Annotated in this window: 48 protein-coding genes and 1 other RNA gene (2 of these 49 cut by a window edge); 18 read left to right on the top strand and 31 right to left on the bottom strand. The window is 30.2% G+C overall.

Annotated features, from left to right (window positions below; genetic code table 11):
* The 3 genes in view from rimK to AWN65_RS07145 are tightly spaced (at most 48 nt apart) and all read left to right on the top strand, a layout consistent with a single transcriptional unit that may run on beyond the window.
* On the top strand, positions 1-1110 hold the 3' portion of the coding sequence (rimK, locus tag AWN65_RS07135) for a 30S ribosomal protein S6--L-glutamate ligase (RefSeq protein WP_060382529.1). Its footprint begins 261 nt before the window's first position; only the last 1110 of its 1371 coding nucleotides appear in the window; its start codon lies off the left edge, out of view; its stop codon occupies positions 1108-1110.
* Entirely contained in the window at positions 1110-1616 is a 507-nt protein-coding gene (locus AWN65_RS07140; RefSeq protein WP_060382530.1) for a DUF421 domain-containing protein, read from the top strand. Before rimK ends, AWN65_RS07140 begins: the two co-directional genes overlap by 1 nt.
* A gap of 48 nt (positions 1617-1664) precedes the next feature.
* On the top strand, positions 1665-3236 hold the full coding sequence (locus AWN65_RS07145; protein WP_060382531.1) for a protein adenylyltransferase SelO: 1572 nt from the start codon (positions 1665-1667) through the stop codon (positions 3234-3236).
* An 873-nt stretch (positions 3237-4109) separates the two neighbouring features.
* Here the strand turns inward: AWN65_RS07145 and AWN65_RS07155 are convergent.
* From AWN65_RS07155 to mnmD, 6 genes are all read right to left on the bottom strand, one after another.
* Entirely contained in the window at positions 4110-4553 is a 444-nt protein-coding gene (locus AWN65_RS07155; RefSeq protein ID WP_081078405.1) for a hypothetical protein, read from the bottom strand.
* Positions 4553-4909, bottom strand: a complete 357-nt coding sequence (locus AWN65_RS07160) for a hypothetical protein (protein WP_060382533.1) — start codon at positions 4907-4909, stop codon at positions 4553-4555. The genes AWN65_RS07155 and AWN65_RS07160 overlap by 1 nt, the downstream gene beginning before the upstream one ends.
* A gap of 82 nt (positions 4910-4991) precedes the next feature.
* Positions 4992-6170 (bottom strand): AIR synthase related protein, encoded by a 1179-nt coding sequence (locus AWN65_RS07165; protein WP_060382534.1) that lies wholly within the window; start codon positions 6168-6170, stop codon positions 4992-4994.
* A gap of 78 nt (positions 6171-6248) precedes the next feature.
* Positions 6249-7130 carry an OmpA family protein gene (locus AWN65_RS07170; protein ID WP_235588360.1) on the bottom strand — a complete coding sequence of 294 codons (882 nt, stop codon included), beginning with the start codon at positions 7128-7130 and terminating at the stop codon, positions 6249-6251.
* Between the two features lie 488 nt (positions 7131-7618).
* The gene (locus AWN65_RS07175) at positions 7619-7816 is read right to left on the bottom strand and encodes a hypothetical protein (RefSeq protein WP_014164231.1); all 198 of its coding nucleotides are present in this window, start codon (positions 7814-7816) and stop codon (positions 7619-7621) included.
* A gap of 79 nt (positions 7817-7895) precedes the next feature.
* On the bottom strand, positions 7896-8561 hold the full coding sequence (mnmD, locus tag AWN65_RS07180; protein WP_060382536.1) for a tRNA (5-methylaminomethyl-2-thiouridine)(34)-methyltransferase MnmD: 666 nt from the start codon (positions 8559-8561) through the stop codon (positions 7896-7898).
* A gap of 450 nt (positions 8562-9011) precedes the next feature.
* Between mnmD and AWN65_RS07185 the strand changes: the two genes are divergently transcribed.
* Positions 9012-10079 (top strand): branched-chain amino acid aminotransferase, encoded by a 1068-nt coding sequence (locus AWN65_RS07185; protein WP_060383852.1) that lies wholly within the window; start codon positions 9012-9014, stop codon positions 10077-10079.
* 196 nt (positions 10080-10275) lie between these two features.
* On the opposite strand, the gene AWN65_RS07190 is transcribed toward AWN65_RS07185, so the two are convergent.
* Together AWN65_RS07190 and AWN65_RS07195 are read right to left on the bottom strand one after the other, a co-directional pair.
* A complete protein-coding gene (locus tag AWN65_RS07190) occupies positions 10276-11394 on the bottom strand; it encodes a hypothetical protein (RefSeq protein WP_060382537.1) in 1119 nt (372 codons plus the stop codon).
* A gap of 12 nt (positions 11395-11406) precedes the next feature.
* A complete protein-coding gene (locus AWN65_RS07195) occupies positions 11407-12474 on the bottom strand; it encodes a transporter (RefSeq protein ID WP_060382538.1) in 1068 nt (355 codons plus the stop codon).
* A 163-nt stretch (positions 12475-12637) separates the two neighbouring features.
* On the opposite strand from AWN65_RS07195, the gene AWN65_RS07200 reads away from it, so the two are divergent.
* The 5 genes from AWN65_RS07200 (at position 12638) to AWN65_RS07225 (ending at position 18718) form a co-directional block, all read left to right on the top strand.
* Positions 12638-12910: a DUF4834 family protein gene (locus tag AWN65_RS07200; protein ID WP_060382539.1), complete on the top strand. Its 273-nt coding sequence runs from the start codon at positions 12638-12640 to the stop codon at positions 12908-12910.
* A 274-nt stretch (positions 12911-13184) separates the two neighbouring features.
* Positions 13185-15608 (top strand): YfhO family protein, encoded by a 2424-nt coding sequence (locus AWN65_RS07205; RefSeq protein WP_060382540.1) that lies wholly within the window; start codon positions 13185-13187, stop codon positions 15606-15608.
* 14 nt (positions 15609-15622) lie between these two features.
* Positions 15623-15976 (top strand): fluoride efflux transporter CrcB, encoded by a 354-nt coding sequence (gene crcB / locus AWN65_RS07210; RefSeq protein ID WP_256366392.1) that lies wholly within the window; start codon positions 15623-15625, stop codon positions 15974-15976.
* A gap of 24 nt (positions 15977-16000) precedes the next feature.
* A complete protein-coding gene (locus tag AWN65_RS07215) occupies positions 16001-17275 on the top strand; it encodes a glycosyltransferase family 4 protein (RefSeq protein WP_060382542.1) in 1275 nt (424 codons plus the stop codon).
* 435 nt (positions 17276-17710) lie between these two features.
* On the top strand, positions 17711-18718 hold the full coding sequence (locus AWN65_RS07225; RefSeq protein WP_424959246.1) for an IS256 family transposase, variant Zn-binding type: 1008 nt from the start codon (positions 17711-17713) through the stop codon (positions 18716-18718).
* A gap of 262 nt (positions 18719-18980) precedes the next feature.
* Here AWN65_RS07225 and AWN65_RS07230 read toward each other — a convergent pair whose 3' ends face one another.
* Both AWN65_RS07230 and glmM read right to left on the bottom strand, forming a co-directional pair.
* Positions 18981-20657, bottom strand: a complete 1677-nt coding sequence (locus AWN65_RS07230; protein WP_174647506.1) for an amino acid permease — start codon at positions 20655-20657, stop codon at positions 18981-18983.
* A 405-nt stretch (positions 20658-21062) separates the two neighbouring features.
* Positions 21063-22451 (bottom strand): phosphoglucosamine mutase, encoded by a 1389-nt coding sequence (gene glmM, locus AWN65_RS07235; RefSeq protein ID WP_060382544.1) that lies wholly within the window; start codon positions 22449-22451, stop codon positions 21063-21065.
* 98 nt (positions 22452-22549) lie between these two features.
* On the opposite strand from glmM, the gene AWN65_RS07240 reads away from it, so the two are divergent.
* Positions 22550-23134, top strand: a complete 585-nt coding sequence (locus tag AWN65_RS07240) for an acyl carrier protein phosphodiesterase (RefSeq protein ID WP_060382545.1) — start codon at positions 22550-22552, stop codon at positions 23132-23134.
* Between the two features lie 212 nt (positions 23135-23346).
* On the opposite strand, the gene bcp is transcribed toward AWN65_RS07240, so the two are convergent.
* Entirely contained in the window at positions 23347-23805 is a 459-nt protein-coding gene (bcp, locus tag AWN65_RS07245; protein WP_060382546.1) for a thioredoxin-dependent thiol peroxidase, read from the bottom strand.
* Positions 23806-23838: 33 nt separating this feature from the next.
* Here bcp and AWN65_RS07250 point away from each other — a divergent pair, with 33 nt between their 5' ends.
* Positions 23839-24498 (top strand): endonuclease III domain-containing protein, encoded by a 660-nt coding sequence (locus AWN65_RS07250; RefSeq protein WP_060382547.1) that lies wholly within the window; start codon positions 23839-23841, stop codon positions 24496-24498.
* 227 nt (positions 24499-24725) lie between these two features.
* On the opposite strand, the gene AWN65_RS07255 is transcribed toward AWN65_RS07250, so the two are convergent.
* The 7 genes from AWN65_RS07255 to dnaX all read right to left on the bottom strand — a co-directional run bounded on the left by AWN65_RS07255 (position 24726) and on the right by dnaX (position 34359).
* Positions 24726-25316, bottom strand: a complete 591-nt coding sequence (locus AWN65_RS07255) for an RNA polymerase sigma factor (RefSeq protein ID WP_060382548.1) — start codon at positions 25314-25316, stop codon at positions 24726-24728.
* 195 nt (positions 25317-25511) lie between these two features.
* The gene (locus AWN65_RS07260) at positions 25512-26222 is read right to left on the bottom strand and encodes an MIP/aquaporin family protein (RefSeq protein WP_060383854.1); all 711 of its coding nucleotides are present in this window, start codon (positions 26220-26222) and stop codon (positions 25512-25514) included.
* Positions 26223-26227: 5 nt separating this feature from the next.
* Complete coding sequence (locus AWN65_RS07265; RefSeq protein ID WP_060382549.1) at positions 26228-27781, bottom strand: glycerol-3-phosphate dehydrogenase/oxidase; 1554 nt, start codon at positions 27779-27781, stop codon at positions 26228-26230.
* Positions 27782-29269 carry a glycerol kinase GlpK gene (glpK, locus tag AWN65_RS07270; RefSeq protein WP_060382550.1) on the bottom strand — a complete coding sequence of 496 codons (1488 nt, stop codon included), beginning with the start codon at positions 29267-29269 and terminating at the stop codon, positions 27782-27784.
* 352 nt (positions 29270-29621) lie between these two features.
* Positions 29622-32228: an ATP-dependent chaperone ClpB gene (clpB, locus tag AWN65_RS07275; protein WP_060382551.1), complete on the bottom strand. Its 2607-nt coding sequence runs from the start codon at positions 32226-32228 to the stop codon at positions 29622-29624.
* Between the two features lie 410 nt (positions 32229-32638).
* Positions 32639-33076, bottom strand: coding sequence for a hypothetical protein (locus AWN65_RS07280; RefSeq protein WP_060382552.1), 438 nt, complete (start codon positions 33074-33076; stop codon positions 32639-32641).
* 197 nt (positions 33077-33273) lie between these two features.
* Positions 33274-34359, bottom strand: a complete 1086-nt coding sequence (gene dnaX, locus AWN65_RS07285) for a DNA polymerase III subunit gamma/tau (protein ID WP_060382553.1) — start codon at positions 34357-34359, stop codon at positions 33274-33276.
* A 152-nt stretch (positions 34360-34511) separates the two neighbouring features.
* Between dnaX and rnpB the strand changes: the two genes are divergently transcribed.
* Positions 34512-34827, top strand: an RNA gene (gene rnpB, locus AWN65_RS07290) — RNase P RNA component class A.
* A 433-nt stretch (positions 34828-35260) separates the two neighbouring features.
* Here the strand turns inward: rnpB and pdxH are convergent.
* From pdxH to AWN65_RS07305, 3 genes are all read right to left on the bottom strand, one after another.
* Positions 35261-35905 (bottom strand): pyridoxamine 5'-phosphate oxidase, encoded by a 645-nt coding sequence (pdxH, locus tag AWN65_RS07295; protein WP_060382554.1) that lies wholly within the window; start codon positions 35903-35905, stop codon positions 35261-35263.
* A gap of 490 nt (positions 35906-36395) precedes the next feature.
* Positions 36396-37301 (bottom strand): ribonuclease Z, encoded by a 906-nt coding sequence (locus tag AWN65_RS07300; RefSeq protein ID WP_060382555.1) that lies wholly within the window; start codon positions 37299-37301, stop codon positions 36396-36398.
* A 66-nt stretch (positions 37302-37367) separates the two neighbouring features.
* The gene (locus tag AWN65_RS07305) at positions 37368-38537 is read right to left on the bottom strand and encodes a proline dehydrogenase family protein (RefSeq protein ID WP_060382556.1); all 1170 of its coding nucleotides are present in this window, start codon (positions 38535-38537) and stop codon (positions 37368-37370) included.
* Positions 38538-38632: 95 nt separating this feature from the next.
* Between AWN65_RS07305 and aroB the strand changes: the two genes are divergently transcribed.
* The 4 genes from aroB to AWN65_RS07325 all read left to right on the top strand — a co-directional run bounded on the left by aroB (position 38633) and on the right by AWN65_RS07325 (position 42653).
* Positions 38633-39688, top strand: a complete 1056-nt coding sequence (gene aroB / locus AWN65_RS07310) for a 3-dehydroquinate synthase (protein WP_060382557.1) — start codon at positions 38633-38635, stop codon at positions 39686-39688.
* A gap of 166 nt (positions 39689-39854) precedes the next feature.
* The gene (locus AWN65_RS07315) at positions 39855-41255 is read left to right on the top strand and encodes a type III PLP-dependent enzyme domain-containing protein (RefSeq protein WP_014164206.1); all 1401 of its coding nucleotides are present in this window, start codon (positions 39855-39857) and stop codon (positions 41253-41255) included.
* Positions 41256-41289: 34 nt separating this feature from the next.
* Positions 41290-42264: a deoxyhypusine synthase family protein gene (locus AWN65_RS07320; RefSeq protein WP_060382558.1), complete on the top strand. Its 975-nt coding sequence runs from the start codon at positions 41290-41292 to the stop codon at positions 42262-42264.
* Between the two features lie 20 nt (positions 42265-42284).
* Positions 42285-42653 (top strand): hypothetical protein, encoded by a 369-nt coding sequence (locus AWN65_RS07325; RefSeq protein WP_060382559.1) that lies wholly within the window; start codon positions 42285-42287, stop codon positions 42651-42653.
* Between the two features lie 791 nt (positions 42654-43444).
* Here the strand turns inward: AWN65_RS07325 and AWN65_RS07330 are convergent.
* From AWN65_RS07330 to AWN65_RS07375, 10 genes are all read right to left on the bottom strand, one after another.
* Positions 43445-43777, bottom strand: a complete 333-nt coding sequence (locus AWN65_RS07330) for a hypothetical protein (RefSeq protein WP_060382560.1) — start codon at positions 43775-43777, stop codon at positions 43445-43447.
* Positions 43778-43836: 59 nt separating this feature from the next.
* Positions 43837-44763 carry an aspartate carbamoyltransferase catalytic subunit gene (locus AWN65_RS07335; protein WP_060382561.1) on the bottom strand — a complete coding sequence of 309 codons (927 nt, stop codon included), beginning with the start codon at positions 44761-44763 and terminating at the stop codon, positions 43837-43839.
* 1 nt (position 44764) lies between these two features.
* Entirely contained in the window at positions 44765-45301 is a 537-nt protein-coding gene (gene pyrR / locus AWN65_RS07340) for a bifunctional pyr operon transcriptional regulator/uracil phosphoribosyltransferase PyrR (protein ID WP_060382562.1), read from the bottom strand.
* Positions 45302-45502: 201 nt separating this feature from the next.
* A complete protein-coding gene (gene rpsA, locus AWN65_RS07345) occupies positions 45503-47266 on the bottom strand; it encodes a 30S ribosomal protein S1 (protein ID WP_060382563.1) in 1764 nt (587 codons plus the stop codon).
* Between the two features lie 221 nt (positions 47267-47487).
* Complete coding sequence (locus tag AWN65_RS07350; protein ID WP_060382564.1) at positions 47488-48741, bottom strand: nucleoside permease; 1254 nt, start codon at positions 48739-48741, stop codon at positions 47488-47490.
* Positions 48742-48835: 94 nt separating this feature from the next.
* Entirely contained in the window at positions 48836-49519 is a 684-nt protein-coding gene (cmk, locus tag AWN65_RS07355; protein ID WP_060382565.1) for a (d)CMP kinase, read from the bottom strand.
* Positions 49520-49522: 3 nt separating this feature from the next.
* Positions 49523-50536: a type IX secretion system protein PorQ gene (porQ, locus tag AWN65_RS07360; RefSeq protein ID WP_088419710.1), complete on the bottom strand. Its 1014-nt coding sequence runs from the start codon at positions 50534-50536 to the stop codon at positions 49523-49525.
* Positions 50537-50727: 191 nt separating this feature from the next.
* Entirely contained in the window at positions 50728-53178 is a 2451-nt protein-coding gene (gene lon / locus AWN65_RS07365; RefSeq protein WP_060382567.1) for an endopeptidase La, read from the bottom strand.
* 151 nt (positions 53179-53329) lie between these two features.
* Positions 53330-54637, bottom strand: coding sequence for an MFS transporter (locus AWN65_RS07370; RefSeq protein ID WP_060383855.1), 1308 nt, complete (start codon positions 54635-54637; stop codon positions 53330-53332).
* Between the two features lie 61 nt (positions 54638-54698).
* Positions 54699-55514, bottom strand: a complete 816-nt coding sequence (locus AWN65_RS07375; protein ID WP_060382568.1) for a M48 family metallopeptidase — start codon at positions 55512-55514, stop codon at positions 54699-54701.
* Between the two features lie 466 nt (positions 55515-55980).
* On the opposite strand from AWN65_RS07375, the gene AWN65_RS07380 reads away from it, so the two are divergent.
* Together AWN65_RS07380 and tsaE are read left to right on the top strand one after the other, a co-directional pair.
* Positions 55981-56832, top strand: a complete 852-nt coding sequence (locus AWN65_RS07380; protein WP_060382569.1) for an alpha/beta fold hydrolase — start codon at positions 55981-55983, stop codon at positions 56830-56832.
* A gap of 730 nt (positions 56833-57562) precedes the next feature.
* Positions 57563-57671, top strand: the beginning of a protein-coding gene (gene tsaE, locus AWN65_RS07385; RefSeq protein WP_060382570.1) for a tRNA (adenosine(37)-N6)-threonylcarbamoyltransferase complex ATPase subunit type 1 TsaE. 302 nt of this gene lie beyond the right edge of the window; 109 of the gene's 411 nt are visible here — the first part of the coding sequence; it begins with the start codon at positions 57563-57565; the stop codon falls past the right edge of the window.

Consider the following 57671-nt stretch of genomic DNA (forward strand, 5'->3'; position numbering starts at 1 on the left):
GAACAGCGTTATGTCATAAAAACGAATTTAAGTATTGGCAATGAAACATTTCCCATAGAAGTAACCTTAGCCAATAGAGACTCCATGGGATTCCGTATGCTTTTAGGTCGTGAAGCCATGGTGGGAAAAATGATGGTAGATCCTCAAGAAAAATATATTTTAGGTCAACCTTCCTTTGACGAAATTAAATCTAATTACCACGTTAATAAAGAATCCAGTGCTAAACTAAGAATTGCTGTATTAGCTAGTAATCCTAACCTATACAGTAATCGTCGGATAATGGAAGCTGGTGAAATGCGCGGTCATGAAATGGAGTTTCTTAACATCAAAGAATGTTATATTAAGTTAGATGCCACAACTCCTGAAATTCATTATCGAGGCGGACGCGTATTAGATAATTTTGATGCTGTTATTCCTCGTATCCGACCAAGTATTACATACTACGGCTGTACCCTGATTCGGCAGTTTGAAGCCATGAGGGTTTTTACCCTTAACTCTGCAGCCGCTATTACTCAATCTCGAGATAAGTTATTTTCACTTCAATTATTATTACAAAGTGGCATTGACATTCCTACTACAGGGTTTGCCAATTCTCCTCTTGACACAAATGATTTAATTAAAATGGTTGGAGGATCACCACTAATAATCAAATTATTAGAAGGAACTCAAGGAAAAGGAGTTGTATTAGCAGAAACAAAAAAAGCAGCTGAATCCGTAATCAATGCTTTTAAAAGTCTTAATGCAAATATTTTAGTACAAGAATTCATCAAAGAAGCTAACGGTAAAGATCTACGTCTTTTCGTTGTAGATGGCAAAGTGGTAGCCGCTATGCAAAGAGAAGCCGCTCCTGGTGAGTTCAGAGCAAATATACACATGGGAGGAAGTGCATCTGTTATAAAAGTAACTGCTGCCGAAAAAAGAATTGCAATCAAAGCTGCAAAAGCAATGGATTTAAAAGTAGCTGGAGTAGACATCATTCGCTCTAGTAAAGGACCTCTTCTATTAGAAGTAAATTCTTCTCCTGGATTAGAAGGTATAGAAGGAGCTACACATAAAGATATTGCTGGTGAAATGATAAAAGCTATTGAAAAAAGTTTTAAAATAAAATAATGAATCCTTTTCTAGACATTATTATTCGTAGTTCATGCGTTTATTTCTTTATGATAATTGCGCTTCAACTATTTGGCAAAAAAGAGCTATCACAACTTAATACTGCTGATGTTATTCTCATTTTACTCATTAGTAATTCTGTACAAAATGCAATGGTAGGAAGTGATACTTCTCTATTAGGAGGTTTAACAGCAGCTTTAGCTCTTTTTATAATCAACATGGTGTTTAAAAAAGCTATGATAAAATCAAATGTTATTAAAAATTTAATAACAAGTAAACCAGAAATATTAATACATGACGGAATTACTGATTATAAAACTTTAACTCGTCTAGGAATAACTTTAGAAGAACTAGAACAAGCCATACGAGAACATGGAATTGAACATTTTGATAGTGTTAAACTTGCTATGTTTGAAACCAATGGAACTATTAGTGTGATTTCTGGAGAAAATAATTTAGTACAAACCAAACATAGACGCAAACATATACACAAATCATTTTTTTGATTCAGATGCTAAATATCCAAAGTTCTATTTTTTTTATTTATTAAAACTATGTCTTTATCTTTTTCAATTAAAAATAAATTTACAAAGGAGTTACCCGCTGACTCAATTAATGAAAATACAGTTCGTAAAGTATTCGAATCAGCTTTTTCGTTTGTTACTCCTACCCCTCCTAAAAACCCTCATTTAATTCATGCAAATATTAATTTCGCAAACGAATTAGGACTTTCCGTAAATGATGTAAAATCAGAAGATTTTCTTTCTTTTTTCTCAGGAAAAAAAATTTATCCTGAAACAAATCCTTTTTCAATGTGTTATGGAGGCCATCAGTTTGGTGTTTGGGCAGGACAACTAGGAGACGGTCGTGCCATTAATTTATTTGAAATTGAAAATAAGAACAAAAAATACACCTTCCAATTAAAAGGTGCTGGAAAAACACCTTATTCAAGAAATGCTGATGGTTTAGCTGTACTTCGTTCTTCAATTAGAGAATATTTATGTGCTGAAGCCATGAACTCTTTGGGTATTCCTACTACCCGATCCTTAAGTATTATAACAACAGGAAATGATGTATTACGAGATATTTTATACAATGGAAACCCTGCTTATGAAAAAGGTGCTATAGTCTGCCGCGTTGCTCCTTCATTCATTCGATTTGGTAATTTTGAGTTGTTTGCTGCTAGAAATGATTTAAAAAACTTACAATTATTAACTGATTTTACAATTAAACACTATTTCCCTGAAATTAAAACTACAGGAAAAGAAGCCTATATTGCTTTTTTTAAAATGGTTGCTCAACTAACGCGAAAATTAATAATAGACTGGCAACAAGTAGGTTTTGTTCATGGTGTTATGAATACAGACAATATGTCTATTCATGGCATTACTATTGATTATGGTCCTTATGGCTGGTTAGATAATTTTAATCCTAATTGGACTCCCAATACTACCGATGCTCATCAGCATAGATATGCTTTTGGCAATCAACCTCAAATATCTCTTTGGAATTTATACCAACTCGCCAATGCTCTATATCCTTTAATTAATCAAACCGAGGAATTAGAAAAAATACTACACGAATATGAAAATGAGTACGAAAATGACTATATAGATATGATGCAAAAAAAATTAGGTCTTACTCAAACTCATAACACTGATCGTGAACTAATCTATCAACTTATAAATTCCTTAGAATTAAAAGAAACAGATTATACTATTTTCTTCCGATTGCTTGGAAATGTTTCTAAAGAAAAAACTATGAAAAGCGCATTTGAAACGATACAATCTTCTTTTTATGAGACATCAAATAACAATCCTGAATTTGAACATTCATGGTCAATATGGTTACAAAATTATTTAAATAGAATTAACCTAGAACCTCTTTCTGATGAAGAAAGAAAAGAAAAAATGAATTTAGTAAATCCAAAATATATTCTTAGGAATTATATGGCTCAACTTGCTATAGAAAAAGCTGAAATGGAAGATTATACATTATTGGAAGAACTCTATCAAGTAATTCAAAAGCCTTATGAAGAACAGCCTGAATATGAAAAATGGTTTGCTAAAAGACCTGATTGGGCAAAAGAAAAAATAGGATGTTCACAACTCTCTTGTAGTTCTTAAACCAATGAAACATTTAATTGTCAATAGTCTGGCTTCTCTTTCTGGAGTAAAAAAGAACCTATCAATTGATTACACTATTTTAAAAATGTAGTTATTGTATCATTTTTGAAGTATATCATTCCTTTTAAATTATAACAAATACTTTTGGAGGTATATGCAGATTCAAAGTCGATTTATATTATTTTAAACTTTGAAATTTCCTCATAATACTATTTTTTTAACCCTAAAAATGTCCAAAAAGTTCGCAATATTGTCATTTCGCCCAAAGGGAGAAATCACATAATATTGATTATGAGACTCCTCCTCCGTAGGAATGGCAAACTGCATGTCGATTTATATTATTTAAAACTTTGAAATTTCCTCATAATACTATTTTTTTAACCCTAAAAATGTCCAAAAAGTTCGCAATCTTGTCATTTCGACCAAAGGGAGAAATCACATAATGTTTGATTTAGACACTATCCTACAAAAACAACAAAAATTAATATTGGTTCTCGATGCGCTTCGCGCTCGAACTAACGATGATTTCAATTATACTCAACCGTCTGTTCGAGTTAAAACGTATCGAGAACTTTATTTTTTAATCCCGTATTTTTTAAGTTTAAATGGTATATTTTTTTTAAATATAAAAAACCTTATAATGTATTATTTGAATGAGAATAAGGGGGATCTAAAAAATTGTAATAAAAGGGGGCAAGAACGAATAAACAGGTAATACCGTAAACTTTATAGGTGATTTCTCTTATCGTTAAAGTAACAAACTAAACGCTAAGTTTTGACTTTTATACATCTATTTATTATTATTATAAAACCTAAAGATTAGATTATGGATAGTTTTTTTTCGAACAGCCTCATTAATAAAGTTTTTTTTTATTATCCTCTAAATTTCCATTCAAATTCATCTGAATGATCGTTAAATACGGCTCCTAATTCAAAACGGATTACAGAACCATACTCTACTTGAAAAATCATCCAATTTGATTCATTAAAATAGTTATCTACTGAATCGAAGGATTCTATTTCTAAGGGTTTCAATTTTCTAGTATTCAGTAATTCCTGAATTTCGTTAATAGGTTGTGCTAAGATAGTTTTTTCAAATAGTATTAAATCTGGATTAGAGGAAATAATATATCCTAAACGAAATTCTTCATCTTCATAAAACGTCAAACGCCATTTTTGATCATTATACAAATAGATTAAGTTTTGTTCTTCATCTTCAAATTGTTTATTGGGTTGACCGTATAATTTTATAACATCATTGGGTTTCATCCCGAAAACCAATTGATCAATTCCTATTTTTGGGTTAATTTTCATCATTATTCAGCAAATTCATCATATCGTATCGGTATTTGTGGATCATATAAGGGACATTTAAATTCATCCATTATTTGGCATAGTTTATCCATATCGGTTCCTTTAGTTCCGTAACAATTAATTAATACACTTTGATTAGTTGTTTGTATATGAAAAGCACCTACTCCCATTGTATTTTTAAAACTCATCTCGTCTATTTTTTCCCATTTAAAAAACACATTGGAAATACGACTCATAATAATTGTAACAGGGAGTTCTTCTAGCTCTTTAATCATTTCTTTTTCTAACAATCTTTCATATACTTCATGATTATTAAGGTAGAATTCATCTTTATATTTCCAAAATAGTAATTCGTACATTGGGTATTGAATTTTTAGATTCGCTTTTATTTTTTATACATTGTAATTACTTTTAATCTAGGCTTGATTTGTTTTACCTAAATTAGTATTCAAAACTACCAAATTCAGACTTAATGGTTAATTTTTTAGTTTCAGAAGCTTCCACTCGCCCTATAATTTTTGCATCAACATTAAATGATTGGGCTATTGTTATGACATTGTTTGCTATTTCGGCAGGAACGTACAATTCCATACGATGACCACAATTAAAAACTTGATACATTTCTTTCCAATCAGTCTTAGATTGTTCTTGAATTAGTTTAAATAAAGGAGGTACCTCAAATAAATTGTCTTTAATAACGTGAAGGTTGTCTACAAAGTGTAAAATTTTTGTTTGAGCTCCTCCACTACAATGTATCATTCCATGGATTTGATTTGAAGTATATTTTTCTAAAATTTGTTTGATTATAGGTGCATAAGTACGTGTGGGCGACAATACTAATTTTCCTGCATCTATAGGGGATCCTTCAACAGTATCTGTAAGTTGAATACGTCCTGAATAAACTAATTCCGGTGGAACTGAAGCGTCATAACTTTCAGGATATTTACTTGCTAATTCATTAATAAATACATCGTGTCTAGCGGAAGTTAAACCATTACTTCCCATTCCTCCGTTATACATTGTTTCATAACTGGCTTGTCCGTAAGAAGCTAAACCAACAATTAGATCTCCTTCTTTAATGCGGGCATTATCTATAACCTCTGAACGCTTCATTCGGGCCGTAACGGTAGAATCTACAATAATGGTACGAACTAAATCTCCTACATCAGCCGTTTCACCACCCGTGGTGTGAATCGTAACTCCAAAAGTTTTTAATTCTTCTATAAGTTCTTCTGTACCATTAATAATAGCAGAAATAACCTCTCCTGGAATTAAGTTTTTATTACGTCCAATAGTAGAAGATAACATTATATTATTTACTGCACCTACACATAACAGATCATCTATATTCATAATTAGTGCATCTTGTGCAATACCTTTCCATACAGATAAATCGCCTGTTTCTTTCCAATACATATAAGCTAGTGAGGATTTTGTACCTGCGCCATCAGCGTGCATAACCAAGCAGTACTCATCATCTGACGTTAGATAATCGGGAACAATTTTACAAAAAGCTTTAGGAAATAAACCTTTATCAATATTTTTTATAGCGTTATGTACATCTTCTTTAGATGCAGAAACACCACGCATTGCGTAACGCTTTGAAGTATCAGAAGTCATTATATTAAGTTATGTTGTTGTAGCGCAAAGATAAAAAGAAGTTAATTCTTAGCATGGAATCCTATCTTTTTTTTTAAACTAATTATCAACTACTTCTATTTCTACTCTTCTATTAGCGGCTCTTTCTTCTTCGTTTTTTTCAGGCAAATTATATAATGGTTGGCTGCTACCAAATCCTTTATAAGACATTCTTGTTTTTTCTATATTTTTAAATTCTAAAAATTTATATACTGCTTTTGCCCGTTGAGTTGATAAATCTTGTCTATCTTTTGTTACGCAACATATATGCCCTTGAATCTGAATTTTCAAATTTGGATTTTGTTGCATAACTAACCATAATTCATAAAGTTTCCCTCTGGATTCTTGTGTTATAGCATAGGTGTTTAAAACAAAATTCAAATTTTCTATTTTTAATTTATCTCCTACTTTTGACTCGCTCAATTTTTTCATAAATTGTACGTCCAATTTTATTTCTGTTTCACTTCCATCTGGATTATTTAACAGTATACTACTAGGAAAAACAATTACCTTATCCGTATTATTAGCAGGTGTTTTTAGAACTATGATTTCTTTTTCTTTTTCTAAATCTTTTTCTTTTAAAAAAAAGAGTATGACTTTTCTATTTTCTGCTTTTATTTTTGATTGTTGGTGTAATTCTCCAAAATTAATTTTTTTAAAATCTGTTCGAATTGCCACCTTTCCTTTTATTAAATTAAAAACAGTTTCTGTTCTTTTTTTGGCTAAACTATCATTATATTGATTAGTTCCATCTTCATCTGTGTAACCACTTATGCTTAAAATTTTACTTTTTTTATTTTCTTGAATCCATTTTTCTACTTCTAATTTTTCAGATGGAGTCAATTCGTGTTGTCCACTTTTGAAATGAACAGAAAATTGTTCTTGTGTAAAACTCTTTAAGCTTAAAAAAAGCATTATGGAAACAAATAATATTTTATTCATTTAAAAGATTTTTTTATATGATAAGTATTAAAGATAAAGTATGTAATATACAAAAAATCTCTTCATATAATGTTAGTTTATAAAAATAAAAAAAAGAGCCTGACAATATCGAGGGCACTGAAAAACCTCGTTTATTTTGATCAATTTGGTTTTCTAGAGATATAAAAAACGCTTATAAAAGGATTTTAAAGATACTTTATAAACGTTTTTATTTTGTAACTGTTTTTTATTTTAGGTTATATGAGTCAGTGTTTTTTGCCTTAAGTAGGGTCATTTGGCAATTGGAATAATTAAATCGTATAAAGAAGAATGCTCACTGAATTGTATCGTTTGTTGCTGTACTAACATCTAAAAAAAAACTTGCAATTACAGCTGAATATACAAAAAAAGGAGTAGAAAAACTAAGTTTTATACTCCTTTCCTTTAACAATTAATTCTAAAAAGATTTTTTCAGTGACCTCCGTAAAAGGGCAGCTTTTTTTAAGTATCTAATCTTCTAAATAGATTTTACATTTTCTTAATTCTGGTTTTTCATGTGTATACTGATAAAACCAAGATGATAACTCTTCCACTTCATAGGGCAAAAGAATTTTAAGTGCTTTTTGTAATTCTTTTGCAAATAATTTGGCATCAAAACTTACTCTCTCTAAGATTGATTTAACAAAATCAATATTTCTCTTTGGCATGCTATTCTAGTTTAATTTTAGTTTACCAAATTTAACTATTTTGAGGTTAAAGAAGTCTTAAAATAACTATAATTTTTTTTTATTTTTTTTTAAATCCTATCATCATTTCTCTTTTCCCAGGAGGCCCCTCAACTTTAACTACCTCAAAACCAGCATATTTCATATTCCGTTTAATAACACCTCGTGCTGCATACGTTACTAACACTCCATTGTCTTTTAATGCGTTATACATTTTACAAAATATTTCTTCAGTCCATAAATCGGGCTGTACTTGATAACCAAAAGCATCAAAATAGATCAAATCGAAACGATTTAAATCTTGTATTTCTTGAAAAAACTGTTTTCTTTTTTTAAATAAAAAGTTTTCACTCAACAGAATATCTTGCTCCCATTCAGAAATGTGTATTTTTTCAAAAATATCCATTCTTGATTCTTTATTTAATGTAGTACAATAATTCATCCGTTGTACTTCTTCTATACTTATGGGATAAGCCTCTACTCCTTCATATTTTATGTATTGCTTTTTTTGTTCTGATTCTAAAAATGTTATAAAAGCATTCAATCCTGTTCCTAAGCCTATCTCCAAAATTGAAATAGATTGGTTTTCAAAAAAATTCAAACCATTTTTTATAAAAACATGATAAGCCTCTTGAATGGCTCCCATTTTTGAATGGTAACATTCATTCCAATCTACTAATTGAATCGTGGTAGATCCATCTAAAGTTGTTATAATTTTTCTCTCCAATGTTATTTTTATATAATTTTTATTTATTTTATGTCAAAGGTCTTTTCTAGATTTTAATACGTTTTATGATTTGTATTTTTTTACAAATCTATAAAGTTCGTTTCATTTTTTAAAGAAGTCTATCCTCTTGATTTTTTCTATTATATTTATATATCTTCTTTTGTTATTATTTTTTTTACGAATATTTTTACTGATTGATGAAACTATAAATTTTATATCCTATACTAATTAGGTTGTCTGTTTAAAAATTTATTTTATGAATTTAAATTTATTCACAAAAAAGCTTTTGAGTGAATATATTTAATTCTATTCTTCTTAATTTATAAAAAAAAACACCAACAAAAAGCATTATTTTTTAATAAAATAAAAAAATAAACTCTTTTGAATGAAAAAAAATACATATTTCACAACAAAACATATTATTTTTTTAACTTAGCAAAAAAAAAGGTGATGAGCTTACAAACTATAAGTGACATTGAAATAATTAGAAGTACTTCTTCCAAGATCAATCAAATTGATTTTGATAATTTAGCTTTTGGCAGCGTATTTACAGATCACATGCTTGTTTGTGATTATAGAAATGGTGCTTGGGAAAAACCCATTATCAAACCTTACGAGCCCTTTACGTTAGATCCTTCAGCGAAAGTTTTTCACTATGGTCAAGCGATTTTTGAAGGAATGAAGGCATATAAAGCCGAAGATAATTCAGTTTGGTTATTCCGTCCTCAAGAAAACCATATTCGTATGAATAAATCAGCTGTACGTATGTGTATGCCTGAGGTTCCTGAATCTATTTTTATAGATGCTTTAAAAGAATTACTAAAAATAGATGAGGCTTGGATTGAGAAAGGAATAGGTAATACTCTTTATATTCGTCCTTTTATGATAGCTATAGGCAGCGGGGTAATAGCACAACCTTCTTCACAGTATCGTTTTTGTGTTATTTTATCACCAGCTAAAGCTTATTATTCAGGCGATGTAAAAGTAATAATTGCTGATTATTATAGTAGAGCTGCTAATGGCGGAATAGGTGCTGCAAAAGCCGCAGGAAACTACTCTGGACAATTTTATCCTACTAAACTAGCAAACGAAGCTGGATTTCAGCAAATAATCTGGACTGACGATGCTACACATACACAACTAGAAGAATGTGGTACAATGAATGTTTTTTTTAGAATTAACGATACTTTACTTACAGCCCCTACTAGCGATCGTATTTTAGATGGAATAACTCGTAAAACCTTGATTACTTTAGCTGAAAGTAAAGGAATACAAGTACTCGTACGTCCAATACTTGTTTCTGAATTAATTCAAGCTTCAAAAGAGGGTAGTCTACTTGAAATATTTGGTGCAGGTACTGCTGCAGTTGTTAGTCCTATAAAAGGTTTTCAATATAAAGACGAATATTATGAACTCCCTAATATTGACAATTCTTATGCTAAACAATTAAAAGAATCTCTAACTTTTATTCAACATAAAGTAACTCATGATCCTTTTAACTGGACTGTTAGACTATAATAGCCTTACGCGAGTCTTATGATTAAATTTTAAATAAAATCCCCTGTTTTTTAAAATTATAGATTTTTTTAAAAAACAGGGGTTTTTTTTAGGTATTCAATCTTTTTTAGTGTTTTATATTTATTTTCGTTTATACTAAATATCAGAACATTATCTGCTTTATTTTTAGATTCATTTTTATCTGTTTTTCAGTAATTTACAAAGATCTAATGAAGGTACATCTTCTTTTTGTAATTTTAGGGTTAAAATTTTTCCATAAATTTTGTATTGCCATATTTTCTTCTAATTCAGGCGTTCTTATACATTTGGTTATTCCTTTTTTTGTAAAAACTTTATGGTATTCTTCAAATATAACTGCTGTTACTCCCTTACTTTGATATTCAGGGGCTATTCCTATTAAATAAAAGACTGCTTCTTTATTATTTTTCTTTGCTTGAAGCATTTTTAAGAAACCAAAAGGGAAAAGTTTTCCTTTTATTGCTTGTTGAGCAGGGGCATAATTAGGCATAACAATAGCAAAAGCAATGATGTTACCGCTATTATCTTCAACAAATTTTATATATTCAGGATTAACAAAGGGGATATATTTCTTTTTAAAATAATCAATTTGATCTTTACTAATAGCTACAAATGATTGAAGTTTTACGTATGTTTTGTTAAATAAATCAAACATACGATCTACATAGGGTTCTATTTGTTTTGTATTTGTAAAATTTATAGATTTAAAACCATAACGTGCTTTTACAAGATCAGAAGCTTTTTTTATGGGTTCATAAGGAACACTATTAAAACTAAAATCACTTTCTATAAATTTTTTTTCCATCTTAAAACCTAATTGTTCAAAATGGGTTATATAATATGGAGGTGTATACCAACCTATAGCTGTGCTTGTTTGATCAAACCCTTCTGTAAGAAATCCTACTTTATCTAGATTAGAAAACCCCATAGGTCCTTCTATATGATCCATTTGTTTTATCAAACCTAATTCTGTTACTTTTTCTATTAAAATTTTTGTAACCTCTAAATTATCAATAGTTTCAAACCAACCAAATCGTATTTTTTTTCTACCTAATTGTTCTACTTCGTCCCAATTGATTATAGCCGCTACACGTCCTACTATTTGATTATTTAAATAAGCTAAATAAAAATAGGCTTCTGCATTTTTAAAAACAGGATTTTTCTTTTTATCAAAAGTTTCCATTTCATCGCTAATTAATGGCGGTACCCAATAGGAATTATTTTTATATAATTGAAAAGGAAATTTTATAAATTCTTTTATTTCTTTTTTAGTCTTAGCTTCTATAATTGTTATCATATATAAAACCGCTTAATTACCTGATTCTTCTAGATCGTCAACTCTCTTTTTCTTTTCTTCTACAGGTTTTACTTCTTCTATTTTATTTTTTTCGTTTTTTCGTTTTTGTTTTTCTGCTTTTTCAGCTGCTTTTTCTAATTCTTCTTCTGATAAAATACCCGTTTTTGATTTTTTCTTTTCTTCTTTTTTAACTTCCTTGATCTCTTTACCATTTTTAATTTTTGGATCTTGATGATTTTTATCAAATCGCCAAGATACACCTAATCCTCCGTATAATAAATCGGGAGAATTTTTTATATTTTTGCTGATGGAAGCATCTAATTGAAGATTTTTGTTTAACAAATAAGCTCCTCCTAAAGTAAAGATTCCATCTGAATAATAATTTCCTTTAATGGCTTTATTTTCAAGCATTGCTGACCATTTTTCATTAATTCCATAAGTTACTGTTATTACGTAGCCGTAGTTAAATGTTTTAGATATAATTTTATCAGCAAAAAAATTAGTTACTACTACCCATCGTCTATCTAAATGATGTTGTGTAATGAACATAGCTTTAGGCGAAAAAGCTAATTCTTCTGGTATAGCATAATCGTTATTCATTGTATAATTTACACCCACATATCCTGATATAGCAGGAATCAATCGTTTCCAATCAAACTTATGGTTGGCTCTCCAACTATATATGTTAGTTTTTTTTTCACCTTTTTTAAACGGATCATAAAAAAGATATTTAGCTCCTAAGGTTGTTTGACGTAAACCATTTCTGTTTTTATTAAAGATTCCAGCAGTATAGTGATCCATTTGATATTGTAAATCAAGAGACAGCTCTAATTCTTCTTTTAAAAGTCCATAACGAGCCGTTAAATCAACTCCAGAACCATTGGCATCATAATTTGATACAGAATGAGATTCATTTATGTAGTATATGCCTCCTTCTATCTGCAAAACCTTTTTTCCTACCGAAAAAGCGCCTGCTGAATTTCCAGGTCTATTGGTATTAATTTCATCTGTGTATTGTGCAGTAAGCTGATTAAAAGCGACTAAACAAAGTGCTACAGCTAAATATTTGATTTGCTTCATGACTGATATTCTATAGTTTCAAAAGTACTATTTTATTTTAAAGAAAAAAGATTTTTTAAAATAAGGCTTCTAATAATAATAGTATTTTTATTTCTGATAAAAAATAAGTTAAAACAGTTCAAACGTGTAGTGAATCTTTTTATTTTTGGAAAAAAAATAAAAAATGCAAGAAGCTTCTATACCTGGTTTATTTAAAACCATTATCTACATTTTAGGCTTTTATTATCTGGTAAAAATTCTAAGTCGTGTTTTTCTACCTATTATTATGCGAAAGGTAATAAACAAAGCGCAAGAAAATTTTAATCGTCAATATCAGCAGGGTAATTCTGAACAATCTTCACATGAAACTTCCTATAAAAATGAAAAATCTAATAAAGATTTTAGAAAACCAACAAAACAAGTGGGTGAATATGTAGATTATGAAGAAATAGAATAAAGTTTAATATTTCAATGTTTTTAATATTGGTTTGTCCTTATTTTTAATTAGTCCATTTTCTTTAAACGATTCTATAAATTCAACTGATAAAATTAGGAATTGTGTAAGATAAGAGCTTTATTGTTTCTTTATTAGATCAAAATTATATCAAACAAAATAAGGCTTGGAAATAAAATTAATGAATATTAACAATGCCTTTTGTTAAATGATTTTCTGACACCTAAAATCTAAAATTTTACTATCTTCACGCCTTATTTTGATTGACTCTTACTTTATGAATAATTTAAAACGTTTTTATCCGCACGCACTAGCCATTATAGGTTTTGTATTGGTTGCCATCATCTATTTTTATCCTGTTTTAAATGGTAAAAAAATTCTGCAATCTGATATTGTTCAATATACCGCAATGGCTAAAGAACAAAATGATTTTAGGTCACAATATAAAGAAGAGCCATATTGGACTAATAGTGCTTTTGGAGGAATGCCAACTTATCAATTAGGTGCTAATTATCCTCATAATTATATTAAGAAAATTGATTCTATTATACGTTTTTTACCAAGACCTGCTGATTATCTATTTCTTTATTTTCTTGGTTTTTATATTTTGTTAATGGCGTTAAGAATAAAACCTTTAAAGGCCTTTTTTGGTGCATTAGCTTTTGGTTTTTCTACTTATTTAATCATTATCTTAGGAGTTGGTCATAATGCAAAAGCGCACGCAATTGCTTATATGCCTATGGTAGTAGCTGGTGTATTAATGGTTTTTCAGAAAAGATGGATTATTGGTGGAATTCTAACAATGCTTGCTGCTGCATTAGAACTTAATGCCAATCACTTTCAAATGACTTATTATTTGTTCATTTTCTTATTAGTTTTAACTTCTTATTATGTTTACAAGGCTATTAAAGAGGATGATCTAAAAGAATTAATCTATAGTTTTGGAATATTTGTAGTTTCAGGCATTATTTCAATTGGAGTAAATGCAACGGGTATATTAGCTACTCAAGAATATGCTAAGGAAAGTACACGCGGTAAAAACGAGTTAACTTTTAGCCCTGATGGCAAAAAAAACAATACTGAAACCTCTATGACTTATGACTATATAACTGAGTATAGTTACGGATTAGCCGAAAGTTTAAATCTAATATCACCTAGAATTTTTGGGGGTTCTAATAGTGAAAATATAGGAACAAAATCAGCTATGTATAATTTTGTTTTATCGCAAGAAGTTCCTGAGGATCAAGCTAAGGAAATAGTAAAAGGATTACCTACTTATTGGGGAGATCAACCCATAGTTGCGGCTCCTGCGTATATAGGTGCTATTGTGTTCTTTTTGGCTGTTTTGGCTTTATTTATTGATAAGAGAAAAATTAAATATGCTTTTCTCATAGGAGCTATCGTTTCATTGGTACTCTCATGGGGCAAAAATTTCCCTTTATTAACGGATTTTTTCATTTATCATATTCCGTTTTATGATAAATTTAGAGCAGTATCTTCTATACAAGTGGTTTTAGAACTATGTATGCCTGTATTGGCTGTACTAGGATTACAGTCTTATTTTATATCCGAAGAAAAAGAACAAAAAGAAGGTCTTATGAAAGCTAGTTTGTTCAGCATAGGAACGCTTTTGTTAATATTACTTTGCAAGTCATTATTTAGTTTTTCAGGTTCAGGAGATGGCTATTTTATTGATTCGTACGGCCCTGGATTTGTTGATGCTTTAAAGGAAGATAGAAAATCACTTTTTACATCTGACTTACTACGTTCAATGCTTTTAATCCTATTAACTGCTGGAACATTATTTTTAAGTTTTAAAAAGACTATTTCTCAGAAAGCAGCCACTTGGGTTGTAGGTTTATTAATGGTTACTGATTTATTTTTAATTGCTAAAAATTATGTAAATTCTTCAGATTTCGTTAATGCTTCTGAAGTAGACACCCCATTTATCATGGCTCCTTTTGATGAGGCTATCTTACAAGACAAATCACATTACAGAGTTTTTGAAGTTTCTCAAAACGTAATGAGTGATCCTCGTGCATCCTATTTTCATAAATCTATCGGAGGATATCATGCTGCTAAACCAAGAAGAATGCAAGAGCTTTTTGATTATCAAATTGCAAAAAATAATATAGAAGTGTTAAATATGCTCAATGTAAAATATTTAATACAAAAAAATGAAAAAGGAGAACAATTTCCTATTCGTAATCAACAAGCAAATGGTAATGCTTGGTTTGTAAAATCAATTAAATTCGTTAAATCAGCAGATGAAGAAATGAAAAGTCTAAGCAACTTTAATTCAAGATCAGTTGCTATTTTAAATACTGTTTCCGAAAAAAGTCAACAGCTTAAAGAGACTAAAACTATTTCAAACGAAAAGGCTAAAATTACGTTACAATCATACAAATCAAATGATCTAAAATATGAGTCTATAAATCCAAAAAATGGTTTTGCTGTATTTTCTGAAATCTATTATGGCAAAGGTTGGAATGCTTATATAGATGGAAAATTAGTTGATCATTATCGTGTAGATTATATTCTAAGAGGCTTGCCTATTCCTGCTGGTAAACATAATATAGAATTTAAGTTTGAACCTCAAGTTGTAAAAATAGGTAGCATTATAGCATTAATAAGCTTTATTCTAATGATAGGACTTATCATAGGAGGTATTTATTTAATTAAAAAGAAATCAATAAACTGAAATCAATATTTTATATAGGACTTGGAGGAGGGATAGGTAGTATTTTACGCTACCTAGCCTCTCTTTTTTTTAATCGGTTTGTTATAAGTGGCTTTCCTACTGGAACTTTTATGGTAAACAGCATAGGTTGTTTTTTAATTGGTCTTTTTTTTGGTTATTTTGAAAAACAAATTTATCATACAACCGAATTGAGATTTTTTTTTATAACTGGACTATGTGGTGGTTTTACTACCTTTTCTACCTATTCTAATGAAACTATTCAATTATTACAAAATAATCAAATAGGAATCGCTTTTTTGTATACTTTTTTAAGTATAGCCATTGGTTTTGGTATGACTTACTTAGGTATTCATTTAGTAAAAAATTAGCTCCTCTTAAAAAAAAGTATTGTAATGAAAAAAGTATTAATCATAACTTATTATTGGCCTCCTGCTGGTGGTCCAGGCGTTCAAAGATGGTTGAAATTTGTAAAATATTTACCTGATTTTAATATTGACCCGATTGTATACGTACCTGAAAACCCTACTTATCCTTTACTAGATAAAAAGTTAACAGAAGAAATATCTTCTACTATAACCATACTAAAAAGACCTATTATAGAACCTTATACATGGGCTTCTTTTTTTTCGAAAAATAGTACTAAAAAAATAAGTTCTGGAATAATTCCCGTACAAAAAAAACAATCATTAGTACAAAAATTATTATTATGGATCAGAGGAAATTTATTTATTCCTGATGCACGTGTTTTATGGGTAACCCCCTCTATTACTTATTTATCTGAGTACATACAACAAAACAATATAGATACTATAATTACTACAGGCCCTCCTCATAGCCTACACTTAATCGGATTAGAACTTAAGGAAAAACTAAATATCAGGTGGTTAGCTGATTTTAGAGATCCTTGGACAACTATTGGTTATCATAAGGCATTAAAATTAACTAAGAGTTCTGCTAAAAAACATAAAAAACTTGAACATAAAGTTATGAATACGGCAGATGAACTAATTGTTACTAGTCCAACTACTAAAAAGGAATTTCAATCTATTACAAAAAAGCCTATACATATAATTACAAATGGTTATGATGTAGAAAGAATAAATAAACAAACTTTAGATGAAAAATTTTCATTAGCTCATATAGGTTCTTTCCTATCCGATAGAAATCCTGAAATTTTATGGCAGGTTTTAAAAGATTTAACTATTGAAAATTCTATTTTTTCTAAGAATTTTGAATTAAAACTAATTGGTGCAACTAGTCAGGAAGTTCTTAATTCTATAAAATCTTTTAATCTAGATTCGTTTGTAAATAATTTGGGTTATGTTTCCCATGAAGAGGCTGTTGCACATCAACGAAAATCTCAAGTTTTACTTTTAATTGAAATAGACTCTGAAGAAACAAAAAGTATTATTCCAGGTAAAGTTTTTGAATATATAGTTTCGGAACGACCAATAATAGCTATTGGTCCAAATGGTTCTGATTTTGCATCTATTATAACAGACACTAATACAGGTAGTTTCTTTACTTATAATGAAAAAGAATCTCTTAAAGAAAAGATATTAGTGTATTTTAATGCTTATTTAGAAAACAATTTAAAGGTATATGCTGTAGGATTACAACAATATTCTCGTAAAAATTTAACAAAAAAACTGGTTGATATTTTGTAAGGTTTTTTTATAAAAAATAATACCATTTAAACTTAAAATATACTGGATTAAAAAGTAAAATTCTCGATCTGTTTTTTTATTTTAAAAACAACTCGAACAAACGGTTAAGTATATAATTGAAATCATCGTTAGTTCGAGCGCGAAGCGCATCGAGAACCAATATTAATTTTTGTTGCTTTTGTAGGATAGTGTCTAAATCAAACAATGTGATTTCTCCCTTTGGTCGAAATGACAAGATTGCGAACTTTTTGGACAGTCTCAAGGTAAAAAATAGTATTATGCGGAAATTTCAAAGTTTAAATGGTATGACAATTCTTTTAATTGTTTTTATAGAGGGTATTCATTTAGCCCATAAAAAAGGTTTAATAGTCAAAAATGGTTGGTAAAAATGCTGTAAAGCATTATAAAATATGATATTGACGAAAGTTTATTGAAATTAGTTTCAATAAACTTTTTTTATTTCATGAAAACTTCAAAAAAAAGCGTTGTCCAACCTGTAAAAGCCTCAATACGATAAAGTGGGGAATAAGAGAAAATAAGCAACGATTTAAGTGTAATGATTGTGGTCAATTATTTACTTCAAATAATAAATCAGTTTCAGATTCTAATAAAGAGATTTGGTTTAAAAACTGGATAATCGGTAAAGATATTTTTGATAAAATTTCACTTGAATCTGGTTACAGTAAAAGTACTTTACAACGTTATTTTTCTAAAATGTTATCTAAAGCTCCTGTTTTAGAGTTTAGCTCCACTGATGATGTTTATCTTATGATTGATGGAACTTATTTTCCTAATGATATTTGTCTAGTAGTTTATAGAAATTTTCATTTAAAATCTACTCAACTTTATAGAATAACTGATAACGAAAATTATGAAGAAGTTGCAGAAGATTTACAAAATTTATTAAATCTTGGGATTACTATAAAATGTATTACTTCTGATGGTGATAAATCTGTATTAAAAGCGATACAAAATATTTGCCCTGACATAGCTTTTCAAAGGTGTTTAGTACATATTTCAAGAATGTGTAAAATATGGCTCACGGCCAATCCAAAACACAAATCAGGCTTTGAATTAAAGCAAATTATAATTAAAATCCATCAGATTAATTCTGAATACAAAAGACAATTATGGTTAATAGAGCTTATACATTGGGAAGAAAAATATAGAGACTATCTTAATGAAAGATCATATAAAATCGAAAGTAAAAAATATTGGTATACTCATAAAATGGTTAGAAGATCATTTACTGTAATTAAAAAAGCATTACCACATATGTTTACCTATCTTAAAGATGATAAAATACCAAATTCAACTAATGCTCTTGAATCATTTTTTGGACATTTGAAAGACAATCTAAATATTCATAGAGGATTAAGTATAAAAAACAGGAAGAACTTTTTAAGATGGTATTTATACTATAAAAATCAAATTGAAAAATAGGTTTTTTCAGCCATATTTGATTACCGATAATTAAAAAAGGATAGATTAAAACCTATCCTTTAATTATCGTATAATCATCAAACTTATTGCTGGTTGGTTGCTCCTCAGCAGAGCCAACTTCCTCTTCAATTTGATGTTGTAATATAAGCAATTTAAAATCAAAAATTACCAACCATTTTTGACCACATTACCATAAAAAAAGTTGTTCTCTAAAAATAAGAACAACTTTTTTTGTAGATTTTCTAATATTCGTTTTAGATTTTTATAGTTTCTTTTTATTAAGCTTGCTGTTTTTAAATCCGTATGAAAAATAAATAACTAATCCTATTACTAACCAAATACCAAACCATTTCCAGTTAGATACTGCCATTCCTGTTAACAAATAACAACAAGATATTAATCCTAATAAAGGTATAAGTGATAATTTTTTTAAGAAAGACAGAACAGTCATAATTAAAGTAAAGATAAAAAATACTATTAAAGGCAAGTTTGTTGCTAAATTAACCTCATTTAAACTGAGTGTGGTGCTAAAATAATCAGGTAATAGAAAGTTTATGGTTCCTAAAGATAAAATAACTATAATTGGAAAAATCCATTTTGAATTTATATATGGTATTCTAAATTTTCCTCTTGTAGGAGCATTCGCTTCTTCGTCATTATGAGGTGCTAACATAAGAACACCTCCACAAACTAACACAAAAGCAAAAAGAGTGCCTATGCTAGTAAAATCTAGAACAAAATTTTCATCTGTAAAAAAGATTGGCAATCCTACAACAATTCCTGTAATCACGGTAGCAAATCCAGGTGTTTTGTATTTTGGATGTATGGAGGCAAATTGTTTAGGCATTAATCCGTCACGACTCATGGTCATCCAGATACGAGGTTGTCCCATCTGAAAAACTAACATAACGCTAGTCATAGCTGCTACTGCTGCAATGGATACAATAAACAACATCCACTTTATTCCTTTTAATGCAAAAATTTCCGCTAAAGGATCACTAACTCCTAATAGGTCATATTTTACCATTCCAGTCAATACTAATGCTAAAATAATATATACGATCGTACAAACTACTAATGAATAAATCATTCCTCTGGGTAAATCATGTTGAGGATTCTTACTCTCCTCTGCTAAAGTAGAAACGGCATCAAAACCTATGTATGCAAAGAAAACGGCTGAAACTCCTGCCATAACACCTTTAAAACCATTGGGCATGAAAGGAGTCCAATTATCAATATCTATATAAAATGCGCCAACTACTATTACTAGTACTATGACAACTAATTTTAGATATACCATAAAATTGCTTACATTTTTTGACTCGCTGGTTCCTCTATAAATTAAATAGGTTATTAATACGTTTATCAATACGGCTGGCATATCAAAAATAATTTTTAATCCTGCTATTTCTGGAGCATTTTGCCAAGCTAAGTATCCTTCTCCTGTCTTATTTTCTAAAAAAGCTACATGTGCTGATTTATAGTTTATTGTTAGCCATTCTGGCAAATGTAATCCGAAGGATTCTAAAAGATTGGTGAAATATCCACTCCATGAAAAAGCAATATAAATATTTCCTATTGAATACTCCATTAATAATGCCCAACCGATGATCCAGGCAAACAATTCTCCAAAAGAGACATAAGCATAGGTATAAGCACTACCTGAAACAGGAACTCTTGAAGCAAACTCAGCATAACACATAGCTGTAAAACCACAGGCTATAGCACAGATAATGTATAACAAGATTACACCTGGTCCTCCTGAAAAACAGGCATTACCTATAGCTGAAAAAGTACCTCCTCCAATAATAGCTGCAATCCCAAAAAAGGTTAAATCTTTAACTGTTAACACTTTATTTAATCCTGAGTGTTCTCCATCACCTCCCTGTTTTAAGATTACGTCTAGTGATTTTTTTCTAAATAATCGTGTTAATGACATATTTTTTGATTGATTTTTTTTATTAAGATCAACAAATATATAAAACTTGCGGATTTTTTTTTATTTATCTATTTTTTTTTATGTTTTTATTTGGTTTTCTATGAAACGGTTTTTCTAATCCTAAAGAATACTATACTTTTAGTTAACTTCTAACGGAGATAAGATTTTTAGAATAGACTATTAAAAAATATTTTTAGAACAAATATTTTATTTTCTTATAATTTTTTGTTTTTTCAAAAAATAGAAACAATCAAACTTTTACGATTTTATTATAAAAAAGTATTCAATCTTTTTCATTCGATATTTTTATATTATCTATAAAACAAGTTATCTTGATCTGAAAACGATTGAATACTGAAATTTATTGCTAAAAATAGCTTGAATTTTTTTTATATATACAATTAATTAAATACCTGCTAATTCTTTTAACTCACTCACAAAACGTTCCGCCAAAATATCAGCTTCTTTTTGTGAAGGTGCTTCTGTGTAAATACGAATAATAGGCTCTGTATTTGATTTTCTTAAGTGTACCCATTCCGTTGGAAAATCAATTTTTACTCCATCAATTGTTGAAATATTCTCATTTTTATATTTTTCTGCTATTTGGTTCATTACGCCATCAACATCTATTTGAGGTGTCAATTCTATTTTGTTTTTACTCATAAAATATTGAGGAAAATCAGCTCTCATTTCGGCAACTGTTTTATTTTGATTAGCTAAATGAGTTAAAAACAACGCAACTCCAACTAACGCATCGCGTCCGTAGTGAATTTCTGGATAAATGATTCCTCCATTTCCTTCGCCCCCAATAATGGCTTGTGTGGCTTTCATTAGTTCTACTACATTTACCTCTCCTACTGCACTGGCTTGATAGGTTCCTTTATGTTTTTCTGTAATATCTCTTAAAGCACGAGATGAGGACATGTTAGAGACTGTATTTCCTGGTGTTTTACTTAAAACATAATCTGCTATAGCAACTAATGTGTATTCTTCCCCAAACATTTCACCATCATTAGAGATAAAAGCTAAACGATCTACATCTGGATCTACCACAATTCCAAAATCTGCTTTTTCTTCTACCACTAATTTACAAATATCTGCTAAATGTTCTTTTAATGGTTCTGGGTTATGCGGAAAATGACCATTAGGTTCGCAATATAACTTGACTACTTCTACTCCCATTTCTTCTAATAATTTAGGAATAATGATTCCTCCTGAAGAATTAACTCCGTCAACTACTACTTTAAACTTTTTTTGAGTAACGGCTTGAACATCTACTAAGGGTAAGTTTAATACCTCATCAATATGAATATCCATGTAAGCATTATTTTCTATAATTTTTCCTAAAGAGTCAACATTTGCAAAATCAAATGCTTCTTTTTCTGCAATTTCTAAAATTTTAGCTCCTTCTAAACCGCTCAAAAATTCTCCTTTGGCATTTAACAATTTTAACGCGTTCCATTGTTTAGGATTGTGAGAAGCGGTTAAAATAATACCTCCGTCTGCTTGTTCTAAAGGTACTGCAACCTCAACTGTAGGGGTAGTAGACAACCCTAAATCAATTACATCAATTCCTAAGCCTATTAGCGTATTAACAACCAAGTTATGAATCATAGGTCCTGAAATACGAGCATCACGACCAATACAAACTTTTAATTTATCTTTTGAAATATTTTGTTTTAAGAAAGTTCCGTAAGCTGAAGCAAATTTTACTGCATCTACTGGTGTTAAATTATCGCCTACGCTCCCTCCTATGGTACCTCTAATTCCTGATATTGATTTTATTAAAGTCATTTTTGTTATATTTATAATTAAAAAACAAATATACTTTAAAGATTTAAGTAAAAAAACTATATTTATAACACTTCTAAAATGATTAAAACATAATAATTTTGAATTTTTTAGCTCATATTTATTTATCTGGTGAAAATGAATTACTTAAAATAGGTAATTTCATGGCTGATGGTATACGTGGAAAAGAGTATACCAAATTTGATATTGAAATTCAAAAAGGTATTCTTTTGCATAGGTTTATAGATTCTTTTACAGATGCTCATCCTTTGTATAGGAAGAGTAAACATAGGCTTCATAAAAATTACGGTCATTATGCTGGTGTTATTATGGATATTTTTTATGATCATTTTTTAGCAAAAAATTGGATCAGCTATCATTCTATACCGTTAGATCTATATGCTCATGCTTTTTATCAATTACTAAAAGACAATTATAATTTATTGACTCATAAGACGCAAAATATGCTTCCTTATATGATTGCTAATAATTGGCTTGTAAGTTATAGCACACTCACAGGAATTGAAATGATTCTTTTACAGATGGATTATAGAACGCAACATAGGGTAAATATGCCGCAAGCAATTTGTGAACTAAAAGAGTTTTATCTTCTTTTTGAAGAAGAATTTACGGCTTTTTTTGAAATTCTAATGAAAGAGTCTGATTTAAAAAGAGCTTCTTTTTAAACAATTTATTATGGTTAAAAAAATAGAAGTTGTTTGAAAGTAATTATCTAATATTAGTTTTCCTATTGGCTAAAAAAATCAATTTATAAGCATTATGTAACTTGCTTTAGATGTTTTCTTCTGATTGAGAGAACTTTTTAGAGCATCTTCTAATGTAAATAATACAGAAAAATATTAAGTTAAGATATTTTTCTGTATTATACTTTAGACAATTAAACTGTTTTTAAAATTTGAGATGCGTGTTCTTTTGTTTTTACTTTTAAGATGATATCTTCTATATATCCTTTTTCATCAATTATAAATGTGGTACGATGAATTCCATCAAACTCTTTTCCCATAAATTTTTTAGGCCCCCATACTCCGTATGCTTGAATTATTTCTTTATTTTCATCTGCTAATAAAGGAAAAGGGAAACTAAATTTTTCTGAAAATTTTTTTTGGTTTTTAGCGTTATCTGCACTTACTCCTAAAAGAACATAATTAAGTGAGGTAAATTTTTCAAAATTATTACTTAAATCACATGCTTCAGCAGTACAACCTGGGGTATTTGCTTTTGGGTAAAAAAATAGTATTATTTTTTTACCAGTATAATTTTTCAATTCATGCAAATTTCCATTTTCGTCTAAAACTGAAAAATCAGGAGCTTTATCTCCAATTTTTAAATTTGTCATTGTTTTACTTATTTTTGGTAAAAATAAAGAATAATGAACAAAGCAGAAAAAGTTAATTTTGTAATTAATACTCTTAAAGAACTCTACCCCACTATACCTATTCCTTTAGATCATAAAGATCCTTATACTTTATTAATAGCGGTCTTACTTTCTGCTCAATGTACTGATGTAAGAGTTAATCAGATTACACCTCTTCTTTTCGCAAAAGCAGATAATCCATACGATATGATTAAATTAAGTGTTGAGGAAATTCAAGAAATTATTAGACCTTGTGGACTATCTCCTATGAAATCAAAGGGGATTTATGGATTATCTCAAATTTTAATTGAAAAACATGAAGGAATAGTGCCTGTTTCTTTTGATGCGCTAGAAGCTTTACCTGCGGTGGGACATAAAACAGCTAGTGTTGTTATGAGTCAAGCTTTTGGTATTCCTGCTTTTCCAGTTGATACTCACATTCATAGGTTAATGTATCGCTGGAATCTTTCAGATGGTTCTTCTGTACAACAAACTGAAAAAGATGCTAAACGGCTTTTTCCTAAAGAAATGTGGAATGATCTTCATTTGCAGATTATATGGTATGGTCGAGAATATTCTCCGGCAAGAGGTTGGAAACTTGAAAATGATATTATTACTAAAACGATTGGAAGAAGTAGTGTTATCAAGGAATATAATAAAAAGCATCCTATTTAAGGATGCTTTAACATTACATAATCAAGTATTAATTGGTAACTAACTCAATTTTTTTACCATCTACTTTTATTATTTTTAAATCTCTTGAGTAACTCAAAATAAAATTTACCGTTTCTTTTTTTGGCATTATTTTAGAAAATCGAGATGTTTTTTTCGTGTAAAGTTTTGCCATAATAGTATTAAATAATCATTTGTATTACAACGTAAACTTTTTATTTTTATTGTTTTTAACTAGCTAAAGTTATATTATTTTTTTCTATACTTCTTCTCATATTAAGTAAAGCATAACGCATACGACCTAGAGCTGTATTGATACTAACTCCTGTTATTTCTGCTATTTCTTTAAAACTCAAATCGTCATATATTCTCATTTCTAATACTTGACGTTGATCATCTGGTAGTTCTTCTATCAAACGGATCAAATCATTTTCTACTTGTTCTGTGATCATCTTCATTTCAATATTAGGCGAACCATCTGTAATCAGAGAAAAAACAGAAAATTCTTCTGTATCTCGATATTTAGGCATTTTCTTTTCTTTTCTAAAAGTATCTATAATTAAATTATGAGCAATTCTCATAACCCAAGGCAAAAATTTTCCTTCTTCATTATAATGTTTTCCACCTCCTTTTAAAGTTTTGATTACTTTAATGAAAACATCTTGAAAGATATCATTTGCTATTTCAGTATCTTGTACTTTTGAATATATAAAACTGTAAATTTTAGTTTGATGACGATCAACCAATTGAGCTAAGGCATTCTCATTACCTTCTATATAGCTCCTTACTAAGAATGCATCTGGAATTATAGTAGTAGTCATAAACAATACTTTTTAAAAGTTATTCAGGTAAAAAACTAAAATTAAAAGTATTATTGCTTTATAGGCCTCTATATTATATGTTATAACACAAATTTATAACTATTTTCTTTATAAGAAGAAAAAATATTTTTTTTTAACATTTTTATAAAAATATTTTTTCTTACAAAGGCAGGTTCAGAATGCTTTTTAAAGTTATTATTTGATAAGTATCGTAAAAATCAAAACTGCTAACATGCTTCCTAAAATAGGTCCTATTACAGGAATCCAACTATAAGACCAATCAGCATTATCTTTATGTTTAATAGGTAAAATAGCATATATGATACGAGGACCTAAATCTCGTGCGGGATTAATAGCATATCCTGTGGCTCCACCTAATGAAAGTCCTATTCCTAAAACCAATAAAGCAACGGGCAATGCGTCTAAACTACCCAAAGAATTTTCTGCTCCTGTTAAAAACAAGATTCCTATGACTAGAACAAAGGTGGCTATTATTTCTGAAATTAAGTTGTGTAAAACATTTCTAATTGCTGGTTCATTACAAAAAGTAGCTTTTACTAATCCAGTATCTTCTGTTTCATCATAGTGTTGTTTATAAATTAAATACACTAATAATGCTCCCATCATAGCTCCTAAAAATTGAGATAAGATATAATATGACATGTCTTTCCAAGTTAGTTTACCCAAAATGGCTAAAGCTAATGATACAATAGGATTTAAGTGAGCGCCACTGCTTGAAGCGGTTATATAAACTCCTACAAATACAGCGATCGCCCATCCAAATGTAATGACAATCCAGCCTCCGTTATGTCCTTTCGTTTTATTTAATACCACATTAGCAACTACTCCATTACCTAGTAGTAACATGATCATGGTTCCAATAAATTCTGCTAAAAAAGGATTCATCATTTTTATTTTATTAAATATTGATTAGCTAATTGTTTAAATTCTTTAATTTGTTTTTCCATACTTTGAAATGTTATATTTTTTTCCTTGGCTATTATTTCGGCAACTGTATCTGTGCATTCTAAGCAAGCAGAGGCATCTAAAAATAATAACCGAATGCGTCTTGCTAAAATATCTTCTATTGTTTGAGCCATTTCGTTACGAAGAAACCATACTACTTCTGCTTTTGTGTAAGGATATTTTGGATGAAGTAATTCTGCAAGTTCATTATTATGAACTAATAGTTCTTTTATTTTAGGTATATCGGCTCCATAAATAGTTAAATGAGTAGAATCGTTTAGACGAGTCCAACCATGTATTTTTAATTGTTGTGTTTGGCATTTTTTAAACGGTAAATTAGCTGCTTGAATAGCTGTATTTATAGTATCTTCTGCCATACTTCTATAAGTTGTCCATTTTCCTCCAATAACATGAATTAAACCTGATGGTAAAATGGTTATTTCATGATCTCTAGGCATTACTTTGGTTGTAGTTATATCTTCTTTTTTTACTAAAGGTCTTAATCCTACAAATATACTTTTAACATCGTTTTTAGTTATCTTGTGAGAGGAATATTTATTAAAATGTTTTAATATAAACTGTATTTCTTCTTCTAGAGCTAAGGGTTCGGTTAAGACTTTATCGACCGCTGTATCTGTAGTTCCTAAAATTATTTTATCATACCAAGGAATGATAAAAAAAACTCTACCATCATCTGTTTTAGGCATCATTAGGGCGTGATGTCCTTTAAAAAAACAGGAATCAATAACTAAATGAATTCCTTGAGATGGTGCTATTGTTTTAGAGTTAGTATTTTCAGCTAAAGACAAGAGATCATCTGCAAAAACGCCTGTTGCATTAATCACTACTTTTGATCTAATGGAATATTCTTCTTGAGTTAACACGTCTTTTACTTTAACTCCTTTTAAATGTTTTTTATCTTTTATAAAATCTATTACTTCAAAATAATTAATAATTATTGCTTCTTTTTCAACGGCTGTTTGTGCTAAATTTATTGCTAATCGACTGTCATCAAACTGACCATCATAATACAGTACTCCTCCAAATAAATCTTTTGATTCTAAATCTGGTAAATATTCTTTTGTTTGTTTTTTAGATAAGAATTGAGTTACTCCTAAACTTAATTTACTTGATAACAGTTCATATATCCATAATCCTATTCCATAAAACCATTTATCATACCAATGATAAGCAGGCATTACAAAAGGCACTTTTTTACAAACATGAGGTGCATTATTTAATAATCTTCCTCTTTCTAATAAGGCTTCTCTTACTAATCGTATATTTCCTTGGGCTAAATATCGAACTCCTCCATGAACTAGTTTTGTAGCTCGACTTGAAGTTCCTTTGGCAAAATCATTTTTTTCTATTAATAATGTTTTATATCCACGAGAGGCAGAATCTACGGCACATCCTAATCCTGTTGCTCCTCCTCCAATTATAATAATATCAAAATCATTAGTAGATTTTAGTTTTTGTATTTGATCTTGTCTATTCATTTATATAAATGCTACGGATGCGTTAATAGCTTTTTTCCAACCTTCATTTAAAGAATTTCGTAATTCAGGTTCCATTGTGGAGGTAAATACTTTTTCTACTTGCCATTGTTGTTGTAATTCTTCTATACTTTTCCAAAAACCAATGGCTAAACCAGCTAAATAAGCAGCTCCTAGGGCTGTAGTTTCTGTAATAATAGGTCTTATTACTTTGCTATTTAATACATCGGCCTGAAATTGCATGAGTAAATTATTAACTGTGGCACCTCCATCTACGCGTAATTCTTTTATATAAATATGGCTATCTGCTTGCATTGCTAATAATACATCGCGTGTTTGATAGGCTATACTTTCTAAAGAAGCTCTAGCTATATGAGCTGCTTTAGTTCCTCTTGTTAATCCTGTAATAGTTCCTCTTGCATGCTGATTCCAATAAGGTGCCCCTAAACCAGCAAAAGCAGGTACTACATAAACTCCTTCTGTGGTTAATACTTTTTCAGCTAATGTTTCTACATCTTCCGAAGATTCTATAATACCTAAACCATCTCGTAACCATTGAACAACGGCACCCGCAATAAAAACGCTTCCTTCTAAAGCGTAATGTGTGACTCCATTTATTTTCCAGGCAACGGTTGTTAACAAATGATTTTGAGAGGGTATTAATTCTTCTCCTGTGTTCATTAGCATAAAACAGCCTGTTCCGTATGTATTTTTGACCATTCCTGGTTGAATGCACATTTGACCAAATAAGGCTGCTTGTTGATCTCCTGCTATTCCTGCTATTGGAATAGTAATTGTTTCGTCTAAAACATTTGTATAGCCGTAAATTTCACTACTACTACAGATTTGGGGTAAAATGCTCATCGGAATATTTAATATTTCCAATAATTCTTCATCCCATTCACAATTATGAATATTACAAAATAGGGTGCGACTTGCGTTACTAACATCAGTAACATGAACTTTACCTTGAGTTAGATTCCAAAGTAACCAAGTGTCAATAGTCCCGAATAAAATTTCTCCTTGTTCAGCTTTTGTTCTTGCTCCTTCAACATGATCTAAAATCCACTTTACCTTTGTTCCACTAAAATAAGAATCAACTACTAAACCTGTTTTTTGTTGAATTATGTTGTTTAGACCTCTAGACTTCAAATCATCACAAAAGACAGCTGTTCTTCTATCTTGCCAAACAATTGCATTGTAAATGGGCTTCCCTGTTTTTTTATCCCATAATACTGTGGTTTCACGCTGATTGGTAATACCAATAGCTTTTATTTCTGAAATTTTAATTTGTGCTTTTTTTATAACTTCAAAAATAGTTGTAAGTTGTGATTCCCAAATTTCTATGGGATCATGTTCTACCCAACCTGGTATAGGGTAAATTTGTGAAAATTCTTTCTGAGATACTGCTACAACATTTCCTTTTAAATCAAATAAAATAGAACGGCTACTTGTAGTTCCTTGATCTAATGATAATATATAATTTGACATAATATGCACGCATAGTTTTACCAAATATAACAAAATCAAAATCTATTTTTAAAAAAATGTCAAAAAATATTATTATTATTATTTTCTAACTTTTTATTAAATAAGCTACAAGCTGAGAAATTTATTGTTTTTAGGAGTTAAAGAAAAAAGAAGTTATCCTAAAAGGTAGCATTTTGTATTTTAACTTCATTTAATTATCTTACTTAAATCGAAATTAAGGCAAAATGAGCAGCTATAAAGAATCAAATATTATTATGTTTAGATTCTTTCTTAGTGTGAAAATAAGAAACTTAACACTAAGTTGTTCTCTTTTAGGAATCCTTCTTTTTATATTTTTTTGTTGTTAAAATAATTATTTTTTTTTGATATCATCTTGATTTCTGAAGACTAAATGATTATCAAAACAGTCTAAAAGAATCATAGTTTCTGTGGTTATTTTACTTGCTAAAATTTCCTTCGAAAGCTGGTTTAAAACTTCTCTTTGAATTACTCTTTTTACGGGTCTTGCGCCAAATTCTGGATCAAATCCTTTTTCTGATAAATAGGTAATTGCTTCAGGTGTTGCATCCATTGTTATATTTTGATGTGCTAACATTTTGGTTACACTTTTTAGTTGTAAGGCTACAATTTCTTTAATGTTAGTATTGGTTAATGGAGTAAACATAACAATTTCATCTATTCTATTAATAAATTCTGGTCGAACGGTTTGTTTAAGCAAGCCTAAGACTTCTATTTTTGCTAACTCTGTAGCAGCTTCTATGGATCCTCCTAAATTTTCAAATTTTTCTTGTATTATTTGACTTCCAATATTAGAGGTCATTATAATAATGGTATTTTTAAAATCGGCCAATCGTCCTTTATTATCGGTTAATCTACCTTCATCTAAAACTTGTAGTAAAATATTGAAAGTATCTGGGTGTGCTTTTTCAATTTCATCTAGTAATACTACAGAGTACGGTTTTCTTCTTACTGCTTCTGTCAACTGTCCTCCTTCATCGTATCCAACATAACCTGGAGGTGCTCCAACGAGTCTACTTACACTATGACGTTCTTGGTATTCGCTCATATCAATACGAGTCATGGCGTTTTCATCATCAAAAAGATATTCCGCTAATGCTTTTGCTAATTCTGTTTTGCCAACGCCTGTTGTACCTAAAAACAAAAAGGATCCAATTGGTTTTTTAATATCTTGTAAGCCTGCTCGGCTTCTGCGTACTGCATCGCTAATAGCTTGTATTGCTTCTTCTTGTCCTACGACTCTTTTATGAAGTTCGTCTTCTAGTTTTAATAATTTTTCGCGTTCACTTTGCAACATTTTTACTACTGGTATTCCTGTCCATTTAGCTACTACTTCTGCAATATCATCTTGCGTAACTTCTTCTTTTATTAAAGAATTTTCTTGTTGGTTTTCATTTAATTCTTTTTGTAAGCTATTTAATTTTTCTTGAGCTTCTTTAATTTTTCCGTATCTGATTTCGGCTACTTTTCCATAATCTCCATCTCTTTCGGCTCTTTCGGCTTCTAGCTTTAGATCTTCTATTGTTCGTTTTACATTTTGAATAGCGTCTACTAGATCTTTTTCTGATTTCCAGCGAATAAAGATATCATTTCGTTCTTCTTTTAAGTTAGCTAAATCTAAACCTAATGTTTTTAATTTAACCTCATCATTTTCTCTTTTTATGGCTTCTATTTCTATTTCTATTTGCATAATTTTTCGATCCAAAACATCTAATTCTTCTGGTTTAGAGTTGATTTCCATACGCAATTTAGAAGCTGCTTCATCCATTAAATCAATTGCTTTATCAGGTAAAAAACGATTAGTAATATAACGTTGAGACAATTCGACTGCGGCTATAATAGCGTCGTCTTTGATACGTACCTTATGATGTGTTTCATATTTTTCTTTAATTCCTCTTAATATAGATATGGCACTTTCTGTATCAGGTTCATCAATATTTACTTTTTGAAAACGACGTTCTAATGCTTTATCTTTCTCAAAATATTTTTGATATTCATCTAAAGTGGTAGCTCCAATAGCTCTTAATTCTCCTCTTGCTAAAGCTGGTTTTAAGATATTCGCTGCGTCCATTGCTCCTTCTCCTCCTCCTGCACCAACTAATGTGTGTATTTCATCTATAAATAATACAATATCTCCTTCTGCTGAAGTTACTTCTTTTACAACGGACTTTAGACGTTCTTCAAACTCTCCTTTGTATTTAGCTCCTGCTATAAGAGCCCCCATATCTAACGAATAGACTATTTTATCTTTTAGATTTTCAGGTACGTCTCCATCCACTATTCGGTATGCTAGTCCTTCTGCTATGGCTGTTTTTCCTACTCCAGGTTCTCCTATAAGCATTGGGTTATTTTTTGTTCGTCTCGTTAGTATTTGTAATACTCTTCTTATTTCTTCATCTCTTCCAATGACTGGATCTAATTTTCCAATTCTAGCTAATTCGTTTAAGTTTTTGGCATATTTATTTAATGAATTATAGGTTTCTTCTGCTGATGCTGATGTAACTCGTTCGCCTTTTCGAATTTCTGCAATAGCGCTTTCAAGTCCTTTTTCGGTAACGCCTTGATCTTTTAAAATCTGAGCTACTTTACTTTTTGATTTGAAAATAGCTAAAATTAGATGTTCTATTGAAACATATTCATCATTTCTTTTTTTGGCTATGTTATTTGCTTCAATTAATGATGTGTTTGCTTCACGAGAAAGTATTAGATCACCACCTGATACTTTAGGAAAATTCTGAATTGTACTTTCTAGTATTTTTTTAAAAAGTTCTACGTTTACATTTAGTTTTTTTAGTATAAAAGGTGCTACATTTTCATCTACTTCTAGAATTCCTTTAAAAATGTGTTCATTTTCCAGTTGTTGTTGTCCACTGCCTTGTGCTATTTGTTGGGCTTCTTGCAAGGCTTCTTGCGATTTAATTGTTAAATTATTTAAGTTCATTTTAGTTTTAATTTCAAGTTCAACATTTTAGTTTTAATCTTAGGAGTATTTTTAAACTTTTATTTGTTTTAAAATAAACAATTTATGTTCCATTGCAATTCTTAAGACAAAATGTCTTTTATTTAAACATACAACTTACACAAAACAGTCAAAATGACAGAGTTATATCTTTCTTGTAGATGATTATAAAAAAATTAGATCAGAAGCAAAAAACAACAACGAATTGACCGAAATGAGTACGATAAATGTTGTTTTTTTGAATAGGTAGAAAATATTTTATATTTAAGAGTTCGTTATTTTGGTATGCTTCTATGTTTTTTAGTGATGAAAAATGACGTTATACTTTCACTAGTAAAACTTTTGGAGATAAAAAATTAAACAAAATAGTGTTAATAAAAATTCAGTTTATATCAAACATCTAAATCAAACAATTTTCTTAAGGTATCTAAAGCTGGATTTATATCGCGCATTAATTGATATTTTTCTTCTGCTGTAAATGCTTTTTTTGTTTCAATGGTTTCGTTAAGTTTAATCTCTAAATTAATAGTATGGTTATGTAGTTTTCCTCTTAGATAACCTAACAAATCATGTTTTTCTCCTTCGAAATCTATTTTTGAACTTTCATTAGGCAATTCATGAATAATAGTAGTTCCTTCTAAAATAGGATCATTAATGAGCATTAAGGATTCTAAAATTTTATATCCTTTGTTTCCTAATTTTTGAGCATACTTTAACCATTGCTCTAGCATTTCGGTTTCAGTAAATGGTTCTACTGGTAGTTCATCATGATGCTTTTGTTCTGGTTTTAATTGAGCTTCTAATTCTTTTTTTACTCGGATACTTGACAATGATAAAGAGGATACTTTAGGCCCTATATCTTGGGTAGTTTCAGGCTTAGATTCTTTTTTTTCAGGAGAAACTTGCTCTTTATTTAGTTCTTTTCCTGAAAGATTTACTTTATTGGTGAGCTGATTTTTTGGCGTTTCAACAATTGGTTTTACCTCTGTAATGGAAAAACTAGAGTTTCTATAATAAGTAGGTGGGATTATAAATGAGTTAGCTTTTTTTTTTCTCCATCAAAAGTGATAGAGGCTAACTGCATTAAACACAACTCAACCAAAAGACGTTGATTTTGGGAGGTTTTGTATTTTAAATCACAATCATTAGCTAATTCAATACCTTGCAATAAAAAATCTTGTGATGCTTTTTGAGCTTGTTCTCCATAAAGTTTTTGTGCATGTTCTCCTGCTTCAAGAAGTATTAAAGTGGTTGGATTTTTACAAACTAACAAATTTCTAAAATGGGAAGCTAAACCTGCCACGAAATGATGGCTATCAAAACCTTTTGCTAAAATTTCGTTATAAGCTAATAATAAATCTGGAATTTTATTTTCTAATATTAAATCTGTTACCTTTATATAGTACTCGAAATCAAGTACGTTTAAATTTTCAGTTACAGCAGCTCTTGTTAAATTTTTACCACAATAAGATACCACGCGATCAAAAATAGATAGAGCATCACGCATAGCTCCATCTGCCTTTTGTGCAATTATATGCAAAGCATCATCTTCAAACATAATACCTTGATTCCTTGCCACTTCTGCTAAATGTTCTTTGGCATCTTTAACTGTTATTCTTTTAAAATCAAAAATTTGACAACGAGATAAAATGGTTGGTATAATTTTATGTTTTTCGGTTGTAGCAAGTATAAATATTGCATGCCTAGGAGGTTCTTCTAATGTCTTTAAGAAAGCATTAAAAGCCGCAGTTGACAACATGTGCACCTCGTCTATGATATATACTTTATATTTACCTGTTTGTGGTGGTATTCGTACTTGATCTATCAAATTACGAATATCATCTACTGAGTTATTAGAAGCTGCATCTAGCTCAAATACATTAAAGGCAAAATCTTCATAGGGATCATCATATCCTTCCTGATTAATTTTTCTTGCTAAAATTCGAGCACAAGTAGTCTTTCCTACTCCTCTAGGACCTGTAAATAATAACGCTTGAGCTAAATGATTATTATCAATGGCATTTAATAAAGTATTAGTAATAGCCTGTTGCCCAACAACATCCTTAAATGTTTGAGGTCTGTATTTACGAGCTGATACAATAAACTGTTCCATAGACAAAAATGAGCTACAAATATAACAGATTAAAACGATAGTTTCCAAAAGGAAGTTTTTTTATTTTCAGATTGCTTTAAACATGAAAACTAAAATATTTTATTTTTTAGAATTAAATTGGCAATTATATCATTAGTTATTCATAAGTTTGCAGAGCAGATCGCCTTATCGCTCTCTATTTTTAGAGGGAGGAAAGTCCGGACACCATAGAGCAAGCGTAGCGGGTAACACCCGTCACTTTGAAATAATTCAGAGGAGGACAAGTGCAACAGAAAGAATGTACAGATAATGCTGTAGTGAAATCAGGTAAACTCTATGCGGTGAAATGCCATGTATATCAGTAGTTAAGGGTTGCTCGCCCGTTGCTGAGGGGTAGGCAGATGGATCAAATTAGCAATAATTTGACTAGATAAATGATAAGGACATATTTATTATGTACAGAATCCGGCTTACAGGTCTGCTTTTTTTTATTTTACTCCCACCTTTACACTCTCTTTTTTATTCAAGTAAAAAAAATCAAAGTCAATAGAGAGATAATTTATAATTCTGATATTTATAAAAAAAGCCAACTTTGAAATTTTCAAAATTGACTTTTACCACACTAAATGAAATGAGTGTATACTAAACAAACATTCTTACAATATCTTCTTTTAAATAGCTCTATAAAATGAAAGAAAGCACCTCTATTCTTGGGGATAAGAGGCACTTCTCAATCAAATAAACAAACTAAAAAACTAAACTATCATGAATTTATTTTCAGATTTTTTAAAGGTCTAAAAACAAATGTTGTTCTGATTTCTGTTACAAATATAAAACAAGTTTCGATTAAATTACAAATAAAATCGATAAAAAGCATATTTTATTTTAAAAAGTAAGAAAAAACTTACGTTATGAGTTATTTTCAAGGGGATAATCGACTAATTTCCCAATTAAATTCTTCTTTTAATTGATACCTAATACGATCATGTAGCCTATTTGGACGTCCTTGCCAGAACTCTACTTCTTTAGGTTCTATTAGAAATCCTCCCCAATAATCTGGTCGAACAATATCTTTTCCTTTTAAATCTATTTCTAATTTATGTAATTTTTGATCTAAAAAGGCTCTACTTGGAATTACTTCACTTTGTTTTGAAACTATTGCACCTAATTTACTTCCACTAGGTCTTGAATCAAAGTAAGCATCTGAGATAGAAGGTGAAATTTTTTGAGCTATTCCTTTTATAATGACTTGACGCTCCATTGAATGCCAAAAAAAAGAAAGACATACGTTTGGATTTGCTGTAATTGCTTTCCCTTTTTCTGATAAATAGTTGGTATAAAAAACAAAACCTTCTTCATTGTATCTTTTCAACAAAACCACTCTTGCTTTTGGAAACCCATCTAGTCCTATTGTTGAAATCGTCATAGCATTTACTTCATCTACTCCCCCAAATTCTTCTACCTCATGAAACCAACGATGAAAAAGATTTATAGGGTCTTCTGGAATGTTTTCTTCTAATAATTCACTCCTTTGATATACTTTTCTATAATTACTTAAATCTTCCATTTTTGCTAATTCAGTTGTTATTTTTTTTACTGTGTAAGAAATACAAACTTATTATTTTTAACAATTCAAAGTTTTTTTATTCTACAAACTTACTTTGTATCATGATTTATTTTTATTTCAAGCGACTTTGGTTTTATAGCTGTATGCTATTGTTTCTTTATATTTCTGTATTGATAATATAAATGATTCTTCAGTATAGAATAAACTTCTTAATTTATCCTAAATTTTATTTTAATCTTTATTTTACGACAGATAAAGTATACTAAAATTTTCCACGTACTAAAATCATAAATGGAGTACTTTTTTAGATTTAAAAATTTTTTATCTAAAATTACCATTAACTAAATCTAATATTTCATTTTATTCAGATAGGTTAATGGTATAGATTTAAACTTGATGGAAGTTCTCAGAATAAATCTATTGTTACTTATCTTCTAATAACGATGGTTAATATAGTTTTTTTCTTACTATTAATTTAGAAGAATTTTATTTAAAATTCAAAACAAGCACCATCATCTCCTAATAAGACATTTTTAAATACTGCTTCTGCTTCTTTTTTAAAAGGTTTTATAGATTCGTATCGAGTAGAATAATGTCCTAGAATTAATTTCTCTACATTAGCTTGTTGAGCTATTAAGGCTGCTTGTTGAGCTGTTGAGTGCATTGTTTTTTCAGCAATATGTTCTTCTCCATTTAAAAACGTAGACTCATGATAAAGGACTTGTACTCCTTTTATGATAGGTACTATACTTTCATCATATATTGTATCAGAACAAAAAGCGTAGCTTTTGGGCTTAGGAGGATCAAGACTTAGAACTTGGTTTGAAATTACACGTCCATCTTCTAAAACAACATCTCGTCCATTTTTAATATTTTGAAAATAACAACTTTCTATCTGATATTCCTGTACTTTATCTATATTTAGTTTTCGTTCCTTTTCTTTTTCTATAAATAAAAAACCATTGGTATAAACTCTATGTTTCAAAGGAATTGTTCGTACTATTACTTTTTTGTCTTCGTATATAATTTCTGTTTTTTTAGATTTAAGTTCTACAAAATTCAATTCATATTGAGGCCATGAGTTTGCTAAACGTAATTGTAATTTAATAACTTCTTTTATACCTACAGGTCCATAAATCGTGAGTGGGTTATGTCTGTTTAATAAGGTAAAAGTAGAGATTAACCCTATCAGTCCATAAAAATGGTCTCCGTGTAAATGAGAAATAAAAATGTGATTAATAGCCGTAAATCGAATTTTATTTTTCCTCAATTGTGTTTGTGTTCCCTCTCCACAATCAATTAAAAATAAACGATTATTAATTTCTAAAACCTGCGATGTAGGATTGGTAAATGTCCTAGGTGTAGCAGCATAGCAACCTAAAATAGTTAAATTCATCTAATTCATAAAATATAACAAACATTGCAGCTTTAAAATCATACGATATATGGAGCTGCAATATTTTTATTTTTGTTTTCTTCTGTTTCGTTCTTTTTTTATCAGTGTGAGTTCTCTACTTGTTTGACCTGCTACTGATGTATTTTCTTCGGCTCTTCTTATTAAATAAGGCATTACATCTTTAACTGGGCCAAAAGGTAAATATTTAGCAACATTATACCCGTTCGCTGCTAAATTATAACTAATATTATCACTCATTCCGTATAATTGACCAAACCAAACTCTAAAATCATTTTTAGCGACTCCTTTATGTGCCATTATTTCCATTAGCTTATATGAACTTTCTTCGTTATGAGTTCCTGCAAAAATGGCCATTTTATCTATATGTTCCATCATATAAGCTACTGCATCATTAAAATTATAATCTGTTGCTTGTTTAGATTCACATATTGGACTCTTGTAGCCTTTTTCTTGCGCTCTTGCATTTTCTTTTTCCATATAGGCTCCTCGAACTAATTTCATTCCTATATGAAATCCTTCTTTTTCAGCTTGAGCATGTAATTTTTTTAAATACCCCAAACGATCCCAACGATACATTTGCAATGTATTATATACGATGGCTTTTTCTTTATTATATTTTTGCATCATTTGAGCTACTAAATTATCAGCAGCATCTTGCATCCAACTTTCTTCTCCATCAATTAATAGAGCAATATCATTTTCATAAGCTAACTTACATACCTTATCAAAACGTTCTTCTACTCGCTTCCATTCTGCCTGTTCTAACTCTGTTAATTCTTCTCTTTCCCCTATTTTTTGATACAATTCAAATCGCCCGAAGCCAGTAGGTTTAAAAACAGCAAAAGGAATCGCTTTTTTTTCTTTAGCAAAAAGAATAATTTTTAACGTCTTATTCATTGCATCATCAAAAGCCGATTCATCTTCTTTTCCTTCTACAGAGTAGTCTAAAACTGATGAAACTCCTTTCGTAAACATTTTATCTACTACAGGAATACAATCATCTTCTGATACTCCTCCACAAAAATGATCAAACACAGTAGCTCTAATTAATCCTTCTACTGGCAATTTTGCTTTTAGAGCAAAATTAGTAACGGCTGTCCCTATTTTCACTAAAGGCTCAGAATCAATTACTTTAAACAAAAAATGAGCCCTTTCCAACTCTGTATCGCTTTTTAAACTAAAAGCATTTTGTGTATTGTCAAATATTTTTTCCATCTTATTTTTTTTCTTATGCAAATATAAAGTCATGACTTCATAATTTATATAGTATTTTTTATTTTATTTTGCACAAAAACTTAATTCTCAAAAAAATGCAGGCTCCTTTTTCAGTATATTTTGTAAATAATGATTATTATGTATTAAATCATTTTCTAAAAGAAAATAAATTTTCAAAAATTTTCATTATTGTAGATGAAAACACTAATGAATATTGCCTTCCTTATTTTTTACCAAAATTAGAAACTGAACTATCTTTAGAAATAATAGAACTAGAAGCAGGTGAAGAAAATAAAACAATTGAAACTTGCGTGAATATATGGGAAGCTTTAACTGAATTAGGTGCTGATCGAAAAAGTTTAATTATTAACATAGGCGGAGGGGTTATTACAGATATGGGAGGATTTATTGCCTCTACTTTTAAAAGAGGTCTTTCTTTTATAAATATTCCCACAACCTTACTCTCTATGGTAGATGCTTCCATTGGAGGTAAAAACGGAATTGATTTAGGCGGACTCAAAAATCAAATTGGAACGATTACACAACCTAATATGGTATTAATTGATTCCTATTACTTACAATCTTTATCACAAAGAGAACTCCGCTCAGGTTTAGCAGAAATGCTCAAACATGGGCTTATTGCTAACAAAAATCACTGGAATCGTTTTAAAGATCTTTCTTCTATTAATTTTCAGGATTTTGATTCAATAATTAAGGAATCAGTAACTATAAAAGCACAAATTGTGGAACAAGATCCTCGAGAAATAGGCATTAGAAAAACGCTTAATTTTGGGCATACATTAGGACATGCAATCGAAACTTTTTTTTTAGAACATTCTAACAAAGAACGATTACTCCACGGAGAAGCTATTGCTTGCGGTATGATATTAGAAAGTTTTTTATCATTCAAAAAAAAGCTTTTATCAGCAGATGAATATCTAGAAATAAAAAATTTAATCTGTGGCATATACGATTCTATTTCTTTTGATTCTGATGAAATTAATTTTATTATCAATTTATTAATTCATGACAAGAAAAACGAATTTGGAAAAGTACAATTTAGTCTTCTAAATTCTATCGGTCAATGCGTAATAAATCAAACAGTAGAGCACTCTGAAATTCTGGCTGCTTTTAATGATTATAAAAATTGATTTTTTTAAAAATTTTCTTTGGAGTAAAAAGCTATTATTTTTTATTTTTGCCAGCATGGATGAACCCCTTTACACCGAACTAGAAATCATTTTTGCGAATATTCGTATTTGAATAAATTGTATAGAGTTTTTTTATTAATTTTAATTACAATTTATTTATAGCTAAATGAATACAAAATATTTCGACTTAATCAATCAAACATTTTATTTTCCTCAAGAAGAGTTCACTTTAAGCAAAGATCACCTACAATTTCATGGTATTGACCTAATGAAATTAGTGGAACAATACGGAACACCTCTAAAGTTTACTTATTTACCTAAAATTTCTCAAAATATCAACAAAGCCAAGATGTGGTTTCGTAATGCCATGGAAAAACATGGATATGAGGCAAAATATTATTATTGTTATTGTACTAAAAGTTCACATTTTGAATTTATTTTAAATGAAGCTTTAAAAAACAATATTCACATTGAAACCTCTTCTGCTTTTGACATTAATATTGTTGAAAAATTAATGGAAGATGGAAGAATCAATAAAAACACTTTTGTTGTTTGCAATGGTTTTAAACGCGGACAATATGTAACCAATATTGCCCGATTAATCAACAATGGACATAGAAATACAGTTCCTGTAATTGATAATTTTGAAGAATTAGACCTATTACAAGAAGAAATAGACGGTAAATTTAAAATAGGAATCCGTATAGCAGCCGAAGAAGAACCTAAATTTGAATTTTACACCTCTCGTTTAGGGATAGGTTATAAAGACATTGTCCCTTTTTATAGAAAAAACATTCAAGACAATAAAAAAGTTGAATTAAAAATGCTTCACTTTTTTATTAATGCTGGTATACGTGATACTGCCTATTATTGGAATGAACTATTAAAATGTATGAAGGTTTACATTAATCTAAAAAAAGAATGTCCTACTTTAGATAGTTTAAACATTGGAGGAGGATTTCCTATCAAAAATTCATTAGCTTTTGAATACGATTATCAATACATGGTAGATGAAATATTGAATCAAATTAAAATTGCTTGTGACGAAGCAGAAGTTCCTGTTCCTCATATATTTACTGAATTCGGATCCTTTACAGTTGGAGAAGCAGGAGGAGCTATCTATCAGGTATTGTATCAAAAAAAACAAAACGATAGAGAAAACTGGAATATGATAGATTCTTCTTTTATCACAACTCTTCCTGATACATGGGCAATTAACAAACGCTTTGTCATGCTAGCCGTAAACCGCTGGAATGACACTTACGAAAGAGTACTCCTAGGAGGTTTAACATGTGATGGTGATGATTATTATAATTCTGAACAGCACATGAATGCAATTTATCTACCTAAATACAATAAAGAAAAGCCCTTATATATCGGTTTTTTCAACACAGGTGCCTATCAAGAAACTATAGGAGGACATGGAGGTTTACATCACTGTATTTTGCCACAACCTAAACACATTTTAATTGATAAGGACAAAAATGGCATTTTTGCAACAGAAGTTTTCTCAGAAGAACAAAAAGCAGAAGAAATTTTAGAAATCCTAGGATACAATAAAAAATAATCACAAAAAATACAAACACAAACAATAAATAAAAATGAGTAAAGGACCTATTAGTCAATTTATTGAAAAACATTATCTTCATTTCAATGCAGCAGCCTTAGTAGATGCAGCCAAAGGATATGAAGAACATTTGTTAGACAATGGTAAGATGATGATTACTTTAGCAGGAGCTATGAGTACTGCTGAATTAGGCAAATCATTAGCAGAAATGATACGTCAAGACAAAGTACACATCATTTCATGTACTGGTGCTAACTTAGAAGAAGATATTATGAACCTTGTTGCTCATAATTCATATAAAAGAGTGCCCAATTACCGAGATCTATCACCACAAGAAGAATGGGATCTATTAGAAAATCACTACAACCGTGTAACAGATACCTGCATCCCTGAAGAAGAAGCATTCCGTCGTTTACAATCACATTTATTTGATATTTGGAACAAAGCAGATAAATCAGGCGAAAGATATTTCCCTCATGAGTTCATGTACCAAATGATTAATTCTGGTGTATTAGAACAATATTATGAAATTGATCCAAAAGATTCTTGGATGGTGGCAGCTGCTGAAAAAAACTTACCAATAGTAGTACCAGGATGGGAAGACAGTACAATGGGCAACATCTTTGCTTCTTATTGCATTAAAGGAGAATTTCAAGCAACTACCATGAAAAGCGGTGTAGAATACATGATGTGGTTAGCTGATTGGTACACTAAAAACTGCGAAGGAAAAGGAATAGGATTTTTCCAAATAGGAGGTGGTATTGCAGGTGATTTCCCTATTTGTGTTGTTCCTATGTTATACCAAGATATGGAAATGCACGACGTTCCTTTCTGGAGTTATTTCTGTCAAATTTCAGACTCAACTACTAGTTACGGTTCTTATTCTGGTGCTGTTCCTAATGAAAAAATTACTTGGGGTAAATTAGATATTACGACTCCAAAATTCATTGTTGAATCTGACGCAACTATTGTTGCTCCACTAATTTTCGCATACGTTTTAGGTCAATAAAAAAAGATTACCCCCAATTTATGAAAAGAGTTATTGTAGATTATTCAAAACTTACGAGTGAAATTTTAAACCTTTTAGTAGAAAAATTCCCTGAAGGTTATGATGATTCTGACATCATTCGTTTTAAAAATGCTAAAAATGAAACAATTGAAGCTGTTGAAGTTAGAACTGAAGATACTATTTATTTAGTAAAAGTAAGCACTAAACTAGCTGATCGAATTGTGAACTTTGATGACGATGACGATATCGATGGTGATGATACATTAGACGCATTAAAAGACTTAGAAATTGATTCTGATGCAGCATCTGATGAAGAAAAAGAAGACTCATCTGATGAGGAAGATTCTGAAGACGAAGAAGACGAAGAAGACGAAGAAGACGAAGAATAATAATAGAAAAGGGTTCAAAAAATTTTGAACCCTTTTTCTTTATATACAAATTCACTCGATTCTTTTCAGAAATCTTTATCATTTAATACTTCTTCTAAAATATTGAATCAAACTTACACCATTTAAACTTAAAATATACGGGATTAAAAAGTAAAATTCTCGATCTCTTTTTATTTTAAAATAACTCGAACAAACGGTTGAGTATATGATTGGAATCATCGTTAGTTCCAGCGCGAAGTGCATCGAGAACCAACACTAATTTTTATTACTTTTGTTGGATAATACCTAAATCAACATATAGTTTGTCACTCCTACGTAAGGAGGAGTCTCTTAATCAATAGTATGTGATTTCTCCCTTTGGTCGAAATGATTGCGAACTTTTTGGACAGTCTCGAGGTAAAAAAAATAGTATTATCATTAATTATAAATAACAGATCTTATTTATTATCAAAATAAAAAGTAAATACATAATTTTAGTATAAATCTGGAAATTCATAAAAAACAAAGTATATTTTATTATCAAACATCTACCTCTCTAGCTGTCCCAGACAAGAATACCTCCCTCTATCCTCAATTACCAGAACCCTAATTCTTAATCAAAAAAAAATTCCTTAAAAGAAAAAAATCATCATTTAGTTTAACATCCTCCTAACAGCACATAATCTACATAAGAAATATCATATAATTTATTTGCCTCATTCTTATTTAAATATTTTAAAAAAACAAAAGTAACCGAACTAAGTTAAACCAGAAATTTATTTAATTTCAAAAAAAATTTGCTCTATATAGAATTAAAATCCTAAATCACGTTCTATTTCTTCCATTTCAATTATATCATGTGCTTCTAACAAGGTAGGAACCACCAAAATAGTATCTGGAATTTCATTAAAGTCAATTCCTTCAGCTACTAATACAAAAGATTTTTTTAGTACCCTATGCTTATCTGACAATTCCACAAAAGAACTAATAGCTTCTAAATCAAATGATTGATCATGTGTAATATCAATAATTAAATTAGAATTTTTAAAGGAATTATATTGACTTATTAATTTTTGTAGAAAAATATCAGAATTTCCTTCTGTATCTTTTATAATGGTAGTATGGCCTTTATGATCAACTTTCATTGCTATTTTTTATTTGCTAAATTAAACATTCATTTATTAAATTAAAATGATAATCTATTTTATTTAATCTTTGATGCTAATAAATAAATCACCGCCATACGAACTGCTACTCCATTTTCAACCTGATTTAAAATAACTGATTGTTTAGAATCAGCTACATCGCTGGTAATTTCAACTCCCCTATTAATTGGCCCTGGGTGCATGATTATTATTTCTTTATTCAGATCATCTAAAAACTCTTTATTCACACCATATTGCATACTATACTCACGAGTCGAAGGAAAATAACTAATATCCAAACGTTCGTTTTGTACACGCAACATATTAGCCACATCGCACCATTCTAATGCTTTTCTTAAATTTGGTTCCACCTCTACTCCTAATTCACGAATGTATCGTGGGATTAAAGTGTTTGGCCCACAAACCTTCACTTGCGCTCCTAATTTTTGCAAAGAATAGATATTAGACAATGCCACACGCGAATGCAGAATATCCCCTACAATCACTACTTTTTTGCCCGCAACATCTCCTAAACGCTCACGAATTGTGTAAGCATCTAATAAGGCTTGTGTGGGATGCTCATGCGCCCCATCACCGGCATTTACAATACTTGCTTTTACATTTTTAGACAAAAAAACAGCTGCTCCAGGAGAAGAATGACGCATCACCACCATATCTACTTTCATAGCTAAAATATTATTCACCGTATCAATCAGCGTTTCCCCTTTGGTTACCGATGAACTCGAAGCTGCAAAATTTACCACATCAGCCGATAATCTTTTTTGGGCTAATTCAAAAGAAAGCTTGGTGCGCGTACTATTTTCAAAAAAGATATTGGCTATCGTAATATCACGTAACGAAGGCACTTTTTTTATCGGACGATTAATCACTTCTTTAAAATGGTCAGCTGTTTCAAAAATCAACTGAATATCTTCTTCTGTAATATATTTTATTCCTAAAAGGTGATTTACACTTAACTCCTTCATTTTATTTGGTAATTATTTCAACTGAATCTTCTCCGTGGATTTCTTGCCACTTTACTACTACTTTTTCATTATTAATCGCATCTACTTGACGACCTCTATAATCAGGCTGTATGGGCAAATGACGACTAAAACGACGGTCTATCAACACTAACAATTCCACCTCTACAGGTCGACCAAAAGATTGCATCGCTTGTAGAGCGGCATTGATACTTCTACCAGTATACAAAACATCGTCGATGAAAATGACTTTTTTCCCTTCAATCAAGAAGTCGATTTGTGTTTTGTTAGCTTCCAAAGTTTCGCCACGACGAAAATCGTCACGGAAAAAAGTAATATCTAAGAATCCTAAGGGAATATTTTTTACTTGATATTCTTGTTCAAGTACTTGAACCAAACGTTTCGCTAAATAAGTTCCTCTGGGCTGAATACCGATTAAAACGGTTTGAGAAAAATCGAGATGGTTCTCGATAAGCTGACAAGCCAAACGATGCAGTATAATATTTACTTCTTTAGAAGTAAGGAGCGTTTTATGACTCATATTGTGTTATTTCGTTTGGAGTGTAAATTTAGTGTTTTTATTTGAATTTGAACACATTTATGATTTAAGAAATTCTAAACCTTTTATTATTCAAACTAGACATAAGAAAAAACAACTATAAATAACCTTCTTTTCAAAAGAACAATTTTATACAAAAAAACCCCGCGAATGCGGGGCTTAATTATATAAAGAAATCAAATATTATTTCTCTCCTCTTTCCATTTTAGCTTTTAATTCAGCTAAAGCGTCGATATCACCTAAAGTTGATTTCTCAGCTTGAGTAGAAGTAGTTTTAGTTTCAGCTTCTTTAACTACTTTTTCTTCTTCTTCACGGAAGATAGCTGTGTGAGACGCTACTACTCTTTTGAATTCTTTGTTGAATTCAATTACTTTGAAGTCAGCTGTATCACCTTTTTTCAATTTTTTACCATCTTCTTTTTCTAAATGACGCGTTGGAATGAAAGCAACTACATCATCACCGAAATCTACAGTTGCACCTTTGTCAACCATTTCAGAGATAGTTCCGTTGTGAACTGTACCTACAGCGAAAGCATCTTCGTGTTTATCCCATGGATTAGCAGTAGTTTGTTTGTGACCTAAAGACAATTTACGTGCATCAACATCTAATTCTAATACAACAACATCTAATTTATCACCTACGTTAACAAATTCTGATGGGTGTTTGATTTTCTTAGTCCATGATAAGTCAGAAATATATACTAAACCATCAATACCTTCTTCTAATTCTACGAAGATACCAAAGTTAGTGAAGTTTCTTACTGTTCCTGTATGCTTAGAACCTACTGGATATTTAGCAGTAATATCTGTCCAAGGATCATTTGTTAATTGCTTGATACCTAAAGACATTTTTCTTTCTTCTCTATCTAAAGTTAAGATAACTGCCTCTACTTCATCACCAATTTTCACGAAATCTTGAGCTGAACGTAAGTGCGTAGACCAAGACATTTCAGAAACGTGAATTAAACCTTCAACACCTTCAGCCACTTCGATAAAAGCACCGTAATCAGCTAAAACAACTACTTTACCTTTAACTTTATCACCAACGTTTAAGTTAGCATCTAAAGCATCCCAAGGGTGAGCGTTTAATTGTTTTAAACCTAATTGGATACGAGTTTTCTCATCATCAAAGTCTAAGATAACTACGTTTAATTTTTGGTCTAATTCTAATACTTCAGATGGATGGTTGATTCTTGACCAAGATAAGTCAGTAATGTGGATTAATCCATCTACACCTCCTAAGTCAATGAATACACCGTAAGAAGTAATGTTTTTAACAACACCTTCTAATACTTGACCTTTTTCTAATTGACCAATGATTTCTTTCTTCTGAACTTCAATATCAGCTTCGATAAGTGCTTTATGAGAAACAACAACGTTTTTGAATTCGTGGTTAATTTTTACCACTTTGAATTCCATCATTTTGTTTACATACTGATCGTAGTCACGGATAGGCTTCACATCAATTTGAGAACCTGGTAAGAAAGCTTCAATACCAAATACATCAACGATCATACCACCTTTAGTTCTGCATTTCACAAAACCATTAACGATTTCACCAGACTCGTTAGCAGCGATAACTCTATCCCATGCTTTGATTGTTCTAGCTTTTTTATGAGATAATACTAATTGACCTGATTTATCTTCACGAATATCAATTAATACTTCTACTTTATCTCCTACTTTTAAGTTAGGATTATAACGGAACTCGTTTAAAGAAATAACACCTTCAGATTTTGCATTAATATCAACGATTGCATCTCTTTCAGTAATTCTAACAACAACACCTTCTACTACTTCTTCAGCACCTGTAGAAATGAAGGTTTTTGCTACTAAATCTTCAAACTCTTGTAAATTTTTAGCATCTACTGCGTCAATACCTTCAGCATAGTTATGCCAGTTAAAATCTGCTAAAAATTGTTCTTGTTCTTTTGTAATTTCAGACATGATCTGATTTTTAAAATTTGTATTCTGTCTCTTCGGTGTTTCATTAAGCAGTAAAAAACAGAAGCGTTTTACATATAATTACTTGAATTCCTTTTAGATACACCTACCGCTAAAAGGTTTGCAAAATTACACATAATTAATTAATTAACAAAAGTTTTTTCTTTTTATAAACAAAAAAGCCGATTTTATTAAAAATCGGCTTTTAAAATAATTTATTTTTTTTAGTGCGAGAAGGATTCTACATCTTTAGGATTATGTTTGTGCTTGAATAAAAAAGCAAAAGCAATTGCTATAATTAACGCATATATAGCAAAAGAAAACCAAATATTATGCCAATCTCTTTGTCCATTGATTGTAAAATAAGCATCTATTACCTTACCACTAATTAACCCTCCAAAGAAAGATCCAAAACCATTTGTCATCATCATAAATAATCCTTGTGCAGAAGAACGAATAGAGGAGTCTGTTGTTGTTTCTACAAATAAAGAGCCTGAAATATTAAAGAAATCAAACGCCATCCCGTATACAATACACGATAAAATAATCATCCATAATCCGCTTGCGGGATTTCCATAAGCAAACAATCCAAAACGTAACACCCATGCTAACATAGAAATTAGCATTACTTGTTTAATACCAAAACGTTTTAGAAAAAAAGGAATAGCTAATATAAATAATGTTTCTGAAATTTGAGAAATAGACATTATTAGGGTCGAGTTTTTAACTATTAAACTATCTGCATATTGAGGCATATTTCCAAATTCTGACAAAAACACATCTCCGTACATATTAGTCAATTGTAATGCTCCTCCTAAAAACATAGAAAAAACAAAAAACAATGCCATTTTATAAGTTCCAAATAATTTAAACGAGTCTAAACCTAATTTTTTAGATAATGTAGCATTTTCATCAATTAAGTTTTGAGGTTTACAAGCTGGTAGAGTAAATGAATACACTCCCAAAACTAGAGCTGTTAAGGCTGAAATATAAAACATATTAGCAGATGCTTTATTTCCTGTTAAATTAGTAGCCCACATGGCCAAAATAAACCCTACAGTACCCCATACACGAATAGGAGGAAATACCTTAACTACATCGAAATCATTTTCTTTTAAAATTGTATATGCTACAGAATTGGATAGGGAAATAGTAGGCATATAACACATCATTGCAGCAAAAATAACCCAATAAAAAGTGGTTGGATTATCTACTTGTGGAAGATAGGCTACACACAATCCTCCTAATATATGAAGTATTCCGTATAATCTTTCAGCATTCATCCATTTATCAGCCACAATTCCTGTAATAGCTGGCATAATAATAGAAGATATTCCAAGTGTTGAAAAAATGGCTCCAAACTCCGCTCCGCTCCATTGTTTGGTTCCAAACCAGTAATTCCCAACTGTAATTAACCAAGCTCCCCACACAAAAAACTGTAAAAAGCTCATTAGGGTTAGTCTAATTTTTATATTCATACGTTTTGATTTGGTTATTATATTCTAAAAAGCGAGTAAATCTATGAAAAAATCAGTACTTTGTGACGATTCTATAAAAAAATATCGAGTTTTTTTACATTTTCTCTTTAATAATTTTCATAACCCATTCAAATTGTTCTTCTCGTGTTAATTCTGAATTATCAATTTCTATTGCATCATTTGCTTTAACTAAAGGCGAATCTTTACGTGTAGTATCAATATGATCTCGTTGTAATACATTTTCTAACACTTGATTATAAGAAACGATTTGTCCTTTTTCAGTCAGTTCATCAAAACGACGTTGTGCACGAACATTTGCTCTGGAAGTCATAAATAATTTAACTTCTGCATCTGGAAAAACAACAGTTCCTATATCACGGCCATCCATTACTACTCCTTTATCAACTCCCATTTGTTTTTGTTGGTTTACTAACATAGTCCTAATTTCTGATATTTCTGCAATTTTACTCACATAGTTAGAGACTTCTAATGTGCGTATTTCTTTTTCTATATTAATTCCATCTAAGTGTATTTCTGCAAATCCAAGACTTGGATTAAACTGGAAAGTTAAATTTAACGTTGGTAAAAGCTTTATTAATTGCTTAACATCAATTTCTGACTTATCAATTAAATTATGTTTCATAGCAAAATAAGTTACGGCTCGGTACATAGCTCCCGTATCTACATAGACATATCCTAATTCTTTCGCTACTTGTTTAGCTAAAGTACTTTTTCCTGTAGAGGAAAATCCATCAATTGCAATTGTAATTTTTTTCAATTTTTAAAGATTTATAGTTAATCCAAACATCGAAGTATTGGATGCTAAAGTGTATCTTGCGTAAGAATAATCAAAACGAAATTTAGAAAAACGGATACCTATCCCTGCTGAAAATCCGGCAAAAGTGCGCTGTTCTAATATTTTAAGTTCGGCTGCTCTTCTAAAATTATAACTTATTCTAAAATTAATCCCTTTATCTGGTAAAATTTCAGCACCTAAGATTACGTGACGTATGGCATTTCCTAAAAAACCTACTTTTTCTTCTTTTAGTGTTCCGTCTAGAGTTTGCTCGCTTCTTGCGGGATTAGAGAATGCTAATTGCCATTTTTGTAAATTATCTAATGTTAGATGCCAACGTATTGGTAAATGTTCTAATTTTTGAGAAACTCCTAGCATTATTTCAAATGGTAAGTTTTCCTGTATTCCATTATAGGTTTTTATCTGGGTGCCAAAATTTTTGATTAATAGAGCGTAGTTAACAGATTTTTGCTCATCTAAATAAGTAACTCCAATATCAGTAGCTATTCCAAATGACTGATAATTTTCTAAAGAAGATGCTATTAATTTAGCATTTGTTCCTAAATACCAATCGCTTCTAGGAATATTATATGCGTAACCTAAAGACATAGCTAATTCGTTAGCAGTAAAATTACCCGTTTGAGTACCTAACTCGTCTCTTCCATCAAATTTACCATAGTTAATATAGGATATTCCCCCATGAATTGTTTGAACGTGTCTATCATAGGTCAAGGCATAAGATGCTGTTCCATAATTTATATCCCCTAAATAGCTACCGTAATTAACCGCTAACTTTCCATCCATTTCTTGATTGATAGAGGCTGGATTCAAGATAGGCTGATTTACATCGTTATCGTATATCGTAATCGCTTTACCTCCTAAGGCTGCTTGCCTAGGGGATATACTTAAATTTAAAAAACGATATATACTATTCCCTCCTATTTGTGAATAGATAGAAAAGGAATAAATATAAGCTAAGAATAGGAGTTTAGATCGCATCAAAATTTGCGTTAATTAAATATTTATAACGCAGGGGCTAAGATATTATTTTTTCATGAGACTGTCCAAAAAGTTCGCAATCTTGTTATTTCGATCAAAGGGAGAAATCACATAATATTGATTATGAGACTTCTCTTAACGTCGGAGTGACAAACCGCATGTTTATTTATTACTTTTTGGACAGTCTTATTTTATAATGTTTTTGGATTTTTTACTTTTTCTTTTGTTATTGCTATTTCGAGTACTTCGCTCATTTCACTTACATAATGAAAAGTCAATCCTTCTAAATAATCTGGATTAATTTCATCTATATCTCTTTTATTTTCTACGCATAAGATGATTTCCTTAATTTTAGCTCGCTTAGCGGCTAGTATTTTTTCTTTTATTCCTCCTACTGGCAATACTTTTCCTCTTAGGGTTATTTCACCTGTCATTGCCAATTGTTTTTTAACTCTTTTTTGTGTTAATAAAGAAACTAAAGAAGTTAACATAGCTATACCTGCGCTTGGTCCGTCCTTAGGAGTAGCACCTTCTGGGATATGTACGTGAATATTATATTTAGTAAAAATTTCGGTATCTATGCCTAAACTACTTGTATTAGCTTTTACATATTCCATGGCAATTGTAATGGATTCTTTCATTACAGTTCCTATATTTCCTGTAAAAGTGAGTCCTCCTTTACCTGCTGAGATAATTGATTCGATAAATAAAATATCTCCTCCTACACTAGTCCATGCTAAACCTGTAACAACTCCTGCGGTTTCATTATTTTCATATTTATCACGTTCCATACGAGGAGCACCTAATACTTTTACAACATCTTCATCTGTAGCTTTTATATTGTACTCTTCTTCCATAGCTACTGATTTTGCCGCATTACGAACCATCTGTGCTATTTTTTTCTCTAAACCGCGTACACCTGATTCACGCGTATAACCTTCTACTATTTTTTCTATTTGTTTTTTACCTATAGAAAATTGTTTGGTATTTAGTCCATGATCTTTTATTTGTTTGGGAACTAAATGTTGTTTTGCTATTTCAATTTTTTCTTCAACGGTGTATCCTGTCATGGTTATAATTTCCATACGATCTCTGAGAGCGGGTTGCACGGCTGAAATATTATTAGAGGTAGCAATAAACATAATTTTAGATAGATCAAAACCCATTTCTAAGAAATTATCGTAAAATTCCTTATTTTGTTCTGGATCTAGTGCTTCTAATAAGGCAGATGATGGATCTCCACTATGGCTACTTGACAATTTATCAATTTCATCTAAAATAAAAACAGGGTTTGATGATTTTACTTTTTTTAAATTTTGTAAAATACGTCCAGGCATTGCTCCTATGTATGTTTTTCTATGCCCTCTAATTTCAGCTTCATCACGTAAACCACCTAAAGACATACGGACATATTCACGACCTAATGCTTCTGCTATAGAACGTCCAATAGAGGTTTTACCTACTCCTGGAGGCCCTGTAAAACATAATATAGGAGATTTCATATCATTTCGTAATTTTAAAACAGCTAGATGTTCTATTATACGTTTTTTAATCTCTTCCATACCATAATGATCACGATCTAATATGGTTTGCGCTCTTTTTAAGTCAAACTTATCTTTAGTATATTCGTTCCAAGGTAATTCTAAGAAAAGTTCTAAATAATTTCGTTGAATACTAAAATCAGGAGAATTAGGATTCGTTCTTTGTAATTTTTGTAATTCTTTTTCAAAATGCTCGCCTACTTTTTTCTTCCATTTTTTGACTTTTGCTTTTTTGCGCATTTCTTCTATTTCTTGCTCAGTAGAATTTCCTCCTAATTCTTCTTGTATGGTTTTCATTTGTTGTTGCAAGAAATATTCGCGCTGTTGCTGGTCTAAATCAAAACGAACTTTTGATTGAATATCGTTCTTCAATTCTAATTTTTGAAGTTCAATATTCATGTGTTTTAATGTTTCTAGTGCGCGTTCTTTTAGCTCATCTATTTCTAATAGCTTTTGCTTTTCTTCTGCTGTTAGATTCATATTAGAGGAAACAAAACTTACTAGAAAAGGATCACTTTCTATATTTTTTATGGCAAAAGTAGCTTCCGTAGGAATGTTAGGACTTTCTTTTATTATTTGAATTGCTAGCTCGCGTATTGAATCTATAATAGCATTTAATTCATCATCTGTTTGAACAGGACGAATCTCGGGTACTTCTTTTATAGTAGCTCGTATGTAAGGTTCTGTTGTAGTTACAGCATCTATTTCAAAGCGTTTTTTACCTTGTAAAATGACGGTAATATTACCATCTGGCATTTTTAATATTTTTAAAATACGTGCTACAGTACCTACTTTATTAATCTGATCTTCTGTAGGATCTTCATCTTCTTCGTTTTTTTGCGAAACAACACCTATGATTTTATCAAGACTATTTGCGTCATTCAATAATTTTATTGATTTATCTCTACCTGCGGTAATAGGAATAACTACTCCTGGAAAAAGTACCGTATTACGCAAAGGTAGGATCGGTAAATCTACAGGTAGACTTTCTTTATTCATTTCTTCCTCATCTTCTGGTGTTAGAAGAGGGATTAATTCTGCTTCATGATCTATTTCCTGAAGTGACATGTTGTCAAGTGTAATGATTTTTTGTTGTGACATATCGTAAACTAAGCCATTTTGACATTAAAAAAATTTTATCTGTTTTGTCTTTATTATTGTAAACAGTATAAAAAACATTGATTTACAAAGCCCTAAACACATATTGGGTTTTGTAAGCCCGAGTAAACTTTCAAGGATTATGCCATTTCTTTTAAATACTTGAGTATTTATTTTTTGGTATTCTTAAAAGTAATAATAGGCCTATCATAAAAAAAACAGCTAAAAATAATACTGAATTTCTCATGGTACCTGTAATTTGATCTATAATACCATAAATAGACATTCCTATTACGATTCCTATTTTTTCCGTTACGTCATAAAAACTAAAATAAGAAGCGGTATCTGTAGTTTCTGGTAAAAATTTAGAATAAGTAGAACGGGCTAATGATTGAATTCCTCCCATTACCAATCCTACAAATCCTGCTGTTCCATAAAATTGAACGGGTGTTTTTACATAAAAAGCAACTATACACAAAATAGCCCAAAATGCGTTTAAAAAAATCAATACCTTAATATTTCCTAATTTACGTGAAGCTCTAGATGTTAAATAAGCCCCTATAATTGCTACTAATTGAATCAATAAAATACTTATAATTAATCCAGATGTTTTTTGGCTATCTGTTTTCCAAGTAATTTCTTCTGCTCCAAAATAGGTAGCTACTAACATTACCGTTTGAACAGCCATAATAAAAACAAAATAACTAGCTAAATAACGTTTTAATGCTAGATTTTTTTTTAATTCTTTCCAAACTAATTGCAATTCTCTGAAACCATCTAAAATCACGGCTCTTGTAACTCTATGTCCTGTACTAACTCCTTTGGGAAGATAATAATAGGTTATATGACTAAAAGCAATCCACCAAATACCTGTCATTACAAAAGAGTAACGCATCATTTCAATTGCTTTTTCATTAGAGTCTGCACTCATTACCATTCCTAGATTAACTAATAACAAAAGAGTACTTCCTAAATATCCCATAGAAAAACCGCGTGCGCTTACAGCGTCTTGCTGTTCTGGGTAAGCTATATCGGGTAAATAGGAATTATAAAATACCAAACTTCCCCAAAAACCTATTAATCCTAAAAGGTATATTGTAAAACTTAAAAAAAAGTTATCCGAATCAAACCAATACAACCCCATACATGCTATCCCTCCCATATAGCAAAAGAAACGAAGAAATGCCATTTTATTTCCAACATAATCTGCTATTCCTGATAATATGGGCGAAATGAGTGCTACTATGACAAAAGCAATTGCTGTTACAAAAGAAATTACAGCGGTATCTTTAAAATGATATCCAAAAATATCAACAAAATGATTTCCTCTAATTTTAAAAATAGCACTATAGTAAATAGGAAAAATAGCAGAAGTTATAACTAAACTATATACTGAATTTGCCCAATCATAAAAAGCCCAAGCATTTAACAACTTTTTATCTCCTTTTTGAAGTGGTTGCATTTTTTTTTGATTTAGATTAAAAAAATAAAAGCCCCTTTCGGGGCTCCTAAAGTAGTCTTTTTTATTTAAATACAACACCAAATTTAGCGGCTTCTACTTTTACATTAGGAATCCACTGCTTTAGATTTGTAATACGAGTTTCGTTGCTAGGGTGCGTACTCATAAATTCAGGAGGTGCTTGTCCTCCTGCTTTTGCCGACATACGTTCCCAAACATATACTGCATTTTCAGGATTATAACCTGCAATGGCCATAAGTAACAGTCCTATTTGATCTGCTTCTGATTCATGTGATCTACTAAAAGGCAACATTCCTCCTACTTGAGAAGCTAATCCGTAATATTGCATAAACTCAGCTTGTTGTTGTTGTGATTTACTACTTGTAGCAATAGCAACCCCTATAGCTCCTGCTTGTTGTAATAAACCTGCGCTCATGCGTTGTTGTCCATGATTAGCAAGTGCATGTGCCACTTCGTGCCCCATAACTGCTGCCATTCCTGCTTCATCTTTAGTAATAGGTAAAATACCTGTATAAACTACTATTTTACCTCCTGGCATACACCAAGCATTTACCTCTTTGCTATCAACTAAATTGTATTCCCATGCGTAATTTTTTAAATAGGTTGAATTCCCATTTGCATTTAACCATCTTTCCGCTGCTGTTTTAATTTTTATTCCAACATTTTCTACACGCTTTGCATCTGCCGTTCCTTTTAGAACCTTATTTTCAGACAAAAACTGATTGTATTGCTGAAAAGCGGTTGGAAAAATTTGACTATCAGGCACTAATGCCATCGTGCTTTTTCCTGTAAAAGGATTTTTAGCACATCCTATTATGAGACATAAAATACCAAATCCGAGTACAATTATTTTTTTCATTATTTCTTTTTTAAAAAAGTAAAATTACATTTTTTTAAAAAGTCATTCTCATAAAATAAGTAGAAATTCATCTATAAATACTTCTTTTAAATCAAATTCTTTATTTAAACATCATCTTAAACCATTTTTTTTATTTATCATGAAAAATTTTCAAGAAAAAACAAATAAAATAATTGTTTATTTCTTATTATTTTTTCATACAATAATTCATTTACATACTCTCTAATTAAATAGATAAATTAATAAGAATATATAATTAGAATTAAATAAAACAGAGTTACATTAGTCCATTTTAACTCAAATTCTATATATTTTTCTAATTTATTATATTTTTTTCAGTTATTCTCAAAAAAATCCCATTTAAAATTTCAATAAAAAACAGGAATAGCAATGCTTATATATTTTTAACATCTATATTTATGATTCATTAATTTGTATTAATTTAGCTTTAAAAAATTACTCTATTTTGAAGAAGAAAAAACAAAATGGTATTACTGTACCTAAGATAATTATTTATACAGCAAAAGGATTCTCTCTTTTTTCTAAAAAGTTAACTGCAAAATTTTGTATTCATTTATTTACAACCCCTACAAAGCATAAAACACCTAAGAGAGAATGGGAAATGGTAAAAAAATCACGAAAAGAATCTCTTTTTATTCCGAAGATAAACAAACCAATAGTAGTTTACCATTATGGAAATAGTCCGAGAAAAGTTTTATTAGTTCATGGTTGGTCAGGAAGAGGCACTCAACTTTTTAAAATAGCTGACGAATTATTAAAAATGGGATATTCTACAATTAGTTATGATGCTCCAGGGCATGGAGAATCAAAATCAAGTTCTACATTAATAACTGATTTTATAGCCTGTAACTTTGAGCTAGAAAAACAATTTGGACCATTTGATTATGCTGTTGGTCATTCTTTAGGAGGTATGTCTTTACTTAATTCTGTAAAAAGAGGGTTAAAAATAAAAAAAATGGTTACAATTGGAGCTGCAGACAGAATTATTGATATTTTACATTCTTTTGTTAAGCAATTAGAATTAAAACCAGAAATTGCAGAACTCATGAAACAAAAATTTGAAACTAATTTTGGAAAATCTATAGATAATTATGATGCGGCTGGTGCAGCCAAACAAGTCACAATACCTACCTTAGTAATACACGACAAAGATGATTATGAAGTTCCTATTATTTGCGGACAAACTATTTACAATCAACTGCCTGATGGTTTTCTTATAGAAACCGAAAAATTAGGTCATAGAAAAATACTAGGAGATGATAATGTAATAAGAGAAACTGTATCGTTTTTAATTTAGTTTTTTTATTATACACAAAAACAAACAGATTTTCAAATAAAACATACCTAAATAATATCATTATTTAGTCTCTTTACATCTTCTTTCTGGTCAATTTTCATTAAAAAAATAACGGATTAAACAAAAAATTAATACCTTTTTGTCTTTACAAAAAATTGGTTTGGTAAATTTGTTTTACAAACTAAAAACCAAACCAATTCTTTGTTTTTTTCTTTATAATACCATTTAAACGTAAAATATACTGGATTAAAAAGTAAAATTCTCGATCTGTTTTTTTTCATTTTAAAACAACTCGAATATACGGTTGAGTATATAATTGAAATCATCATTAGTTCGAGTGCGAAGCGCATCGAGAACGAATACTAATTTTTATTGCTTTTGTAGGATAGTGCCTAAATCAGCTTACAGTTTGTCACTCCGGTAAGGAGGAGTCTCATAATCAACATTATGTGATTTCTCCCTTTGGTCGAAATGAAAATTGCGAACTTTTTGGACAGTCTCAAGGTCAAAAAATAGTATTATGAGGAAATTTCAAAGTTTAAATAGTATAACAAGTAGTAGCAACTTGAATTAGTTATAAGAATACTGTAGTTTTATTATATCTGTTTCGTTACCAGAAACACCTTACTCTTTATTACTTTTTTGTAAGAATATTAACTCGAAACATTTGTTTTTCTAATTTTAATTACAATTATCTATTTTTGTACTGAAAGAATTGAATTTTAAATTAATGAAATTAGAATATTATTTAGACAGAATAGAAGAAGTCGCAGCTCAGGTTTTAGCTTCTAATCCTGAGAAAGTCATCCTTTTTAATGGCGAAATGGGAGTTGGAAAAA

Origin of the sequence: Flavobacterium covae (assembly GCF_001534645.1) — a bacterium.
Classification (GTDB): Bacteria; Bacteroidota; Bacteroidia; order Flavobacteriales; family Flavobacteriaceae; genus Flavobacterium; species Flavobacterium covae.

What these genes read in the sequence shown, in the direction of transcription:
- AWN65_RS07300 (WP_060382555.1), bottom strand. Translation starts at nt 37,301, where the DNA reads ATGAATTTAACTATTTTAGGTTGCTATGCTGCTACACCTAGGACATTT.
- AWN65_RS07325 (WP_060382559.1), top strand. Translation starts at nt 42,285, where the DNA reads ATGAAAAGAGTTATTGTAGATTATTCAAAACTTACGAGTGAAATTTTA.
- dnaX (WP_060382553.1), bottom strand. Translation starts at nt 34,359, where the DNA reads ATGGAACAGTTTATTGTATCAGCTCGTAAATACAGACCTCAAACATTT.
- AWN65_RS07155 (WP_081078405.1), bottom strand. Translation starts at nt 4,553, where the DNA reads ATGATGAAAATTAACCCAAAAATAGGAATTGATCAATTGGTTTTCGGG.
- AWN65_RS07330 (WP_060382560.1), bottom strand. Translation starts at nt 43,777, where the DNA reads ATGAAAGTTGATCATAAAGGCCATACTACCATTATAAAAGATACAGAA.
- AWN65_RS07200 (WP_060382539.1), top strand. Translation starts at nt 12,638, where the DNA reads ATGCAAGAAGCTTCTATACCTGGTTTATTTAAAACCATTATCTACATT.
- AWN65_RS07190 (WP_060382537.1), bottom strand. Translation starts at nt 11,394, where the DNA reads ATGATAACAATTATAGAAGCTAAGACTAAAAAAGAAATAAAAGAATTT.
- AWN65_RS07145 (WP_060382531.1), top strand. Translation starts at nt 1,665, where the DNA reads ATGTCTTTATCTTTTTCAATTAAAAATAAATTTACAAAGGAGTTACCC.
- AWN65_RS07160 (WP_060382533.1), bottom strand. Translation starts at nt 4,909, where the DNA reads ATGTACGAATTACTATTTTGGAAATATAAAGATGAATTCTACCTTAAT.
- lon (WP_060382567.1), bottom strand. Translation starts at nt 53,178, where the DNA reads ATGTCACAACAAAAAATCATTACACTTGACAACATGTCACTTCAGGAA.
- AWN65_RS07320 (WP_060382558.1), top strand. Translation starts at nt 41,290, where the DNA reads ATGAGTAAAGGACCTATTAGTCAATTTATTGAAAAACATTATCTTCAT.
- rpsA (WP_060382563.1), bottom strand. Translation starts at nt 47,266, where the DNA reads ATGTCTGAAATTACAAAAGAACAAGAACAATTTTTAGCAGATTTTAAC.
- AWN65_RS07350 (WP_060382564.1), bottom strand. Translation starts at nt 48,741, where the DNA reads ATGAATATAAAAATTAGACTAACCCTAATGAGCTTTTTACAGTTTTTT.
- clpB (WP_060382551.1), bottom strand. Translation starts at nt 32,228, where the DNA reads ATGAACTTAAATAATTTAACAATTAAATCGCAAGAAGCCTTGCAAGAA.
- pyrR (WP_060382562.1), bottom strand. Translation starts at nt 45,301, where the DNA reads ATGAGTCATAAAACGCTCCTTACTTCTAAAGAAGTAAATATTATACTG.
- AWN65_RS07305 (WP_060382556.1), bottom strand. Translation starts at nt 38,537, where the DNA reads ATGGAAAAAATATTTGACAATACACAAAATGCTTTTAGTTTAAAAAGC.
- AWN65_RS07375 (WP_060382568.1), bottom strand. Translation starts at nt 55,514, where the DNA reads ATGAAAAAAATAATTGTACTCGGATTTGGTATTTTATGTCTCATAATA.
- AWN65_RS07335 (WP_060382561.1), bottom strand. Translation starts at nt 44,763, where the DNA reads ATGAAGGAGTTAAGTGTAAATCACCTTTTAGGAATAAAATATATTACA.
- AWN65_RS07140 (WP_060382530.1), top strand. Translation starts at nt 1,110, where the DNA reads ATGAATCCTTTTCTAGACATTATTATTCGTAGTTCATGCGTTTATTTC.
- AWN65_RS07175 (WP_014164231.1), bottom strand. Translation starts at nt 7,816, where the DNA reads ATGCCAAAGAGAAATATTGATTTTGTTAAATCAATCTTAGAGAGAGTA.
- AWN65_RS07185 (WP_060383852.1), top strand. Translation starts at nt 9,012, where the DNA reads ATGAGCTTACAAACTATAAGTGACATTGAAATAATTAGAAGTACTTCT.
- AWN65_RS07195 (WP_060382538.1), bottom strand. Translation starts at nt 12,474, where the DNA reads ATGAAGCAAATCAAATATTTAGCTGTAGCACTTTGTTTAGTCGCTTTT.
- AWN65_RS07215 (WP_060382542.1), top strand. Translation starts at nt 16,001, where the DNA reads ATGAAAAAAGTATTAATCATAACTTATTATTGGCCTCCTGCTGGTGGT.
- AWN65_RS07230 (WP_174647506.1), bottom strand. Translation starts at nt 20,657, where the DNA reads ATGTCATTAACACGATTATTTAGAAAAAAATCACTAGACGTAATCTTA.
- AWN65_RS07255 (WP_060382548.1), bottom strand. Translation starts at nt 25,316, where the DNA reads ATGACTACTACTATAATTCCAGATGCATTCTTAGTAAGGAGCTATATA.
- AWN65_RS07205 (WP_060382540.1), top strand. Translation starts at nt 13,185, where the DNA reads ATGAATAATTTAAAACGTTTTTATCCGCACGCACTAGCCATTATAGGT.
- AWN65_RS07260 (WP_060383854.1), bottom strand. Translation starts at nt 26,222, where the DNA reads ATGAATCCTTTTTTAGCAGAATTTATTGGAACCATGATCATGTTACTA.
- AWN65_RS07165 (WP_060382534.1), bottom strand. Translation starts at nt 6,170, where the DNA reads ATGACTTCTGATACTTCAAAGCGTTACGCAATGCGTGGTGTTTCTGCA.
- glpK (WP_060382550.1), bottom strand. Translation starts at nt 29,269, where the DNA reads ATGTCAAATTATATATTATCATTAGATCAAGGAACTACAAGTAGCCGT.
- AWN65_RS07370 (WP_060383855.1), bottom strand. Translation starts at nt 54,637, where the DNA reads ATGCAACCACTTCAAAAAGGAGATAAAAAGTTGTTAAATGCTTGGGCT.
- bcp (WP_060382546.1), bottom strand. Translation starts at nt 23,805, where the DNA reads ATGACAAATTTAAAAATTGGAGATAAAGCTCCTGATTTTTCAGTTTTA.
- glmM (WP_060382544.1), bottom strand. Translation starts at nt 22,451, where the DNA reads ATGACTTTAATAAAATCAATATCAGGAATTAGAGGTACCATAGGAGGG.
- AWN65_RS07250 (WP_060382547.1), top strand. Translation starts at nt 23,839, where the DNA reads ATGAACAAAGCAGAAAAAGTTAATTTTGTAATTAATACTCTTAAAGAA.
- porQ (WP_088419710.1), bottom strand. Translation starts at nt 50,536, where the DNA reads ATGCGATCTAAACTCCTATTCTTAGCTTATATTTATTCCTTTTCTATC.
- AWN65_RS07265 (WP_060382549.1), bottom strand. Translation starts at nt 27,781, where the DNA reads ATGAATAGACAAGATCAAATACAAAAACTAAAATCTACTAATGATTTT.
- pdxH (WP_060382554.1), bottom strand. Translation starts at nt 35,905, where the DNA reads ATGGAAGATTTAAGTAATTATAGAAAAGTATATCAAAGGAGTGAATTA.
- aroB (WP_060382557.1), top strand. Translation starts at nt 38,633, where the DNA reads ATGCAGGCTCCTTTTTCAGTATATTTTGTAAATAATGATTATTATGTA.
- AWN65_RS07315 (WP_014164206.1), top strand. Translation starts at nt 39,855, where the DNA reads ATGAATACAAAATATTTCGACTTAATCAATCAAACATTTTATTTTCCT.
- AWN65_RS07170 (WP_235588360.1), bottom strand. Translation starts at nt 7,130, where the DNA reads ATGAATAAAATATTATTTGTTTCCATAATGCTTTTTTTAAGCTTAAAG.